This window comes from Neiella litorisoli, from assembly GCF_014773395.1.
In the GTDB taxonomy this organism is placed as follows: Bacteria; Pseudomonadota; Gammaproteobacteria; order Enterobacterales; family Neiellaceae; genus Neiella; species Neiella litorisoli.
Window position 1 is genome coordinate 288357 of the sequence record NZ_JACXAF010000001.1, and the last position, 57671, is coordinate 346027.

A 57671-nucleotide genomic window follows, 5' to 3' on the forward strand; every position below is an offset into this window, starting at 1 on the left:
ATCGACATTGTGACCAACAAGGAGGTCACTTGGTACTTGAAGATCAACACCTCACCACAGTGTGCAAAACCGCTCAGCAACTCGTTTTATTGGATGAATAAAATGGCAATGACTCAACACAAAATCGAAGAATTTATTGATCTGCTTGGCCAACACTGGCTGAAAAACCAAGATAAGAGCCTGACGCAGCTACTGCAACGTCTGGCCGATGACGCAGGCTGCGAACAGCCACTGAGCGAAATCAGTGACGACACCTTGTTTTATCAGCTCAAGATGGGCGAAACCAGCAAAGACGAGATGATTCCTGGTATTGCCAAAGACTGCGAGGAAGATTTCAAAACCGCATTGCTCAGAGCGCGCGGCGTGATCGACTAAAAAATAAACGGAAGATCGGTTTATTGAAAAAGTTTCTGGCATTTAACGCAGAAACTATTGTATACAATATCCATCCGCACAAGGCGGGCAACAAACTGCAAACTACCGAATGACATGATCTGCATAAGCAGACGCGCAACAGCGGGGATACACCCGCTCAGCAGTTTTAAATAGGCTCTTTCAAGGGCCTATTTTTTTGCCTTAAAATTGATAAAACTCGGCCTCCGGCAGCAAAAAAACGGCGTCCACCAGTATTCTTTGACTACCAAACAATTCCAAAATCACAACAAGCCACTGATTAATAATGAATTATCAATATAAAACAAAATAAACAACACCTCTTAATAAAAATTTAACGTGATATACATCACAAAAAACTTGACTGAATTTGTGACTTCAATCACAATTCAACGCAACTTGATGGCCATTACCGGCGATCACCAAACTTGAAAACGTTGAGTTTCAACTTAAATAATTATTGCTGAGGTTAATTATGAAAACTGTTACTGCTGTTGCCGCTACTGTCGCTTTGTTCGCTGCTCCTACTTTCGCTTCTCCTTCTTTGAAGTTCGTTGCTGCTAACGATAAAGTTGAAACTCAAGTTTGTATGACTGCTGCTCAACAAGGTATTCAAGCCGCTGATGAAGTTGCCAAAGCAAACGGCATGAACAAATACCAGACTCGTACTTTGGTCTGTAACGGTCGTCCTATCACTGCTTTCTCACGCAAATATCAGAAGCAAGCAGAAACTGCCAAAGCCGAGTCTTAATTACAGTCGACTGTAAAAGAATACTCGCTCAGCTTAATGCCAGCCCTCCGGCTGGCATTAGCTCGGCACTCACACCTTCCAATTGCGCCATTCCCCGATAGTTTTTCCCGAATCAATACAACATCTTTCGCCTGCTGTACGCCAGTTTGATTTGACTGCTATAAATCACCTGAATGCTGACTTAAAATTGTTTTGAATCTTAAAACGATACCTTCAAAACAAGCTCAACATTCATGCAGCAATTAAGCAAGCTCCACCAACTCTGGCAGCTCCTCGTAGGGCTCGGCATTATTCTGTTCGTGCTATGGCTCGGCAATACCATCAGCAACATGACCGGAGACTACATCCCCGGCTCGATTATTGGCATGGTCTTGCTCGCCACCAGCCTGCAACTCCGAGTGATCCGTTTGACTTGGGTCGAAGGCGCCGCCAATCAATTTATTCGTTGGATGTCGCTATTATTTGTGCCGATTGGCGTCGGTTTAGTTGAGCAATTAGATGTACTCAGCAGTGCGCTGCTGGCCATTATTATCACCTGCATCTTCGCAACTTTGGCGTTGCTCGCCTTGGTTGGCTGGGGTGTTCAGTTAAGTTACAGATCATCCGAGCGGCAATCGTCATGAACTGGGTCTATCTGCCGCTAACCATTGCTGTTTATTGGCTGGCGTTACAACTCTATCGCCAAATCAAAACCCCGCTACTCAATCCGGTGCTGGTTTCTATCGGCACGTTAGTTGTCTTGTTGTTACTGGCAGACATAGAGTACGCCGCTTACGACCAGTACAGCCATATTCTTACCGACCTATTACAGCCGGCCGTGGTTGCATTAGGTGTGCCGCTGTATTTGCAAATACATACGATCAAGCGCGAGTTACCGAAGATATTAGTCGCCGTGCTCATTGCGGTGATTATTGCCGTCGCGTCAACCACCGCCATTGCCGTAGCTCTTGGCGCCAGCGCCGATATCGCCGCATCGTTAGCACCAAAGTCAGTCACCACTCCCATTGCCGTGTTAATTTCAGAGCAAATCGCCGGACACCCGTCGATCACTGCCATTGCCGTGATCGTTACCGGCTTGGTGGGCTCGGTGATCGGTATTCCATGGCTGAAAGCGCTACAAATCAACCATCCCAAAGCACAAGGCATTGCCATGGGCTCGGCCTGTCATGCACTAGGCACCGCCCGCATTGTGGAGTTAGGTGAAGAGCAAGGCGCCTATTCCGCGCTATCGCTGGTGTTTAGCGCGGTGTTCAGCGCCATGCTTTGCCCGCTACTGGTACCGCAAATCGTCGCATTGATGGTTTAAAGCCCGATTTCCACAACGCCAATAGGCAAAGGCTGAATCAGCTCTACAGCCAAAAGGAGTTCAAAACAAAGCGTGTTTTCGAAGTTGGTCGCGGCAAGCGAGTGAAGTCGTCATTTTTTTGCGTCAGTGGCTAGGAAAGTTCAAGGCAAATATTTGAAGCAATACCGGCTATGGTTTTCTGGCAGTTTTTTGCTTGAGTGAGCTGGGGGTTTTGAGGCAAAGGCGTGAAGGAATACGAAGAGTATTTCGAGCGGCTTTAACGACAAAAGCACAGCTCAATCAGGCAAAAAAAAGCCCAACACAAGGTTGGGCAACATACTACAAACTACCGACAGTCAGGTCACTGAGAAACTTCTACAATCCGTTTCATGTCGGTCATGTACCCGCGTAGGGTCTTACCGACAATCTCGATAGGGTGGTTGCGAGTGGCTTCGTGTACTTCGGCCAAACGCATGTTGTCCACACTATTGCTCTCAAATTCAATTCCTTTACCGATAACTTCTGTGGTCAGTTTAGGCATGAGTTTTTCGCGCAGCAGCGGTACGGCAGCGTGTGAGAACAGGTAGTTGCCGTATTCGGCAGTATCTGAAATCACCACGTTCATTTCGTACAGTTTGCGGCGAGCAATGGTGTTTGCAATCAATGGGGTCTCGTGGAGCGACTCATAGTAAGCCGACTCTTCGATGATGCCAGCGTCGACCATGGTTTCGAAGGCCAGCTCTACGCCTGCTTTGATCATTGCTACCAGCAGAATGCCTTTGTCGAAGAACTCTTGCTCATCGATTTCAACATCACATTCTGGTGCTTTTTCAAAGCTGGTTTCAGCTGTTTCTTCGCGCCACTTCAACAAGTTCGCATCATCGTTTGCCCAGTCTTCCATCATGGTGCCAGAGAATTCACCGGCAATAATGTCATCCATGTGTTTTTGGAATAATGGAGCGAGTAATTCCTTCAACTCTTCAGCCAAATCATAGGCTTTGATTTTGGCTGGGTTGCTCAGGCGGTCCATCATCAAGCTGATGCCACCAATCTTGAGCGCTTCAGTCACAGTTTCCCAACCGTACTGAATCAATTTTGCGGCGTACGCTGGGTCCATGCCATCGGCAACCATTTTCTCGTGACCGAGAATAGCGCCAGTTTGCAGCATGCCACACAGAATGGTTTGTTCGCCCATCAGGTCAGATTTTACTTCTGCCACGAATGAAGACGACAATACGCCAGCACGGTCACCACCAGTTGCAGATGCCCAAGCTTTGGCTATGTCGTAGCCAATGCCTTGTGGGTCATTTTCTGGGTGAACCGCAATCAAAGTAGGTACACCGAAGCCACGCTTGTATTCTTCACGTACTTCAGAGCCTGGGCATTTCGGAGCAACCATCACAACAGTGAGGTCTTCACGAATTTGCATGCCTTCTTCAACGATGTTGAAACCGTGGGAATAACCCAGAGTTGCGCCTTGCTTCATCAACGGCATAACCGTTTCAACAACATTGGTGTGTTGCTTATCTGGCGTCAAGTTGCACACCAGATCCGCAGTTGGGATTAGTTCTTGATAAGTGCCAACGGTAAAACCGTTGTCAGTGGCTTGTTGCCACGAGGCGCGCTTTTCTTTGATCGCAGCTTCACGCAGGGCGTAGCTAACATCCAGACCAGAGTCACGCATGTTCAAACCTTGGTTCAGGCCTTGGGCGCCACAACCAACGATTACGACTTTCTTTCCTTTGAGGACGTTGCAGCCATCTGCAAATTCGTCACGTTTCATGAAGCGACACACGCCAAGCTGAGCGAGTTGTTGTCTCAGGTTTAGGGTGTTGAAGTAGTTCGCCATGGTAATAGATTCCTCAATTTCGACGAGGCCATTCTAGAGATCTGGGATGATTTCGTAAAATGACATATTTTCAAGACTATGTTTCAATATATGAAATGATTCATTTAGGAGCATGGGTTTGGACATCCGTTCTTTAAGAATGTTCTGCCACTTGGCAACGAGCTTACATTTCGGTCAAACCAGCAGCGCCATGCACGTCAGCGCGCCTACTTTAAGCCGAACCATTCAACGATTGGAAGAAGAAGTAGGGGATGCGTTGTTTAGTCGTGACAACCGTCGTGTTGAGCTCACCGATGCTGGTCAAAAATTCCTCTTATTTGCCCAACGGGTGCTGCTCGACTGGCAAGATCTCGAACAGCAATTATCAGCCGATCATCAAGCCCTTAGTGGTCAAATTCATATCTATTGTTCGGTCACTGCGAGCTATTCATTCTTATATGATTTGCTCAATGACTTTCGTCATCAGCATCCGGGGGTAGATATCAAATTGAGTACCGGTGATCCCGCTGATGCGCTGGATTGGGTAAAAGAAGGCAATGCCGACATCTCAATTACCGCCAAGCCCGACAAATTATCGAGCAGCCTAGTATTCCAAAAGCTCGGCGATGCACCGCTGCAGATGGTCGGCCCCGTGGTGCCATGTCAAGTCAGTCAGCAAATCGCCACGGATGACATCGACTGGGCGCAATTGCCCTACATTCTTCCTGAGCGCGGTTTAGCCCGCACTCGGCTCGACAAATGGTGTAAGAATCTTGGCTTTAAGCCCAAAGTGCATGCCGAGGTATCCGGCCATGAAGCCATTGTCTCTATGGTCGCTCTCGGCTTGGGCGTTGGGCCGGTGCCGCAACCGGTGCTGAAAAACAGCCCATTGCGGAGCAATATCCGAGTTCTGCAGCTACCTCAGTCATTTGGCTCGTTTGAAGTGGGGCTGTGCAGTAGCAAACGCGGGCTGCAAGATCCAAAAGTTGCAGCATTCTGGGCATTAGCTAAAACATCTTCATAACGTTCGCGCTAGCAGCAGGCTCAGGCCTGCTGAAGCAACCAATCGGCAGTTTGATCCACCGCAAAAATTTACAAATACCAATCGTTATCATTGGCAACATCTGACGCATTCATTGATCACAATCATAGAAACGCGCATATAAACAACAATCGTTCTTATTTACATTTAATTAAAACCGTCTCATAATCTTCGCCATAACGATCGCAATTTATGCGACGAACGACACACTTTTGCCTAATGAGATATGGAGATTCGCCCATGCGTTTCACAATCAAGCCGGTCGCAATCGCGTTGACTGCAGCTTTGTCTGCAACCGCTATTGCTGCAGACAAAGAACCTTCCGTTGCAGAATTAATGGAAATGATCAAAGCCCAGCAGGCGATGATCGACAAGCAAAACCAGTTGATTGACCAACTGTCGCAAAAAGTAGAGAAAGTTGAAGAAGAAACCGTTGCCAATACCCAAGCGGTAGAAGCTACCGTGGAAGCCATTGAAACAGCATCAACCGGCGAAGGTACTGCATGGGATCGCCTGAGCTTCGGTGGTTACGGTGAGCTGCACTATAACAACCTAGACGGCTCTGGCGGCGCTAGCGACAAGAAAGAAATCGACTTCCACCGCTTCGTGATGTTCACCGGTTATGAGTTTACCGACAACCTGCGTTTCTTCTCTGAGCTCGAACTAGAGCACTCGCTATCTGGCGACGATAAGCCAGGTGAAGTCGAGCTGGAACAAGCCTATATCGAATATGATTTTAACGACAACTACTCCGGTAAAGTCGGTTTGTTCCTGCTGCCAGTTGGTTTCCTCAATGAAACTCACGAGCCTCCAACCTTCTATGGTGTCGAGCGTAACAACGTTGAAAAGAACATTATTCCTACCACATGGTGGGAAGCGGGTACCGGCGTATTGGGTAAATACGACAACGGCGTCAGCTGGGGTGCTTATGTTCACTCTGGTCTGAAAACCAGCGCTGACAAGAGCTACAAAATCCGTAATGGTCGCCAAAAAGTGGCCGAGGCGGCAGCAGACGATTTAGCCTACACCGCTAATGTTAAGTACACCGGTGTTCCAGGCTTGGAATTGGGCGCAACCGTGCAATATCAAGGCGACATCACTCAAAGTGAAGATCCAGATGCAGGCAGCGCCACCCTGGTTGAATTCCACGGTGCTTACCAATACGAGCAATTCGGCCTGCGTACCCTGTTCGCAATCTGGGATTTGGATGGTTCAGGACCAAAAGCAATCGGCGCCGATGAGCAGTATGGTTTCTATGTTGAGCCAAGCTGGCGCATTAACGAGTCATTCGGCGTGTTTGCTCGCTTCAGCGAATGGGATAACCAAGCTGGCGATGACAACAGCGATAGCGAATACAGCCAATATGACTTTGGTGTCAATTGGTGGCTGCACCCGCAGGTCGTGCTGAAAGCTGATTACCAGATTCAGGACAACGACAATGGTAAAGAGCAAGAAGGCGTGAACTTGGGCATGGGTTACCACTTCTAAGCCAAGACGTTTAAACCACTATGAAAGCAATCATTACGCTGATATTCCTATTCACTCTGGCCTCGCCTTTGGCGCTGGCTAAGGGTGAGTACATGACGCAATCGGCGTTTTTGACCCAAGCCTTTGGCGAGTCGGTTCCGACTCGCCAAACCCTCTGGCTACGCGGCGACCTGAAAAAAGAGGTTACCGATCTGCTGGGCCACGCCTACGGCAAGATCCGCCTGCATTACTGGCAACAAGGCTCCACCACCAGCTGGATCCTGGAGCAAATCGGCAAAGAGCGGCCCATTACTGCCGGCTTTGTGGTCGATCAACAGCGTATCGTCCAAGCTCATGTCTTGGTATTCCGAGAATCGCGTGGCTGGGAAATCAAACGCTCCGCCTTTACCCAACAATTTGAATTTACTGAACTGACCGATGATAATCGACTGTCAAAACACATTGACGGCATTACTGGCGCCACACTCTCTGTTAACGCGATGAATCGCATGGCAAAGTTAGCGCTTAGACTCGATCAAGAGGTTCAGCTCACCCTTGCGCATCACCAAACTAACTAACCGAGTTTTGCTCAACTGGCATCGTCAGGTCGGATTATTTGTCGCCATTTTGGCCCTTAACCTGAGTATTACTGGGGTACTGCTGCAACATACCGAGTTGTTCAAACTCGACCGCACCTACCTGACGTCGTCTTGGTTGCTCGATTGGTACAACTACCCTGAACCCAAGGTCAGCCTGATTCAGCTCGAGCAGCAAGCTGTCATACAGGTTGATGATCAGATCCTCCTTGGCGAAACGGTCGTCGGTAGCAGCGATGGGCCATTGTGGGGCGCTGCAGCAACCGACGACTTCATTCTTATTGGCAGCGGCTATGGGTTGATTTGGCTGACTCATGAGGGTGAAGTCATCGACCAGATGCCCAGCCCGATTGCTGAGCCCAAAGCGACGCTGGCCCGCACCGGAGATCAATTTCAAATCGGCACCGATAACGACTGGCTAATCGCCGATCCGGAGTTAGCCGACTGGCAACCTGGACAGGCGCCGGAACAACCGCCGCTAAGCGTTGAGGCCAGTAGTTTTCGCCATGTTGATTTACCAGCAGCGCTGAGTGTTGGCGTTAGCTTAGAGCGACTGCTGCTAGACCTTCACAGCGGCCGGTTGTTTGGTTCGATTGGTGTGTTGCTGATGGATTTAGCATCCATCGGTCTGGTTCTTTTAGCCATCTCCGGCTGCTGGCTGTGGCTACGCCGCCGCTAATTAGCCAGCAACCATTTTGATATCGCCCTCTCATTGTTGATGTTGCCACGCCCTTAAACAGTGAGATGGTTTTGATTTCTGCTGCCTTATCGCAGCAGTCCCCGCGTCGCTGACTAATCTGAATGCAGGTATGTTTCGGAGTTAGCTGTCGATGTTATCCCCATCCAGTAGCGAAGCGGTGATCCGCCGCCTCTATCAGATCACTCAAGACTATGAGCGCGGCTTTGAGCATCAGATCACCGAACTGATCCGCATGGGACTGACACGCTTCAAGCTCGATATCGGCATTTTGTCGCACGTCGTTGGTGAACTCTATACCGTCGATTACTGTGTCGTGCCAGATGGCATCGAGCTGAAAAAAGGCGATGAGTTTGATTTTAAATCCACCTACTGTGCCATTACCTGCAAGGCCAAAGGCCCAGTAGCCATTGAAAACATGGGCCAAGATGACCGCTATGCGAGCCACCCAGCGTACCAAGCATTCGGTCTTGAATCGTACATCGGCATTCCCATTCGTTTTGATGGTCAGGTCTATGGCACGCTGAATTTCTCCAGTGCCATTCCCTACACCAGACAGTTCGAGGAAATTGATATTGATGCGTTGCAACTAATGGCTTCGTGGATCGAAGTGGAGTTGATTCGGCGCAAACAAGAGCAGCAGCTAGAAGCACTGAACCAAAAGCTCAAGTTCCAAGCTTACTACGATAGCCTGACCAATATTCCCAACCGTCGTGGCATGTTTAAACACATGATGAAAGAGCTGAATCGCGCAAGTCGAAACCAAAGCCAAGGCTCGTTGTCCTTGGTTGATATCGATTTTTTCAAACGCGTCAACGACACCTATGGCCACTCCGTTGGCGATCAGGTTTTGCAGCAAGTGGCCCAAACCATCTCTGAAGCCCTGCGTGAATATGATTATGTTGCGCGGTTGGGTGGCGAAGAATTTGTTCTTTGGTTTCCTGACACCAACGAGGCCGACAACCTTGAAGTGTGCCGTCGTATCATGGCCAGTATTAAGCGGATTGAAAGGCTGCCCGAACCACTAACCGTGTCGATTGGTAGCTGCCAGCTTGACTGCAAAAACTGCAATAAAATCGATGCCGCTGATACCTTGGCGGATCTGCTGGAAAAAGCCGACAAAGCACTGTACCAAGCCAAAGCGGATGGGCGAAATCGCTTGGTTCGCTATGAGGACATAATTGACGTAAAAAAAGAGGGTTAATTTGGCTGCCCGCGCTGGATACCGTTCGTCCTGAACATCGCCGCTCCTGCGCATCCATGCGCCCGCGGCATACCGTTCGTCCTGAACATAAAAAAGGCCAGCACTATCTGGGTGCTGGCCTACCACTACTAAATGGTGGGGGTTAGTAGAAATTGTAACCGACGCGAATACCGTAATAGCGCGGTGTGTTGTAGGTTCCTTGGTTGTAACCTTGGTCAGCATTGCTCCAGTGCTGGACAGATTCGTCCGTGGCATTCTGAATAAATGCTTCGGCATACCAGATTTCCTCTGGCGCGTTGTAACGCAGGTTGGCGTTGATCAGTAAGTAGGAATCACGTTTGTCATCACTGTAATGAATGTCTTCATCAGCAATCGCAAAGTCCATGTCATCGGTGTGTTTGTCCACGTTCCATACGGTTAGATAGGCCTCGTCTTCCCAGTGGAAATTCAGCCAAGGGATAATGGCGCCGTACTCCCCTAAATCGAAGTAATGATCGATATTGAGGTTCAAGGTGTACTTCGGCGTCATGGCTAGCTCATTGCCCTTGAGGTTGGTTTTCAGCGCCTCATTTTCTGGGTCAACCGACTCGTCATAGCCAATGCCAAACAGGTAACGCGGATCGTAATCCCACTTGGTGTGCCAATCGTCAACAATTTCAGTATCAGTCCAAGTGGCGTAACCGGAGATCTTGCCGTTTTCCCAAGCTTCCCACTGGAATTCCAGTTCAATACCCTGAATTTCAGAGCTCGGAACATTCTGGGTGTAATAAGCCACGACCGGCTGCTCGCGCCATTCCAATACCGGGTTACCTTCGTCATCAAAGACCGGCATACCATCATCGTCATAAACCGGTTGTTGCTGATTGCGATACCCCACCGTACCGACCGACGAGTACTGCATATTGTCGTAATCTTGGAAGAAGTAAGTGGCCTGCAGGTGAAGCTTGTTGTCGAGCAATTTCGACTTGGCTCCAATTTCATAGGTGGTCACTTCCTCGGGATCGAACTTGGTGGCAATCCGATGATATTCACCGGTCAAATCATCGGTCCAATCAAACACGTCACCAATACCACCGGCTTTAAAGCCAGTCGCAATGGAACCATAAATCATGGTGTTGTCACTCAAGTCATAATCCAAGCCGATGCGATAATCATGATTATCCCAAGATCCCTTGTTGGAGTTGTCCGTACCAGGCTCGTAGAGCGATTCATCTTCGTAGTAATTGGCAGGCAATTCATTGAGCAGATCGCGAGCCCACCAACCAACGGCACAACCGTTGTCGTTCGAACAAGTCATGTTGTTGCCACCTTTGTCCTCTTTCTCTTCATCGCTGTAGCGATACCCGAGGGTCAGGTGCAATCTATCGGTGATGTCGTAAGTGCCTTGAGCAAACAGAGCGTAGGAATCGGAACTGCGATCAGGTTGCAGCCAGAAGGTTTTGTCGTTGATGGAGTTGTCATAATAGCCACGCGTGGTGGTTTTCTCGTGGAACAGGTTGGCCCCGACAATCCAGCTAAATGGCGACGTCGCTTGCGACTGCAATTGCATTTCGTGGAAGTAAGAGCGTGACGCCGTACCCGGCAAGAAGAACATGGCACCATCCCAGACGTCATAGCTGTTCTCGATATCTTGAGCGAGCTCTCGACGTTGGTTTTCCCAGCCAAAGTTATAAACAAACGCCAGATCTTTGTTGATGTCGTAATTGATATTGCCGCGCAGCATGTGCATATCGACAATCAACTTACCCGGCACGTTAACGATTGCGGTGTAATTGTTGTTGTGCGGAGAGAAGGTGGTGCAATCAGAGACGCCGTTCACTTCACCGTTGTCGTCATAAGTTGGACGACCTTTCATCTTTTCACAGTTCGCCGTTTCTTTTTGGCCCGCCCCTTTGTTCTTGTAGTACTGATAAGTCAGATTAACGGCCAAGTCGTTATTAGGCTCCCATAAACTCGACAAACGGTAAGCAAATTCATCAATATTGCCGTAGCTGTCGCTTTCATCGGCTTTGGTCAATTCACGGATCTGATCACCGCCGCCAGCCCAATCAATCCACCAGTTGTTCTTTTGCGTGTTGGTGATTGCGTCGGCGGGATCAATCGGCGCAGCATTGATCACCTCATCAGACAAATAGCGCTGATCATATTGGTTTGGATCGTAGTAAACGTCCATGTAGGAATCGCGCTCATGCACTTTACCGGCGGCGCGAATGGCGAAGGTATCGCTAATGGGAATATTGATCATGCCGTGCAGCTCTTTGGCATCCCAGCGCCCCAATTCCAAATTAATGTTGCCTTCAACGCCGGCAAAATCCGGCTTATTGGTAATGATGTTGATACTACCGACTGTTGAGTTACGACCAAATAAAGTGCCTTGGGGGCCACGTAAGACCTCTACTCGCTCGTTATCAAACATCAGCGACAAAGCGCCTTGGGTACGCGGCGAGTAAACACCATCCAAATGAATACCAACCGATGGGTCGCCCAGCTCGGTGACATTGGTAGAGCGCACACCGCGCATTGAAATCACCGGAGCCTGCTGGCTACCTTCCATGCTAATCGCCAAGTTGGGCACCAGGTTGGCAATATCTTTAACGTTCTTGATGCCTTGGCGATCCATTGCCTCTTGGGTAAAAGCGCTGACCGCAACGGGTGTGTCCATCAGGTTAGTGACGCGCTTGGTCGCCGTGATTTCAATGACTTCAATGCCGGATTTGGCTTGCTCTGCGTCGTCATTTGCAACGGCTGGGACAGACACAGCAAGACATGCCAGAGAAACGGCTGCTGCAATGGGGTGCAGCGCGGATTTGTGTGCTTTCATTTGCTCTACCTTGTGATTATTATTCAATGATAACGTTTTCATTTTGTTATCGACTTGTTGTTAGCAAGTTCAATAGTTGAGCAATCAGCGAGCAGCCTCAATTGACTTGAGATAAGTGGACGATTTACTGCGTTCAGTGACAACGAGGGGAACGTTCCCCCCGTTTTATGTGATCGGTATCATTGCCTCGGCATTGGGTTGTTTGCAGTGAAAATCGCCAACCAATACAAAGGGGCATTCCAGTTAATAGTGTTTTCTTTACTGCACCAAGCGCGTGATGCGGTTCCTGCTGGCGCATAGGCCCGTGCTGGCGGCTTAGACAGATCGGTCATCGGCTCACCGACACAAGAGGACGGGTCATTCATCGGGCCACCACTGAGCCAACCGGCAGGATAAGGGATGCCGCGCAATAATTGTGTCCAAGCGTGGCCATCCAGGGTATCCATCTCGGCGTTAGAGCCATAGCCGGTGACAAACGACAGGTTCAGCGCATTATTACCCAGCAGATAATCCCAGCCACGATACACGCCCTGCAAGTACTTGCGCTCGCCGCTGATTGCATAGGCATAGGCCAATACAATCATGTTGTTGGCGACCATCGAATTGGAACCCCATTCCCACTTCGCTTCGGTATCGTAAATCACTGGGTTGTAGGGTGTTGGAAAACCACTATTGGCGATGGTCTGCAAACTGGTTTCGGCCGACACAATCAAACTTTCAAATGCTTTTTCGCGGTCGGCTTGTGACAAGCCAAGCTCCTTCCAGTTGGCGATAATGGATAGGGTTCCAGTTCCTTGAGTCTTTTGCCAATCCATCGAGCCGCGCCAGTTAAAGGTCAAAAAGTGAGGCGATTGTTTCAGCTCGGCAACAAACCCTGCGAAGTGCTTCGACTGTAGCCGCTTGGCAGTGATGGTCATTTCAGCCAATGCCGCATAGCGGTCATCACTGACATCCTCGTCGGGATAATCGCCGCCACCGGGTGAATCCTTGGTTGCCGCGGTATACAGGACTTGTGGTAACTGTTCTGCCCGCTGCCAAGCGAGCTGCGCCAATTGCCACTGCTGGCTTGAGAATGCCGGATCAAACGGCGCCATGACTCGCGCTTGTTGCGCCGCAACGCGGGCAACGGCATAGGTGGCAGCAGTAGAAGGAGGTTGAGCATAGCGCTCCATGGCGTTTTCATGCGCCACACTCAGCGGGTACACACTCCATTGTTGATTGGTGACCTTATGCGAGGCCAATTGCTCCGGCGGCATTAAGCCGTTGAAATACTGCGAGCCAAAGCGCACCTCATCAAGCACATCAGGGACACCATTGCCGCGTTCAGGAATTGCATACTGGTTATCTTGATGCTGCTGCGGCATCAACTCATAAGCGTTTAATAGGGTCCAAGCGGAAATTGCATGATTGACGGGGTAAATACCAAAATCACCGGCATCGGCCCATGAACCTTGGACATTAAGCATGACATCGTCGCCACACCAATCATCAAAACAGCTAATCTGCCGATCTGCGGTATGCAGCGCCCCTCGCCAGTGGCGCGGATCAGCCAGCAGAGTTTTATCCAGTTCAGCTCCCATGCGGTGGAAATAGAAGTAGTGGAACGAATCGCTAGGCAATTGCTGATAAAGATCATCGGCAATACGAAAACCATAGCTTGGTGAGCCATCGCACTTGATCACGTAACGGCCGGGCTTGGTGACCGAGCTAAAGTCGATGTGATGAACCGACACCCCAGAGGCATGATCATGGCCGCGCGGCACGGTCATGCCATCTGCCACATATTGTTCACTGTCTAGGTTGTAAAGACGCCATCCTAGGGGCGTTTTGCTGGCCGATCGCAAGGTTGCAATTTTATCGCCATGAACGGGGTAACCAAGCTGATTAATGCTAATGATGCGGGACTCAAAGTTGGCGGTGGCAAACCAAGGACATGCCCACAGGGCAAGTAATAGTAGTGCTGTTTTTTTCATTATTGTTAGGCTTTCGGGCAACAGGTGTTGCTCGATCCTGAGTAACAACGACGGCAACTACCAGAAAATTCAGATAAGCCGTTGCGAACGAACGATTAAGCGTTTCATGCAAAATCACTGACGACATTTTTGTAGCTGCGGCTGACTTTCAAGCAGGTACCATCAATCAATGAAATGTAGCGTTCGCCATTGGTGTGCGGGGTCACTTTGCAAATCCGTTGGACGTTAACAATGGTTGAGCGATGAATACGCTTAAATACATGCGGATTGAGCTGCTCTAACAGGGCTTTCATTGAGCTTCGCATAATGTGCGTATCGCCATTGCTGTGAACACACATGTAGTCGCCTGCGGCATCAATCCAATCAATGTCATCGCAAGGCAATAACACTGTATCGCGGCCAGCGTCCTTAATCGTCAGATTACTTGGGTAGCGGCAGAGTTGTTCGCCTTGCTCCAAATCACTGTCTAATTCAAAAATGGAGCGCCCCGTGTACTGACATAGGGCTTGCAATAGTTGCTGTTTGTGGCGCTGCGAGTCGCGCTGCTGCTGGCGGCTGTGCAAATGACTGACAGCCTGCTGCAATCGTTCGGTGCACACAGGCTTGAGTAAATAATCGATGGCATGAAGGGCGAATGCGTCGATAGCAAACTGGTTAAATGCGGTAACAAAAACGACCATGGGCATGAGCTCAGCATGGACCATTTGGATCATGTCGATGCCACTGAGCTCAGGCATTTCGATGTCTAGAAAAACCGCATCTGGCCTCAGCTTATGAATCGCGTTTAAGCCGTCATAACCGTTCCCGCATTGGGCAATCACGTCAATCTCTGGAAAAGCACGCAAGCGATACTCCAACCCTTGCAACGCTAATGGTTCATCATCAATTAAGATCACTCGCAATGACTTCATGCGACCACCTTGCTATGTCCATACTGCAGCGGAATACACAGCCTAACCTGAGCTCCGCCTTGGGGTAGGTTGCTCAGATCAATTGAACCTCGGTTGCCAAATAGAGTGTCGAGGCGGCTAGCAATATTCTGCAGCCCAATACCACCGCTAATATTGACTTCGCCATTAGCGCCTTCAGCGATGCCAGGGCCATCATCAACCACGGTAATGACTAATGAATCGCTCTCGGCTTTCGCTGCGATAGCAATTTTGCCGCCATCAATAGATGGACTAATCACGTATTTGATGACGTTTTCGACCAACGGCTGCAACAACATGCTCGGCACCAACGCTTGTGCCACCTCAGGTTCAATTTGAAATTCGACCGCCAACCGATCACCAAAACGAGTTTGCTCAATGCTCAGGTAGTTCTGCATCGCCTCGACTTCCATTTGCAGTGGGATCAGTGCCAGCGGGTCAATATCGAGGGAATAGCGCAAAAACTTCGCCAATTGATCGAGCATAGTCGCCGCCGACTTGTTCTGCTCTAGGTGGACCAAGGTGGAAATGGAGTTCAGGGCATTGAACATAAAGTGTGGACTGAGCTGATAGTGCAGCATTCTAATTTGCGCTTCTTTGGCCTGCGCCATCGCCTCATAAGTCCGGCGATTTTCGCGCTGCAGCAACAGGTAATACTTGATGCCAAAATAGCTGCCAGTCCAAGCCAGTAAAATACCAACCGAAGCCAACTGCCATGTACCAAAGTCATACCAGCTAATGTAAAAGCCGGGTTGCCCCTGCAATGCCAGCAAGCTGATCCATTTCATGTAAGTCCAAAATGACGAGCCAATGACAATGCCGCCAATACCCAGCGAAAACCGCCACAGCAAGTGAAACGACCAGCTGCGCAGGTATATCGCTCGCAAGCCAAAGGAAACGGCGATGCCGGTGACAACATCGACCAACAGATGCAGTAAGTCAGTTCGCAGCGGATCGGCATTCGGCAGCTTGATCGCCACTTCAATGACCACGGCATAGGCCAACCAACCACTCGCTTGCATGAGCCAAAACAGCCGAGACGGCCTGTGCAATGTGCCAGAGAGAAAGTTACCCAAGAAATTCTGCCTTACGGTCAAACACCAACAAGTTTCGACATCTATAACAAAATGGCTAAGGCAGTAACAACAGCGTAAGCAAAGATGAGATGAGGAGTGCAAATTTAGCGACAAGTTGTCGCTCAAGCGCAGTCAGGCCAAGCGATTTACACAGCAAAAAATCTGCGCGATTCGTAATCTTATTGGCGATTTGGCCCGTAGGAACAAAGGCACTAATAAATCCGGTCGCGGCGACAACAATAGGATGAGTATGAGCGCAGACCGAACCAAATTGGCAGGCTGATTAGTCACTTGGCAGGATAACGCCAGAGCTGAAAAGCCGCAGTGCCACTTGCAAAAGGCCCAGCTGGGCGCCCCGAGACGTCGGGGAAACTTATCGATTAACCAAGCCCACTAAACCAGTGGGCTTGTCTTACTCTAGAACCAACTGATCCGCTACGTCATTCGCGGCTTGAGCGGCAGATCGCGATAGCGTTTGCCGGTGGCAGCGAAGATGGCGTTGGCCAATGCCGGAGCAAACGGCCCGACACCAGGCTCGCCCAGCCCTGTCGGCTCATGGTCGGAATCGATAAAGTGAACCCTAACTTGCGGCATATCGGGGATCCGCATAACCGGATAATCGTGATAGTTCGAGTTAGTGACCGCGCCATCCTTGAAGTGAATTTCGGTATGCAATGCCAAGCCCATGCCCATGACGACTGCCCCTTCCATTTGAGCAGTGGCGCCATCTTTGTTGACCACCTGGCCGCAATCGACCGCACAATCGACACTGAGCACCTCAATATCGCTGCCATCCACTTTGACATGGACAGCCATCGCCACATAGCTCTGGAAGCTGTAATGCACCGCAATCCCCATCCCTTCACCAGCTGGCAATTGGCGGCCAAAGCCAGACTTTTCCGCAGCTAAGGCCAAGGCCGCTTTGGAGCGGGCGACTTGCTCAGCCTGCTTGGGGTTACCATTGTTGTCGTACACCTGATTCAAAAAGGTGACGGTATCTTTGCCGGCCGCATGGGCCAGTTCATCAGCGAACGAGCCAAACGCAAACCCATAAAAGATGGCATACACCGCCCGATACCAGCCAATGCGGGTGTGAGCCGGCGCTTCGCCTGATTCACTGCGGAAATTAACAATGCCAAAAGGGTGTTCGGCAATGTCTTTGACGTGTCCTTTCGGCGCGTAAGGGTGGCTCGGATCGAATAGGGTCGCAATCGATGGAAACGCCGCGCGGTGCAACCAGCCAGTGACCTGACCTGATTCATCCATAGCCGCTTCAATATGCTGAGCACTGATGGAGTGATAATAGCCGGTGCGCATGTCTTCTTCGCGACTCCAAGTGAGCTGGATTGGCAGGCCGGTTTGCGCCGATAGCACGGCGGCTTCATGGACATAGTCACACTTGAACTTGCGACCAAATGCGCCACCAGAAATCATCACATGGACGATGACATCTTTTTTGTCGCGCTTGAAGTAATCCGCCAATACCTTCTGGATATCGGCAGGACTCTGGGTCGACGCCCACACTTCAATTTGATCCGGCTTGACCCACACTAAGCTGGCGTTTGGTTCAATCGGAGCGTGACAAAGGTGACCGCCGGTGTAGGTCGCCGAGACCGTTTTATTGGCCGCCGCCAAAGCGGCATCGAGATCGCCACGTTCAGCCATGACTTTGGCCGGTTTTTCAACATTGGCGACCAACTGCTGGCGGTATTTGTCGGTGTCATAGTCCTTGTTCGGGCCTAGGTCCCACTCAATCTTGAGTTGTTTAACTGCCTGCTGGGCGGTCCAAGTATTATCCGCCACCACCGCCACACCACCGACTGAGCCGTACGGCACATCGTAGCGGTCGATGGTAACCACATGGCTGACGCCCTTCATTGCTTTGGCGCCACTATCGTCCAACGATTTCAGTTTGCCGCCGAGCACTGGGCAATGAACAATCGCGGCGTATTTCATTCCAGGTACGCTGGCATCGGCACCGTAAACGCGCTGGCCACGAATCACTAAATCGACATCGTGACGCTTTAAATCGGAGCCAATGTAACGAAAGTCGGCTTTTTCTTTGAGCTGCGGTTTTTCCGGTACTGGCAAGGTGGCAGCCACTTTGGTTAGCTCACCAAAACCAAGCTTGGCCTTAGTGGCCTTGTTGAGGACATAGTGATTTTCAGCAACACAGTCATCTACCGACACTTGCCAAGCCTTGGCGGCCGCCAGCACCAGCATCTCTTTGGCGGCAGCGCCAGCCTCGCGCATGCGGGTATACATCACCCGCATACTGGCTGAGCCACCGGTCGCTTGCGAGCCATATTTATCTTCGTCACCGTCAGCCTGCAGCACAGTGACTCGGCTCCAGTCGGCTTCTAATTCTTCGGCCACCACAGATCCCAGCGCAGTGCTAATGCCTTGGCCCATTTCACAGCGGCCAACATAAATCGTGGTGTCGCCATTGGCGGCAATCTTGAGGTAAGCATTAGGTGAATATTCTTGCGCAGAAGCAGCGCCGCTGGCGGCGAAGCCGGGCAGGGTAATGCCCATCATCAAGCCACCCGAGGTTAACGATGCGGCTTTTAAAAAACTACGGCGGCTACTATCAACGACAACCGACTTACCTGCTTCTGTGTGTTTCAACCAAGGTTTCATGTCACACCTCCTTGGCCAGTTCATCAGCAGCCGTTTGAATGGCTTTTTTAATTCGCTGATAAGTGCCACAACGGCAGATATTGCCCTGCATGGCATCATCAATTTGTTGCTCAGAAGGCTGATTATTCTGAGCCAGCAAGCCTGCAGCATTCATAATTTGGCCAGCCTGACAATAACCGCATTGCGGCACGTTGTGCTCAAGCCAAGCTTTTTGCAGCGGATGGCTGGCATCCTCGGAAAGACCTTCAATGGTGGTAATTTTAGCGCCATTGAGCGCTGCCACTGGCATGATGCACGAGCGCCGCGCTTGGCCATCAATTAACACAGTACAGGCACCACAAAGGCCCATACCACAGCCATATTTGGTTCCTTTAATACCGAGGCGATCGCGAATAAACCAAAGCAGTGGCATATCCGCAGGTACATCGACTTCGTAGTCTTTTCCGTTAATGGTGATCATGACAGCTCTCTCGTGGGCAGGCAGGTATTATTTTGTTATCCAGCAAGGATGGCTCAAGCCCGTCAACCAGCGCAAGAGAGTAAAATGTAACAATTTTGATCTTGCGAACAAGCTAGTTTTCGATAACTAAAAAAAGCAGCTTTGCAGCTGCTTTTGAAGGTGATTTACTGTAAGTGATTTGCTGACGGTGATTTGCGATGGCTTACTTCAAGTCCCGCTGGATAGCCGCAACCATTTCTTGATTCCACTTGTCGATAACCGGCTGAACCATATCAAAATTCAGCACCGTCTCATCATCGTCCACCTCTTTGCCGATGCCGACGATATATGCGGTACTCAGCAATTCTCCGGTCATGGCATCGATCACTTCGCCTTCGATGATCAACTTAGCAGCTAGATTATCGAGGTTGCCCGTTGCCGCAGAGGCGATGAATGCAATCGGCAAGTATTGAATGGCCGATAAACCCTGATCATCAATGGAGGCTCCGGTAATCGCCAAACGCAAACGAACCGTACCTGGGCTGACAGAGGTTGTTAACTTACCGGTACTTGCCGCCGATTTTGTCACACTATCATTGGTGTATTGCAGAATATCAGCCAGCACCTCATCACCAACCTTGCCCGAAGTCATTGGCGCTGGAAAAAACACAACAGGATCGATCATCAATTTGCTGTACTTGCCTGAAGCGAATTGATCACTGACCCAGCGCATTTTGAATAAGTCATCATCTTCGGTTGGGATTTCAACCATGTTGTCATAACGGCTTAAAAAGCCACTGCGCTCCGTTTCATCTTGTGCGGTTGAGCTACAGCCCGCTAGCACAATCGAAGCCATTAATGCCGCCGCCATGACCTTATACTTGCCAAACATGTGAATTCCTCTTTGTCTGTCAGTTAATTAATATTCGTGAGTTACACCGTATGATTGCAATAAACGACATTAGTTCGGTTGTTGGCAGAACATCGCGCGCTAACTATCGCCCCATTAAAAAATCAGAGCCAAGGTGGATTAGCGATAATTTTCGTGAACAGGGTCAATGAGTGACCAATAAAAACCATCATTTGATTCCCATGTAAGCCCTTACATGGTGAAATACCAATCATCGGCTCATAATACATTGAAGCCACCCGTTCACGCCGAATACGGATAACGAGAAAAGAACAAACGCTATGAAATCACACATCAATACCTGCGCAGCTGCAGTCATGACGGTTGCCACCTTAACCGCCTGCTCATCCGATCCAGCAACGCCACAGGTTGAAGCCTATGCTGGCTACACCGGCCAATACGACCACTTCACCTTGGTACTCGACGAACGTTTCGATTCATTTGACGCCAAAGTATGGGAGCGCGGCGACGGCGCCGTCGGTCATGAAGCTGACTGCCGTTTTCAGCCACAGGGCGTTGAGATCCGCGACGGTGTGATGGCATTGACCGTGCGCAAAGAGTCTGTTGCGGCAGGGTTCTCTGAAGACCACCAACTGCAAAAACGCGCCTACGAATTCAGCTGTGGTGAGATGCGCACCGTCGAAAAATTCAAATATGGCCGAATTGAAGCACGCTTTAAAACGCCAACCACGGCGACATCTGGCTTTATTTCGTCGCTGTTCACCTATGACCGTGATGACGGCATGTGGCGTGAAATTGATATTGAATTAGAAGGTGGCCGGCCAGGCTCGATGCAATCGAACCTCATCTTTGCCGATGGCGCATCTGATCCGGATTTTGCTTGGATCGATACCCGCGCTTGGGGCGCTTGGGAAAAGCTCCACCCGATGACCAAAGCAACCAGCGAGTGGACGGTTTATGCCATTGAGTGGACGCCGGATTACATTGCTTGGTTTATGGATGGCGTCGAAGTGCGGCGGCTAACCAATGCCGATTTAGATAACCAGCCCTATCAAGCACCACAGGTGAATAAAACGTGGGTGCCAGAAACAGACACCAAGATCATGATGAATTTCTGGATCCCGACCCGCCAAGTCGGTGTTCATTTTGGTGGTGATCCAATCGATAACGCTTATCCAATGACGGCTGAATACGATTGGTTCCGCTACTACGCTTACACTCCCAAATAGCAAATAGTTACCACCCCCTATGAGGTAATTTGGAGCGCATCGCGCTCCTTTTTTTGCTTTCTCAGTCAGCACAACACTCAGGGAATCAAATTTGGTTTCACAAAACGCCGTAAAGTCTTTGCTGTCGGGCTCCTGCCCTTGGCAAAGCCCCGCTACGGCCTCCTGCCTTCGCGACAAATTAATTAATTTGTCCCCTGATGGCTCTACTGCCGCATCCTTGCGGCAGAAGTTTGTTTCACCAATTTTGATTCCCTTCCGATACAACCCAGTGGGATTCCGATCTTGGCGTCATGCACAGCAAACATACACATCACGACTTAATGCACCCAAGTCAACTCAGCGCCACAAAAGTTTATTCCGCTAATTTCGCTACCCTTGAATTAATAACCCGCGGCCTGACCATCTTTGCGACTTTCAGATGCGCCGTAATAAACACCGGTTTTCGGATCGCGAAGAATGGCCTGATAGCCGCCAAATGAACCCGAGTTTTGCTGCAAGACATGGCCTCGTTTTAGCAATTGCCTGCGAGTCATAAATGAAAAGCCTTCTTCCAAGCTCAGCACGCCGCCATCGAGCATCTGCTCGCCAGTGGGCTGCGACGATCCGGTGTGGAGGATCCGCGGGGCGTCGCCTGCTTCTTGCAGATTCATACCGAAATCAACCAAGTTAATCACAATCTGGGCGTGAGCCTGCGGTTGGGTGGCTCCCCCCATCACGCCAAAACTCACCCATGGCTTACCATCTTTGGTGATAAAGGCCGGAATAATAGTGTGAAACGGGCGCTTACCTGGCTCGTAGACATTGAAATGACCTTCCTCAAGGGCGAATAGTTCTCCACGGTCTTGCAGCATAAAACCTAAATCGCCCGGCACCATCCCCGAGCCCATGCCTCGGTAGTTACTTTGAATTAACGACACCATGTTGCCGTGTTTGTCAGCAGTGGTGAGGTAAATGGTATCGCCATGGACAATACCGGCATCGACCCGCTTGGCCGCTTTATTCATGTCGATCAGCTGACGGCGTTTGTCGGCATAGTTTTTTGAAATCAGCTGCTGCACTGGGATCTGGTTGAAATCCGTATCCGCGTAATACTTAGCTCGGTCAGCAAACGCCAGCTTCTTGGCTTCGACAAAGGCATGAACATAATCTGCCGAATCCAGCCCCATGGCTTGAATATCAAAACCTTCGAGGACATTGAGAATTTGCAACGCAGCAATACCCTGTCCATTGGGCGGCAGCTCCCATACATCATAGCCGCGATAATTGGCCGATACCGGCTCTACCCATTCGGAGCGATGACTAGCCAGATCGTCGTAGCTGAGAAAGCCACCGTTGGCTTTCATGTAAGCGGCAATTTGTTTGGCGATATCGCCCTTGTAAAAGGCTTCTCGGCCACCTTTGGCAATCTTCTTGTAGGTGTTGGCTAAACGCGGATTAGCAAACACATCGCCTTTTGCCGGAATAACGCCGTTTGGCATATAAGTGTCAGTGAAACCTGGATATTTGCTAAGTTTCGGTGCGCTGCGGCCAAGATAATAGGCAATCAGCTCTGTGACCGGAAAACCCTGCTCGGCGTAGTCGATGGCAGGCTGGAGAATTTGACTCATGGGCAACACGCCGAACTTATCATGCAACTCAAACCAACCGTCAACGGCGCCCGGCACCGACACTGGCAACGGTCCATGGCTTGGAATTTTGTCTAAGCCCTGCTGCTTGAAGTAGTCCAAGGTCAGTGATTTTGGTGATCGACCCGAAGCATTCAAACCATAGAGTTTTGCCGATTTCGCATCCCAAACAATGGCGTATAAATCGCCACCAATACCGCAACCGGTCGGCTCAACCAGCCCCAGCATGGCGTTAGCAGCAATGGCCGCATCAATGGCATTACCGCCCTGTTTAAGCACGTCTAAGGCAACCTGCGTTGCCAGTGGCTGGCTGGTGGCTGCCATGCCATTCACCGCAATCACCTCCGAACGACTGGCAAAATCATGGCCAGTGACTCGGTCATAGCCCCATGCTGGCAAGGTCAAAACAGCACACAGCAGTGTCCAAATGTTACGTCGCATCTTGGCTCTCCAATAATCAATCGCCCCCAGCTTACTCGGCGACAACCACAAGATCACGGTTTTGTTGTCGCCATTGACGACACCATGAGTTGGCACCAGCCCACAGTTTTGTCAGCCGAGATTTGCCAACCACCGCAGCCGCATTAGGCTTAAGTAAGATGGGTGAGCAGTAGAGCGAGATAACGATTGAATACATCGGGTTTCTGCCGTTATTTTTCAGCCACAACATTATTGCTAGCAGCATTAGCGGGCTCGTTGCCGTCTGCCGCTGCCGAAGAGCTGGTGCGAATTGGTGTCATCGCTAAGCGGGGCTACGAAATTACCCTGATGCGCTGGCAACCGATGGCAGATTATCTGACTGGGCAAATTCCCGGTTACGAGTTTGAAGTACTGCCACTCGATTTTGATCAAGTGCGACAGGCGGTTGCCTCCGGCAACGTGCAATTTGTGCTCGTCAACGCCTCCATTTACGTCCAACTGGAGCAAGACTACGGCGTTAGCCGTATCGCCACGTTAAAGAACCAAAAATCTGGCAAAGTCTTTTCGACTTTTGGCAGCGTGATTTTTTCCGACAACCGCAAACTGCAACTTAAAAAAGTCAAACAACTGCGCAACAAGCGCATCGCCGCGGTCGATAAAGCATCTCTTGGCGGCTGGCACATGGCCCTGAAAGTGATGATGGATCATGGCATTGATCCTGAACACGACGTGCAATCCGTGCAATTCAAAGGCACCCATGATCGCGTGGTACAAGCGGTGTTAGCGGGCGAGGCCGATGTTGGCATTGTCCGCACCGATCATCTTGAACAAATGGCCAGCGAAGGACACATCGATCTGTCAGTGATCAGCGCATTGCCACCACCCAGCGAAAGCCTCAACGAATTTCCATTTCTGCTATCCACCGAGCTTTACCCCGAATGGCCTTTTTCTCGCGTTGCCTTTACCTCTGATGAACTGGCCGAAAAAGTGGCCGCGGCTCTGATCACCATGCCGCAAAATGGCGCTGCAACCGCGGCCAATATTGCAGGCTGGACCGTGCCATATCACTACAAACCGGTTCGCAACCTACTGCGACAACTGCAGCTGCCTCCTTATGACAAAGCCAAAGAAGTCGATCTCTCGCAAGTCGCAAAGCAATACTCGATGACCATCATCGCCGCCGTTTTAACCCTGTTGCTGCTGGCTGGGCTACTCGTTCGACAACGCTTATTGACGCAACAATTGCGGCAAAGCGAGCAACGCTTGAAAGCTTTTTCTCATCGCCTGAATTTAGCAACCCAAGCGGGTAATTTTGGCGTTTGGGAGTGGCACCGAAATCACAAGGAACTGATTTGGAATCAGCAAATGTATCAGCTGTTTGAGATCGAGACCGACACCACAGAGCCACTTGATAAACAGTGGCTCGCTAAGGTTCATCCGGATGATCAGCAAATGGTGATGGACCACCTCATTGAGCCGCGACTAGCAGGCGAGCAATTCAACTGTGAATTTCGCATCGTGCTGGCAAGCGGTAAAGAGCGAATGATTCGCAGCGCGTGTGTCATTGCACCGGCTACAGAAAACCAAGACGCATACATGGTCGGAGTCAGTTGGGAGCCTCGCACTTTTAGCAATCTGGAAACGCCCTGAGTAAACATAAAAAAACCGCCTCAAACGAGGCGGTTTCTAATGTCGATTTAGCGAGTGAACTACAGCGCTTTGTTGATGTTATCAACCGAGGCTTTGGCATCGCCAAACAGCATCCATGAGTTCTCTTTGAAGAACAGCGGGTTTTGTACACCAGCATAACCAGTGTTCATCGAACGCTTAAACACAATCACTTCTTTGGCATTCCAAACTTCCAATACCGGCATGCCGGCAATCGGGCTGTTTGGATCGTCTTGCGCAGCAGGGTTCACCGTGTCATTGGCACCGATCACCAAAACCACATCCGTTTCAGGGAAGTCATCGTTGATTTCGTCCATTTCCAACACGATGTCATATGGCACTTTGGCTTCTGCCAACAGCACGTTCATGTGACCCGGCAAACGACCAGCAACCGGGTGAATACCAAAGCGAACATCAACGCCAGCGTCGCGCAGTTTTTTCGTAATTTCTGCAACCGGATATTGCGCTTGAGCGACCGCCATACCGTAACCTGGAGTGATGATCACGGAGTTGGCGCTCTTGAGCATTTCGGCCACCTCTTCGGCCGACGTTTCCTTGTGCTCGCCATGCTCTTCGTCACTACTAGAGCTTGAACCATCGGTACCAAAACCACCGGCAATCACACTAATGAACGAGCGGTTCATCGCTTTACACATGATGTAGGACAGAATCGCACCTGACGAACCAACCAAGGCACCAGTCACGATCAGCAAGTCATTGCTCAGCATGAAGCCAGCGGCCGCTGCGGCCCAACCCGAGTAAGAGTTCAGCATGGATACAACCACTGGCATGTCGGCACCACCAATCGAAGCAACCAAGTGCCAGCCAAAAGCAAAGGCAATCAGGGTCATCACGATCAACGGCCAAGTCACACCGCCTTGCTGGACGAAGTGAATCATCAGCACGGTTGAGAACACAATCGCCATCAGGTTGAGCTTGTGCTTGAACGGAATGCTCAGCGGCTTGGACGACATAATGCCGCGTAGCTTACCAAACGCCACAATTGAGCCGGTAAAGGTCACCGCACCAATAAAGACGCCTAAGAAGACTTCGGTGAGGTGAATGTTGACCACTGCAGAGTCCATCGCCAACTTTTCAAACTCAGACAGATTGTGGTGTTCAAAGTAGCTGTTGAAACCAACCAGCACCGCCGCTAAACCGACGAAGCTGTGAAGCACCGCCACCAATTCTGGCATTTCGGTCATTTCAACTTTCAGTGCTAAACGGATACCAATAATGGCACCGATCACCATGGCCACCACGATGTAGCCAACGCCGCTGACTTTCGGGTCTAAAATAGTCGCCACCAAGGCGATGGTCATACCGGCAATACCATACCAGTTACCAGCTTTGGCGGTTTCTTGCTTGGACAAGCCAGCAAGCGACAAGATAAATAACAGGGCAGAAACAATGTATGCCGCAGTAACTAATCCTTGAGACATTCTGCTTACTCCCCTTTACTGAACATCTTCAACATCCGGTGGGTGACGGTAAAGCCCCCGAAGATGTTAATGGCGGCAATCAATACCGCAATAAAGGCCAATACAGTGATCAGCCAGCCCTCAAGCCCGACCTGCAATAACGCACCAACAATAATGATGCCGGAAATCGCATTGGTCACACTCATCAGCGGGGTGTGCAAGGCATGGGTGACATTCCATACCACGTAGTAACCGACCACACAGGCCAGAATGAACACAGTGAAGTGGGCAAGAAAATCTGGCGGCGCAACACTACCAACCCAACCGAAGGCTGCAATACCAGCAGCGGCAAGAGCAGGCTTTAACCAAGGCTTCGGCGCTTTTGGCTCTTCCTTGACCGGCTCTGGTTTTGGTTCAGCTTTCGGCGCAGCGCTCACTTGAATCGGTGGAGGTGGGAAAGTGATTTCACCTTCTTTCACCGAGGTCACGCCGCGGATCACCACATCTTCAAAATCGATGTCGATGTTGCCGTCTTTTTCTTTACACAGCAGCTTCAACAAGTTGACCAAGTTGGTGCCGTAAAGCTGGCTTGATTGGCCTGGCAAGCGCGATGGCAAGTCGGTGTAACCAATAATGGTGACATCTTCTTTGACCACGACTTTTTCAGGTTCAGTCAACTCACAGTTACCACCGGTTGCGGCAGCCAAGTCAACAATGACGCTACCTGGCTTCATCAGTTGCACCATGTCTTCGAGGATCAGCTTAGGCGCTGGTTTACCCGGAATGAGTGCCGTAGTGATAATGATGTCGACTTCTTTCGCTTGCTCGCGGAACAAGGCCATTTCCGCAGCAATAAATTCTTCTGACATGACTTTGGCGTAACCATCACCAGAGCCTGCTTCTTCTTCAAAATCGAGCTCTAAGAACTCGGCACCCATGGAGTTAATTTGTTCTTTCACTTCTGGGCGAGTATCGAAGGCGCGGACTTCGGCACCTAAGCTACCGGCAGCACCAATTGCAGCCAAACCGGCAACACCAGCACCAATCACCAAGACTTTGGCCGGTGGCACTTTACCAGCGGCAGTGATCTGGCCAGTAAAGAAGCGGCCAAAGTGGTGAGCCGCTTCTACCACGGCGCGATAACCGGCAATGTTGGCCATTGAGCTGAGCGCGTCGAGCGATTGGGCACGGGAGATCCGTGGCACCATATCCATCGCCATCGCACTGACTTTCTTTTCAGCCAGTTTGTTCAATAACGCTTCATTCTGGGCAGGCCAGATGAAGCTGATCAACAATGCACCCTCTTTCAGTTGATCGGCTTCGTGACCGTCAGCGGTCTCTACCGGACCATTTACTTTTAAGACGATGTCACTTTGCCAAGCCGTTTGACGATCAACGACTTTAGCGCCTGCTTGTTCGTATGCCTCATTACTGAGACTGGAGGCGAGCCCCGCATCCGCTTCAACCACCACATCAAAGCCAAGCTTAAGCAGCTGAGCAATGCTGGTGGGAGTCGCAGCAACACGTTTCTCGTTGTTTGCGATTTCCTGTGGAATCCCGATTTGCATGAGATGGTTCCTAATTGTACTGGTACTCTGTCACACCCCTATGGCTTGTTGCTAAAACGGAGTGTGAAAAACAGGCGTTCTTTATCAGTCATTTACCTTGGTAAATAATTGACCAAGAACAACCCCATGTGGCTTTTTAACGCTGTAAGCTTGTTGTTGGACCTGTTATGAACGGCTTTCATTCGGCTAACGGCCCGTTATTATAGTTGCTCATTTGTAGTAACTGATTGCAGCGACTATTTGAGCAACTTCACTTACCTGTAGGACAAAGTCAACGGGCATGATACCGGCAAGTGAAAAAATATGCATCAAAAATGACTATTTAGTCACAACCATTTGGTTATTTTCTTATCTCAATATTGTTTTCAATAACAAAAACATGGCGTTATTAAATAGACGGCCATTCATCCGTTACCCACTCTGAGTTATTCAAACATCAATCGGATAAACCCGCAGCTGAACTTTTGAGTGTGGTAAAGTGCTGCCAGCACTGTTTTTAACTTTTTTGCGAGTTTGTATGTCCATGCAGTTTCCCAGCTTAGATAGACCCCTTCGAATTGCCATCAACGGCTTTGGCCGCATTGGCCGCAGTGCCTTTCGAGCCTTATATGAATCGGGATTAAGGGATTACATGCAACTGGTCGCAATTAATGAACTGGCGACCCCAGAAGCGATTCGTCATCTAACGCAATACGACACCACCCACGGCCGATTTTTTTTACCGGTCAGCATTGGTGAAGGTGTGCTTTGGGTCGAAGAAGATGCCATTGCCCTCACTCACGAGGCCGATCCAGAGCAGTTGCCATGGGAAGAGCTGCAAGTGGACATTGTGCTCGAATGTACTGGCGTGTTGCACAGCCGCGCAGATGCTGAAAAGCACATCACCGCCGGCGCCAAAAAGGTGATTTTCAGCCACCCTGCCGATCCGGATGTTGATGCCACCATTGTCTTTGGCGTTAACCAACATGAATTGCAACCACAGCACACCATCATTTCTAACGCGTCGTGCACCACCAATTGCTGCGTGCCAGTACTTGGCGTGCTGGACGAAGTGTTTGGCATTGAGCGCGGCGCCATCACCACCATTCACTCGATGATGCACGATCAGATGGTGATTGATGCCTACCACCCTGATTTACGCCGAACCCGCGCCGCCAGTCAGTCGATTATTCCGGTCGATACCAAGCTTGCCCGCGGTATTGAGCGGGTGCTGCCGCACTTGGAAAACAAGTTCGAGGCAATCGCCGTGCGGGTGCCAACCACCAATGTCACCGCCATGGATATTTCTCTCACGCTGTCGACGCGGGTTGATGTTGCCAGCATTAACGCCATGCTGAAGCAAGCGTCTGAAGAGCGCTTTATCGGCATCATGGATTACACCGAAGACGCAGTGGTATCGGCTGACTTCAATCACGATGAGCACTCGGTGATTGTCGATGGCAGCCAAACCCGCGTATCCGATGGCCACTTAGTGAAGTTGCTGATCTGGTGTGACAACGAATGGGGCTATGCCAATCGCATGCTCGATACTTGTTTGGCACTGGCCACCATCACCGCCAATGCCGACGCCCAGCAAGGCGATGATGAGCCAGAAGATAGCGAGTAAGCTGGACTAGGCTTTCGCTCGCTGGTTCAGCGTCAGCCACAGCACACTGGCAGTCACCATCAACAAACCAATGGCCTGACCCCAACCAAAGGGCTCATTCAAAATCAGGTAAGCCATGATCGCGGTGCTGACAGGGCCAACAGAGCTGGTCACCGAGGCTTGATCGGCACCAATGCGGCGAATCGACTCACTGAACAAATACCCTGGGATCACCGTTGCCATAATCGCCATGTAAACGGCATGTCCATAGACTGCCATCGGCTGCTCGAGCAAAGTGACGAGATCGGCAGTGACGGCGTAGTAAACCAGAGCAACGGCACTTGCCGCTGACATCACCAAGCTGCTGAATATGCCCGCGCCAAACCATTGGATCATGTGTTTGCTGCACAAGGTGTAAAAGGCAAAGCAAACGGCCGAGGCCAAAACCAGCAACACGCCAGTCAGGGTGCCTTCGCTGTTGATGCTGAGTTCCGACCACATGCTGATGGCGATGCCAAGCCAACAGCAGGGGATAGTCCACAACAACGGTCGGTGAAAGGTCATGCCAAACAGGCTACAGCCAAGCAAGACAACCAGTAGCGGATAACTGAATAACACCACCCGCTCAAGTTGCGCACTGATATAACTCAGGCCAATAAAGTCCAACAAGCTGGCGATGAAGTAGCCCAAAACCCCAATACCGATAACGGCTAGCCCTTTTTTGCTGCAGAGATGATGAGCTTGGCTTTTTCGGCGCGACCATTGCAGCCACAGGATCACTAAGCTAAATGGCAGCGTGAACGCCATTCGCAGCGCCAATAGGGTGGTTGCATCAACCCCGTATTGGAACGCTAATTTGATCGAAATGGCTTTACTGGAAAACAGTGCTGCAGATGCAACACACAAAAGCGAGCCCAATAAAGCCGAGCGATTTGGCCGCGCCATACTCGGCGGTGGCTTGTCGGTGCAAGTGTCGGTAGTCATCGTTCGCCTCCCTAGCGGTTAGATAACCTTTGCTGATAGGGCTGCGAAACGGAGGGCATTCTGGCTGCGTTTCGCAGCCAGATTTGAATGTTCAGTTACACACGCAAACAGGCTGCCACTCGTTACGCACGAGTAGCGAATCTTGTTTGCGATGGGCGATTGAACAATTCATACAGTTGGTTTTAAACAATGGAATGTCTTGCTTAGAAGCTAGCGGCCACGATTAATCAAGGCAAGGTCATTCGATTATTTATTGACCGTTTGCAAAGCCCCTTTTGGACACTTTTGTTGACACTCGTCCTAGGCGGAAGGGGGGATCATGTTCGTTTTGGCGTTGCCTCAGCAGCAGAGCTGTCGTCATGAGCTTGGGTGCATCTGCCGCATGGAAGCGGGGAACAAAAGGGGACCATGTTCGCTTTGGCGTTACCTCAGCAGCAGAGCTGTCGTCATGAGTTTAGCTGCATCTGCCGCATGGAAGCGGGGAACAAAAGGGAACCATGTTCGCCTTGGCGCTTCCCCAGCAGCAGAGTAGTCGTCATGAGCTTGGGTGCATCTGCCGCATGGAAGCGGCAGCTGAGCCATCAGGGATGATTTCTCGGCGTCACCCAAGATTATGACGACTGCTCTGATGCCCAAAACCAAAAAACGATGCGGATCAAAAAACCAGCCATCGAGTCCATTAAGCTAACCTCAGACGGACCGACAACAGAGTTCAGGCATGGAACAAGACAGCAATCAGCACGGCAGTGAAACACGCTCCAAAATCACCCCGTATGCGTTTCGCGTAGCGCCACAATTATTAGAGACTCCCCTCGCTAGACCATGGCGACGTGGCATCGCCATGCTGATCGACCTTATTGTCGTCGGCTGCGCCGCGGTATTGCTTGATGTCATCTGGGCAATGCCTGTTTTTATTTTGCTGTGGATGATCAAGCAGCACCTCCATGGCACCAGTAAACGCCTAGCCTTAATTGCCGCTTTTATTCTGCTGCCCATTGTCGCAGTGATGCTCAGCGACGATGACGACTTACCACAACAGCAAGGCATCAACGACACACTCACCATTCTCAGTCAGGTACCCAGCTTTATCGCGCTGAATAGCTGCAGCGAGCAGGGCTGTTTTGAACGGGAAGTGGCGGCACTTAAACAGGCATTGGCAGAAACCAGCTTACCCGCTGAGGCGCAATACCAAGTGCTCGCAGAAGCTTTGCAAGAAAGCCCTCTGTCTGCCGCCGAAATAAGTCAGTTACTCGGACCAAGCCCAACGCCCGTTGCAGCCGAAGACAACAACCAACCTGCGGCAGAACCCGCTAGTCACATTACTGAATTGGACGCACAGTTTGGTAATTTGAGCAATGACGACGATTGCCAGCAACAAGTGACGCCAATGGTCTGGCTGCAAGGCGCCATGAAAGATTTGGGTATTGGCTTTAGTTGGGCCATTGCGTATTTCACAGTGCTTCCGGCATGGTTCAATGGCCAAACCATTGGCAAGCGATTACTGCGGACTCAAGTTGTGCGGCTTGATGGACAAGCCTTAACAGCTTGGGGCTGTTTTGGTCGCTACGGTGGCTATGTCGCCGGTTTAGCCACCGGCATGCTGGGCTTTTTGCAAATCTATTGGGATCCAAACCGGCAGGCAATTCAAGACAGAATTGCGGCAACGGCGGTGATTTATCGGAAGCGTGGCCATCAATCCCACTAGTTTGCTAATGGCTTGACCCAACCAACAAAATTCAACTTTGCTTGGCCAACTCCCTTGCCAAACCGACAGCAATCCAACTAAGTTACAATAACTGGTCGGAGGAGTTAATTATGTCGGATAATTACGTTCTTAAAATCTATAACCAATTCAGTAAAATGCCCTTTGGTCAGTGGCTATTTAGCCGTTATGCAGCGCGGCGTGCTCCTTACTTCAAAACCATTAAACCCTTGGTAACTCATATTGCTGAAAACCACTGTGAAGTGCTGATCAAAAAGCGCAAAGCGGTAACCAATCATATTGGCACCGTCCATGTTATTGCCATTTGCAACGGTCTCGAAATGGCAATGGGCTTTATGGCCGAAGCATCGGTCCCCAAACACTTGCGCTGGATCCCCAAAGGCATGACGGTGGATTACACCGCCAAAGCGGAAACTGACATCACCTGCCGAGTTAAAATTAGCCCCGAACTGTGGCAACCCGGCGATATGCTGGTACCGGTCGAAGCGGTTGATCAGCATGGCAAAGTCGTGGTCAAAGGCACCATCACCCTGTGGATCACTGAAAAGGCAGCAAAACCTTAACGACGGGCGTCAATTACGAGCGTCGTTCGGCGCCAGTTGCATTACACTTATAGCCATTGATTCTGACAGTTAGATGTCCCTGACAACACCTGACGAGGTCTATGGGCTTTTCGACTCCCCTTATTATCCGCCTGCGCTCGCCGCTCGTTTGGCTCGTGAGCCTAGCCACTTGCTTATGGCTGATTTCGTCCGCCAGCAATGCCGCGGCAATCCCTGAGCAGGTGACATTTCAGCAACGGCAAATCGCTGTCGAGACATCCATTGGTGCGGTACTGGATATGCACCAAGATCAGTATGGCTTTTTATGGTTTGCTGGGCGTCTCGGGCTAGCGCGCTTTGATGGCTACGACTTTGAGATTTTCCGTTACGACGACACCAACCCCGCCACAATTAGCGCTGACACCGTGCATGACATCGCCCAAGATAGCGACGGCAACCTCTGGTTTGGCACTGAGCGGGGGTTAAGCCGTTACAATTACGCCTCGGAAAACTTTGATAATTTCTACCCAGCACCGCTCTCCGGCCAAGCTAACACGCCAGTCTATCGCATTCATTTCGATAGCAAGGTCAATGACAACACCAATCACGACATCATGTGGCTCGCCACCGGACGCGGCTTATGCCTTGGCCCCAATCAAACGACAGACGCAATCTGCCACAGCAACGACCAAATCCCAGCGACCATGCAGCAGCCAGAAGTATTCGATCTTGCAGCTGATCAAACCGGCCATTTATATCTGGCCTCAAGCAAGGGGTTGATCAGCTGGCATCAGGGCTCCGGTGTCGTTGAGCACTTTGCTGAGCAGCCCAATGTCAGTGACCAACTGCAGACATCACTAATTCGTTCGGTGTTTGTTGATAGCCAAAACCAAATCTGGGTTGGCAGCGAGCAGGGCCTGCTCAAGTACCTGCCAGCAAGCCAAAATTTTGAGTTTTATCCGACCCAACTCGATGCCAGCGCATCAGCCACACAAGACTCACCATCGAGTGCTGCGGTTTGGGATATTTACGAAGATCGTCAGGGCATCTTATGGGTCGCGACCGATGGTTTTGGCGTTCAGTGGCTGAATCGAGAACTCGATCAGTTAATGACACTAGGTAGCTTCGCCAACAACAGCTATTCGCTCGGCTCCAATGCCGTGCGTAGCATTTTGGAAACGGCCAGCGGCGATATGTGGTTTGGCCTTTATCCTAGTAATGTCAGTGTCTTTGAACGCCATAGCTCGCCATTTTACGGCGTCACCGATACCCGCATTAATGAGATTATTGAGCCAATCAATAAGGTCCGTAGTATCGTCGAGGACCATCATGGTCATTTGTGGCTAGCGCTCGATGGCAACGGCCTAGCACGCTATCGGCCGGAAAACGGCCAATACGACTTTTTTCATTACCAGCCGGGCAACATTGCCAGTTTAAGTTCTGATGGTGTGCTCGATCTGCACCTTGATAACGACGGCTGGCTGTGGATTGTCGCTGGCGTCAGCGGCATCACCAAATATCACATCGACAGTGACCGCTTCGTTCGCCTCCCCCCGCTTCATCAAGATGCGGCCAGCCATCACATCAATCATTACTGGACCATTTATCGCGATCGAGCCAACACCTTGTGGCTCGGCTCCATTGGTGGCGGTTTAACCCGAGTAGGAGAGGGCGGCCAGTCCAGCCAAGTCTTTGAGCATGATCCCAATGACCCAACCGCGTTACCAGATATCAATGTCTGGGCCATGCGCGAAGATTCGCAGGGCAACTTTTGGCTGGCGACCGAACAGGGCTTGGCGCGGATGGACCGCGAGCAGCAAGATTTTAAGGTGTACAAAACCACACTTGACGACCCCAGCAGTCTGCACAGCGACCAGATCCGAGCAATTTTTGAAGACGCTCAGGGGCGCCTCTGGATCGGCACCAATGGCGGTGGCCTCAGTCAATTCCACTACCACAACGAGACATTCTCCACCATTACCAGAGAGCACGGGTTGCCATCCGATGTGGTGGTTTCAATTACCGAAGATCGGCAAGGCAACCTCTGGCTAGGCACCGATAGAGGGCTAGTGAGCTTTGATCCAGAGAGCCGCTTAATTCGCAATTTCGACAGCAGTTTTGGCATTGCCGGTAACGTGTTTAATGTCGGCGCCGTGCTATTTTCCAGTTTCGGCGAGATTTTTTTTGGTGGCCAGAGCGGTTATACCCGCTTTGATCCAACCGAAATTAAAGCCCGTAACGCCCGCCCTAAAGTCGTCTTCACCGACATTGAAATTCTCAATGAGCCAGTGCCAATTAACGAGCGCGGTGCGCTGCGGCAAAGCATTTCGGTGGCCGATGAAGTGTGGCTGAACCATCGTCAGAATGTGGTTTCGTTTGAAGTGTCGGCACTAAACTTTCGCAGTAGCGCCGCCAATCGCTACGCCTATAAGCTCGACGGCTTTGATCAGAATTGGATTCAGCTGGGCAATCACCGGCGGATCACCTACACCAATCTCGATGCTGGCACTTACACCCTGCGTGCCAAAGCACAAAACCGCGAAGGCCGCTGGAGCGCTCAGGATGCCACTATCACTTTGCACGTGCGTCCTGCGCCTTGGCGCACTTGGTGGGCCTATAGCCTCTATGTCGCATTGATACTCAGTGTGGTGTTGGCATATGTCCACAATCAGAATAAGCGCCGCCAGGAGCTTGAACAACGCGTTCGGGAGCGCACTCAGGAGCTTCATCAGGCCAATGAAAAACTCACCCAAATTAGCTTTAGCGATCCACTCACCGGACTAAACAACCGACGCTTTTTCGAGCAGTTTATTGATGCCGATGTGGCCGAAGTGACACGGCGTTATGAGTCTTGGCAGCGGCAAAGCGATCAGCCTCCACCAGCAAACAGTGATTTGGCATTCTTTCTGATTGATTTGGACCACTTCAAACAAGTCAATGATGTCCATGGTCACTCGGCTGGCGACATCGTGCTCAAACGTATTGCTGAGTTGCTGAAGCAAGCAACACGAGCTTCTGATTATGTGATTCGCTGGGGAGGAGAGGAGTTTTTGGTACTGTCACGCTTTGTCAGTCACGATTATGCCAGCGATGTCGCCGAGCGCATTTGTCAGTCGGTGCGGCAACAGCCGATCCGAATCAATGATCAATTAGCGCTCGATATTACCTGCTCGGTCGGCTTTGCCTCCTACAATTGTCAGGATCAGCAAGGTCAACAACTCAGCTGGCAACAAATCATCGATATCGCCGACATCAATCTCTATTGTGCTAAAAATTCTGGCCGCAACGGCTGGGTAGGGGTTGCTGGTGATCATCAGCAAGTAAGCGATGTGGGCAGTTACCGCCAGCAAATTGAACAATGCCAGATCAAGGTGTTGACCTCGCTAGAGTCACCGCTGCAATGGTAATCGTTTGGGGGAATGAGTGGCAGCGGTATTGCCGAAGGAGCTGGCGGCAAGCCGCCAGCAAACAGCAGTCGCCTAGTCGGCTTGGTAGGTATCAATCACCACTTTTTCGTGCAGCGACATGGCCAGATTATTGTCGTAATAAGCCGCTTCATTGATAAAGCCCGGATAAACCGTTTCGTCACCTTCATAGCATATGACAGTGCCATCAAAACACTGGAACATGGCATCGCCCGGATGTAGCGGTTTAAAGTCATTATCCTGGACATTGTGGTGCACCATGCCCAAGCGGTTATCCAGCGCATCAACCGGCAATTTGACACATTCGGTGTAGCGGAAGGCTTCCACCGTCGGCGGTAGCTCAGGTAGCTGATCGGTATTCCACAATTCCAGAAAGTCGAGAATATGCTGAGTCATTTGGTGACTTTGCTGATAAACATCGTCACGCAAGACCGCTTGTGGCACTGGGCCAACTTCAACGATCACGCCATATTTGCCAGTCGTTGCCAGCAATCGATGCTCTTCACGCGGCAGATGGTCGAGATCGCGAATAACCAGCACTTCCGGCATTTTCATCGTCACGTAGGCAGCCAGTTTGCGATAAATTTCGCCCGGCTGCAGCAGCAATAACGTCGCGCCCATGTTGCTGGTGGTGGTGTGCAAATCAATAACAAAATCGATCCGTGGATTGGTTTTTGGGCCAATTTGCTGATTGATCGCTTTGGCGCGGCTTTGCTCGTAGCTGGTCAGCTCAGGATTTTCGAGATCAGCGACGGCGAACTGGCGATTCAAGTCATGATCACAATAGCGTTTGTTTTCGCCATGGGCACGAGGGTTGGCAAACACCAGATCAGTGGTAAAACTGTCACGGCTGACCGTTTTCGGTTTTTGCTGATAATGGCGGTATAAATACACACCGGTAAATTCATTGCCATGGGTGCCGCCAACAACCGCGACTCGTTCAATTTTACTCATGCTGCCTTACTTACCGCGATTTGTTTGCGGACCAGAAACGATAAAACGGGCTATCAATCTAGCACCGAATCCAGCGATGCCCAAGCCATCTACGGCTCAGGAATGATCGGTTCAAGCTCCAACCAAGATTGATTTTGCTTCAACATAAAGCTGACTTCCTCGACATACACCTGACCGCGTTCAGAGTATTTGCTGAGCCCCTGCACCATCACGTGCGCATCCAAACCATGTTGAGCACGCTGCATCCGCACCTGCCGATAGGCTTTGTGACTGTTAATGTTGCGCACATAAGCCGCCACCGCCAGCAACGGCGCATCAAATACTGCTACTTCATGATCGGCGCCAGCTTGGCGGTTGAGCGGCACTAGGCCACAACCTTGCTGAAAACACCAATGACCAAAGATATTGTTGCCCTGCTGAGCAAAGCGCGATGTGCCCCAGCCCGATTCTTTCGCGCCTTGGGCCAGTGCCAAGGCAACCGGCACCGCATTAATGCGCCGCTCCAGTTCTTGTTGCAACTGCTCACTCGGCTGACATGGCGCATTGACCCGATAAATCTCGCACAGCCGCAACAGCCAACGCCGTTCGGGCAGGCTGAGTGGCTCTTCACGGGCAATCAAACCAAGCGCAGCTTGGCGAACATTGAGCACATGCTGGTTGGTCTGCTGGACCAGCGGAGCCAAATAATCAGCGAACATTTGTTTGCGCTCTGGCCCTGCAGGGTAAGCGCTAAAGTCCGGCAACGATTCGGCGTCAGACGTGAGCCGGATCGCCGGTAGTCCCGAGGGCGGTACCGGCTTGATTAAACTGATGGTCAGGCTGATTGCCACTGTCAGCAACACCAAACAAACCAAAGCAACACGGATTAAGCGCTGATGACTCAACTGCACACCATTCTCCTGATGGAATCTCGATAATTGCCAGAACGATAGATTTGCTGCGCCCTAAAGACAAGAACAAGCAGCGCTTTAGCTGAGATTTTTGCGAACTAACCAGCAGTGCTTTGGCAGCTGCGACATATTGTCGCAGTTTGCTGGTTTTCCATTGAGCCCGATTCGCCGCTCTCTTATGTTGCCCAACAAATTGATAACAAAATCAAAAACACACTGGAGTTGAACTTGCGACAATCTGCTTTTGGCCCTGCTGTGGCCGTCGCGTGTGGCTGTTTCACCATCACCTCGGCCCAATCCGCCCAACCCGATCACATTGAAGTGATCGGCCATCAACAATTCAACGACGTCGTTGCCGAACTGACCTCAAGTTATCAAAGCCCCGATCCCGGCGAGCTGTTAAAAACACTGCCCGGTGCCAACATCAATCGCAATGGCCCACTGACACCGATTGCCCAATACCGCGGTCTTTATGGTGATCGGGTGGCGGTCATTGTCGATGGCCTAGGTGTCATTGGTACCGGCCCCAATGCAATGGATACGCCGCTCAGTTATGTGCCGATGATATTGCTCGACTCAGTTGAGCTACATCGCGGTATTGCTCCAGTGAGCAGTGCTATCGAGAGCCTTGGCGGTGCTTATCAAATTCATCTTCGGCCGATGCCAAGCGTGCTCACCGACACCTTCCAGTCAGACGCGACCATGCAATTGGGTTACCGCGACAACGGCGATGTGGCGCAAGCGGCAGTGGTTGCCGAAACCGGCAATCGCGATCATGCGGTGCAAGCCTTCTTCGACTGGCGTCGAGCCAGCGACGATACCGAAGCAGGTAACGGCAAAGCGATTGAACCAACCGACTATGACAAGTGGGTAGCGGGGATTAAATACCAGCACAACTTCAACCGCGGCCACTGGCAAGTGTGGGCGCAACGCTTTGACACCCAAGACGCCGGCACCCCGGCATTGCCGATGGATATTCTCTACATTGAAACCGATCGATTTGGCTTTTCCGGCAGCGTCGATTGGCACCATTGGCAAACCGAACTGCAGCTTAGTTATAGCGATGGTGAACACCTGATGGATAACTTCAGCATGCGCGATAACGGCCCGATGACCTCTCGGATGCGACAAAATCTGGCCAATTCCGACGACTTACAATGGTCGCTGACGACACGCCAACGTAGTCAGCAGCAAACCATTGAGCTGGGTTTTGATGGCTTACGCGCCAATCACGACGCCACCATTACTGATCCCACTAACCCGATGTTCAAGATCGCCAACTTCAATGCCATTACAGATGACAAAACCAGCGTCTACGGCAGTTGGATCCAAGCTTTACGCGATTCGGCGTTGTCGTGGCAGGCAGGTTTGCGATTGAGTTATATCGAAGCGGATGCCGGTGTTGTTGAGCATTCGATGGCCGCAATGAATCCGATGATTGCGCAATTAGTTGAGCGGTTTAATGGTGCTGATCGTCAGCAAGAGGATTGGCTGGTTGATGCCACTGTGAGTGTCAACTGGCAGCAATCCAGCCACTGGTCACATTCGCTGGCACTCGGCCATAAACAACGCGCGCCCAGTTATCAGGAGCGATACCTGTGGTTTCCGCTGGAGGCCACTGCCGGCTTAGCCGATGGCCGCAGCTATATCGGCGATCCCAATCTAAATGCAGAATCGGCTTGGCAGTTAGACGTCGCCAGCCGTTGGCAATCGCCCGCGTTTAGCATTGAGCCGCACCTGTTCTACCAGCGCATTGATGATTACATACAAGGGACGCCTCTCCCCGAAGACAACACCTATATGGCCGCCAATAAGGTAGCCACCATGATGTCCGGCAAACCGCCGTTGCTGTTCGCTAACCTTGAAGCCGAATTGTACGGTGCCGATCTTGCGCTCAATTGGCTGATCACAGACCGCCTGCAATGGTCGTCTACGATCAGCTATGTTCGCGGCAAACGCCGCGATTTAAATGACAATCTTTATCGCGTTGCGCCGCCGAACTGGCGTCAACAACTGAGTTATCAATGGCAGCAATGGCAACTGAGCGCCGACTGGCAGCTGGTCGCCGAGCAGGACAAGGTATCAGCTACCAATAGTGAACAGACTACTGGCGGCTATGGACTGGTGGCCTTGGCTATCAGTCGCGAGTTGGATTTTGGCGGCGAGCGCGCCGGATCAATACACCTTGGCGTCGACAACCTGTTCGATAAAGCCTATGCCGATCATCTGGGTGGCTACAACCGAGTTATGGCAGCTGAACAACCCGTTGGTGAGCGGCTCAATGCAGCGGGCCGCGCCATTTGGGCCAAGGTCGAAGTCACTATGTAAACCCCTTTGAATCTCACTCTGGCCCCATATTTAGGGTAGCGCCCTGTTACTGTTTAACAGGGCGTTTTTGTAATTTTCGCTGCAGGGTGCGCCGATGCATATTCATGGCTCTCGCCGCCGCCGAGACATTGCCTTGATGCAACGCCAACACCCGCTGAATGTGTTCCCATTCAGCCCGCTCCGGTGACATCATTTCGTCAACGGCGGTGGTTTCAGTAGCCGGATTCTGGCCCCGTAACGCGACCAATAGCGCCGCGGAATCTACCGGTTTCGACAAATAGTCATCAGCCCCCAGTTTCATCGCTTGCACCGCAGTAGTGACGCTGGCGTAACCGGTGAGCAACACCAGCCGCGCCGCAGGCGCCAACTGGCGTAAATTAGGCAGTAACTGCAAACCACTATCGTCACCTAACTTCATATCCAACAAGATATGGCTGGGCTTAAACTGCTGCGCTTTTCCCAGAGCTTCGGCACCATCAACGGCTAATTCGGCCTGAAAACCATGGCGCTCAAGGCGTCGCTTGAGTAACTCAGCAAACGCTTGGTCATCATCAATGATTAACAAGCGATCAGTTGCTGCGGTCATGGTCCGAACTCCTGTGAAGCGGTAACTCAATGGTCACTGTGATGCGCTGTTTGTCTTCCGACTGTTGCACGGCTAAGCGACCGCCAAAGCGCTCTAGCACACTGCGACTCAATAACATTGCCATGCCAAAGCCTGATTCAGACCACACCAGTTGCTCGCCAATTAATTGCGCCACATCCAGCTCTGGCGGGCAGCGATTGCTGATCGCCAGCTGCCACCAACCACAGTGTTCATCAGTGGCGTTTGCCGATAACACCGCAAGTTTCAGCGTCACTTGCGCCGGTTCGCTGGACTCACTGGCCTGGGCGGCATTTTGCATTAAGTTGGTCAGCGCCGGCAGTAGGCTAGAATCAGCCTCTACCTCGCCTTCGCTGTCATTGGTGCTTGATTCAAGCTGCAATTGCCAAGCAACCTGCGGCCACATCAGTCGGCTCCGTTCAAGCAGAATGCTGGCCAGTTCCGTGGCCTGCCAACGTTGCCAGCGCTGCTGACGAATATCCACCGCCAACTGCCGCAGCTCGGCAAGACTATGCTGACAGCGCTGCAGTGGCGCTTGCAGCGCCTCGATATCGGCATTGTCTGGATATTGATCGGCCAGCTCTTCTTGCAACAAGCTCAGGGTCGCAATGGGTGTTGCCATATCGTGGGCGGTTTGCGCGGCGCCGGTGCCCATGGCCAAGAGTTGCTGCTGACGCATCGCCATCAGTTGTTGTTGTGCCAACTGGGCATCGCGCTGACGCAGTTCGCGAGCAATTGCTGCCACCACAAAAGCAACCACTAACGCCGACAATAAAAAGTTGATCCACATGCCAACAAAGTGGCCCTGCATATCGTGAATGTGATGCATCTGCTGTGGTAGCCAAAACACCATGCTGGAATAGGATGCAATGGCGGCGCTGAGCACCACAACCGTGCCCCACACTGGCAGCATCACGCCTGCCAGAGCGACCGGCAGCAACAGGCCAGAGACATAGGCATTGGTGGCACCGCCTGTGGCATATAACAAGCAGCTCAGCCACAGCACATCGAGTAGCAGTTGGCTACTCAAAGCAAGGGGCTTGATCGGACTGCTCGAGCGATAAACCAGTAAAGCAGATGCTTGCTGACCCAGCTGTCCTGCCAGCGCAAGCCAGATCACCACAGGCCAAGTCGCAATCGCAGCGTTCGACCAAACCAGCAGCAGTACCACTTCGACCACGATTAACAGCCAACGTAGCTGGGTTAGCCGGTGCCAGTGTCGATGAGCTGGGTTGAGTTGCTCGGGTATCATCTGTGACCTTTGCTTAGTTGGTTGTGTCAGGGGTTTAACCAAGTTCTGGTTTATCGCGACGATCGCCGATAATGACCGCAGGTTGGCCACCAACAATGGCATAAGCTGGCACGTTTCGAGTCACCACGCTGCCCATACCAATGACCGCATGATCGCCAATGGTGACGCCATCGACAATGCCGACTCCGGCGCCAATCCATACGTCATTGCCAATGGTGACACCAACACTGCTAACCGGCTGTTGCCAAACTTCTCGATCCGGCGCCATGCCATGATTAAAGGCGAATATTTTGACCGAGTTGGCTATTCGGCTGTCATCGCCAATGGTGATGCCAGCTCGGCCACCGTCAAGGCTACAACCGTGATTAATGCTCACTCGATTTCCGGCTTTAATTGGACCATGTATGAAGCTATCTGCTGCGATCATGCAGCGATCACCAAAAGTAACATCACGCCCCGGTTCAGCAAAGATCCGCGCACTGTCGGCAATAAAGCAATCCGCACCGAGCGCTACCGTTTCTAACTTTTGTAGGCGCTGCTGAATGCTTGTTTGCCAAGGTTTGGCCCACAGCAACTGTTTTGGTTTGAGCGAATAATACAGCCACGGCATCCAGTTCAGGCGCTGTTTGTGCTGCTCGATGTAATCGTGGTTGGTTGGCTGAAATTCAGCAGGCTGATCATGCATGGCGGAGAGTTGGGTTGTGGCGTTGCTGCGCTGATGATATCAGCTTGGATTGAGAAATCATTGTTCCTCGCGGCTTTTGCTGTCGTGCATCATCAACAATAAGGTGATCACCAATTTCGATGGGATCAGCAACAACAGGCCTGCGCCTATGGTCAGGGCGATGACCCGAACACCGGCGACGCCATCGGTTCGCAAGTCGGTCAACACAATGAGGCCAATACCAAGCACGATCAAAGCAACACCGAGCCACATCGCCACCATTAGCAGCCGTTTCCATTGGTTAAAGCTCATCAGGGTTTCCTATCGCTAGGTTATGAGTGCCCAAATGGCGCACAGGTCACGGACAGAGGTAGGGCAATTGCTTGTTGTTCGAGCATCTGCTGCATGGATGCAGCAGTTGAGCCATCAGGGATGATTTTACGGCGTCTCGCGCAACGAGCTATTGTCCTGCCTCTATAACTTCAACCCCATCTTACGCCGTTCACCGGCAACTCCTCTGATATGCGTCAAAAACAAAAAAGGGCGCCTGCAACAGACGCCCAAAAGGAATACACAGCTGAGGTCAACAGACCCCAAGGGGGGGTGGAACAACTAATCGTTCAGCAACGCCTTAGGCAACGCCAAATCGATTTGCTTGATCGCATTATCGCGAGCAAACAGATGAGTACTGATTGCTGCGTTCAGCACCAAACCAGTGATGGTTTCAGTGCGGCCGTCAGCCCACTCGATTGACAGCTTGGCTTCCGCGCTATCAATTGCTTGGTAACGGATTGGCACTTGGCAGAATGTGAATGCCAATGCCTCTGCTGGCACTGCTAGCTGTTGCCAGTCACCAGCTAAATCAAGGTAACGCAACTCGGTCGCTTCGTTGGTAAATTCCTGACGACGGAGCAAGCTTGGTTCAAAGCGGATCTCACCATCCCAAATACGCAAGCCCAATTCGCCCCAGCGGGTCAGTACTTCTTCTTTCACCTGACCGGTCATGCCCGGCTGCTGCGCGCCGAGATGAGACGGTGTGTGGGAATACGGATCGTAAGGGAACGAGCCATATTCTTCTGGCGTTTTGTTAAAGCCAATTCCTTCGCGAACGCGATAGTAGTAATCGGCCAGCGCCGCAATTGTTGCCTTATCGGCACCTTGAGCCACGGCACTGAAGTAGTTTTCCTGTACCGCCAGCAACAGCTTCGACACCATGTGCCAGTAGATGCTGCCCAAGCCTTCAAAGCCAAACATGGTGCCAGAGCGACCAGTGAAGGCTTTGTGGTTAAACACCGACTCATATAGGTCAAGTACTGCAGGCTTATCTTGCGCAACGGCAGTACCAAACTGACCATTGAGTTTGTTCAGCGCAGCAATCAAATCACCGGCGTTGTGGAAGTTGGCGTTAAAGCGATAGGCGCCAGCGACATCTTTTTCGATGATGCGATAGTCGTTTTCAGCCAGCATCATGCTCAGTAACGGAATGGCGTTGACTTGTTCAGCAGCGACCTGATTCTTGGTTAAGAAACCTGGCAAATCGCGATCAGGGTAGAGCATGAAGGTGCTCTGATCGGCGCGCCACATATCGCTGGCAAACAATGCATCAAGTACCTTGACCGTATCATCTGGCGCGATCACGCCAGCGCTCAGAGCCGCAACCTGACCTTCAAGCATTGGGTAGAGGTAATCAACACTGGCTTTCTCTGGTGCAACTTCAAGTAAGTTATAGGCTTCATACAAGCCATCCTGACGGACGTTGTGGGCAATAGAATGATCAACAAATGCCAGCGCATCATCGAGCATAGCCATCACGGCATTAACAGCTTGCTCGCTGGTGCCGCTAAAGCCACCGGCATAAACCTGCTGACGATAACGACCCGCGGCTTCACCTAAGTCCCGCAGTACTTGCCAGCGGAATTGGTCGGTGACTTTGGCATCGCCCAATTGCGGCGCGTACTGTGCCAGCACCTTAGCGGTATCCGCTAACCACTGACTGACTTCTGCAGACATGCTGTACGCCGCTTCACCTTGCTCCGTCAGCAACCGTTGCATAAAGGTAATGTAACGACGGACGTAGTACATGGTGACCATCGACAAGCCCTGACCAACCAGTGCGTTGTTGGCATCGTTCCATTCTGGGCGCTGCGTATTGAGCCAGATACCACCGTCAACTACCAGATTGCTCAACTTGCTGAGCAATGGCACCAACAGTTTCTCAAACAGGTTTACTTGATAAACCTCACCCCCTCCAGTAAGCACTAACTTACCGTCAGAACCAATTTCTTCAACACGTTTATCAATTAACTTGGCTTTTTCATGATCGAAGTCGACGGTGTTCTTAAAGTCCGCAACCAGCGCATCAAACGGCTTGATCGCATAGGGAACGTTGGCGTAACAGAACAAGGGTTGCTGCAACAAAGCTTGCAATTGCTGTGGGTGGAATTGCTTCGATGCTTCGAGCAATTTCAGCAGGTAAATGATTTGGTGATCGCCCCAGTAGCCAATATTGCTCCATGGATCATCTGGCTCATCCAACTCCCAGTCGATGCCATCTTTAGTGATTCGATAGGGGTTATAGCCATCAATGGTTGAGGCATTAACAAACTTCGCGATGACGTTTTCGATAAAATCTGGATAGCTGACCGCCAGCGCTTCCCAGTTCTGGAAAATATCGCGCCAGTTGCCCTGATAAGACAGCAAGCGATTGCCAGCGTCATCACGCAGTTTAATGACAAAGTGGTTCCATGGTCGGCTCGGATCGCCATGACGACGACCAAAGGTGATTGGCAAATATTCGTAGCACAGGCGCTCAAGTTGCGGATCTTTCTGGTCAATGACAGCCTGATGCAAATCTTGATAAGACAATACTTCCGGCAGATCGCGAATAAACTTCTGATGACGTTGCCACACCGCTTTGTTCAATACCGATAAGGTGGCGTTGAAATCTTCGCGCGGCACTTGGTATTGGTCATTGAAGATGCCGCCACGCATGACGTTAAACAACACATTGGCATAATGGTGCGTGCTGACCTGCTCTTCGGCAGTCGCTTGGAAGCCGTCAGCGGCAGCCATCAGGCGGGCCAGCTCATCTGAATTGGCTTCAATCGAAGCGGCAATGTCGGCGGCCAGCTGTGGGTTTTCGGCAATTTGCTTGCGTGTCGCCACGACATCGGATTGTGACTGGCTGACGTCCGCAACCAATTGCCAGCTTTGTTCCGTTTGGCCTGCCAGTTTCAGCTGGCTAACCAGTAAATAGGCGCCAGGCTCGGCGCGCATTAGGTGTTCGCTGCGCACTTCACGGCCCATGCGGAAGGCATTGAGCTGACGTGTCGACAACAACACATTGGCCTGCGGCAAACCAAGACTAAAGACGCCGGATGCCTTTAGCGATTCGCTCGGCTCGGCGCGGTCTGAAATGGCGGCATACAAGGCAAACACGGCATGGTTCGTGGCCGGATCGAGTTCATTCCACTTATATGCATCAACCAAGCAACTTGCTTCGGTTTGGGTTTTGCGTGGTACCGCCCAAGGCAGCAGGTTAGTGACACCATCGAGCAACTTAATATCGACAGTGGCGTCATTGAGGTTTTCTAAGTAACTGTGGCGAACAAAACCATATGCGTCACTTGAGCTCCAGCTATAGCTGAATTTCAGGCCCAGTTCATGGTTGGTTTCGCTGAACACCAATTTACTACCGAGTAAGTTCTTATAAAGGGTGCGGGTGACGTTAGGGCTTGTTGGCCCTTGCTCAACGAACGGCTGCCACAACACAGGCCCTTGCACTGTGGTAACCCAAAACAGTGATTTCGAACCTGTTTTGTGGGCATTGCTGTGGATCTTATCTACAGATTCGTAAGGGAACAGCGCATTTTCTGGCTGAGTGCGGCCCGCAGTTAGGGCGCCGGTCGATGAGATAAACAGCCAATGATCACTACTCGACACCAGGCTGATAAAGAATGGCGGCATTTGGTCATAATCTTTGATCGCGTAAAAGCGTTCTCCGTTGAGCGTTACGAATCCGCTCGAGCCGACATCGGCCGCAAAGTGAGTGTTTGTCATTTTTTTATCCCAAGACGCGTAAATACAGTTGCTCGTTGAACTTCATCTCCAGAGAATGATGAACATTCATGTAAGCGCTTACAGTGAATTTTCATTACATTTTGGAAACATTGCAAGTCAGATTTGCGTGACGATCGACAAAAATGAGAACTCAGATCAAAAAATCATCGTGTTTGATTCTAACGTGAATCAATGCCAGAACAGATAACCACATGGTTTGATTGGCATTTAACATGCTGCATTTGTTAACAGATAAATGCCTTCTGATTTTCGCTCGCCAGCACCATGTTTTGGCGATTTTGTGAACTACTTAGAATAAATGACGATCGCGCTATGAATTCAAAATAACCGACCCATATAATCGCCAAAAGAAAACGCTTACATAAATTTTCACAATTTATGAGGCAAGCGATTAAGTAGTTTTGAGGTAAAGAGCAATGAGATTCAACAGAGTAATTGCTTTGCTGTTATTCCCCTTATTAGTCGTGTCATTGACCGCTAAGGCAGCAATAAAGGTCAACTACTACCAACCTAGTAACGAAAATGACCGCTATCCAATCGACTTAGTGTCATTCCTGCTCGACAAATCCGGCATGGACTACCAGCTCAACGGCGTGCCGTCAGAAAACCTGACCGAGCAGCGATTAATCAGCGACGTTCAGAGCGGTCAGGTGTCTTTTATCTCAATGGCCACCAATGAGCGCCTCAACAACGAACTGCATGCTATTCAGTACCCCATGTATCGTGGCTTGCTAGGGCACCGTGTGTTTATCATTCGCCAAGGTGACCAACACAAATTTGACGGCATCAACTCTGTTGCCGAACTAAACCGTCTGGTTGGCGGCCAGGGCCGTTTTTGGGCCGACACCGCGGTACTAAAAAGCGCAGGCTTAAATGTTGAAACACCAGTCAAATATCACAGCTTGTTTTACATGCTAGAGGGCGAGCGCTTTGACTATTTTCCGCGAGCCATTCACGAACCACTCAATGAGATCGCGGCGCGACCAGAACTAGACCTGACCATCGAGAAAAATCTTTTGCTGGTGTATCCGATGCCGATGTTGCTCTACACCTCCAAGGCCAATCCAGAGCTATATAAAGCGTTGGAGTTGGGCTTTGAAAATGCCATTCAAGATGGCAGCTTTGCCAAATGGTTTGTTGAACACCCAGCAATTGAACAAGTGCTGTCTAAGATCGAACTACATAATCGCACCGTATTGCGCCTTGATAACCCGCACCTCCCTGCAGGGACGCCGGTTCACCGCAAAGAGTTGTGGCTCGATATCGAGCAGCTTAAAAAGACCTCTTAGCACAATAGGCAAAACGACAATGGGCTGAGCACGGACGCTTGCCCACCCGCTCTCCGATTTACCCCCTTCCGTACCACTGCCAATTTGTTGATTTGTGATCAGCAATTCTACTCGCCAAGAAATGTAAACGTTATCATAGCTATTTATTGCAACTAAAACTCAACAAAACACAGAGGGTTAGTGGGTCAATAAAAAAATTGTGACATCCGCGACTGGGATCAAGAGGAGAAATTGATTAACCTAAAAGTCAAAATGACTACAAGATAAAAAACGCCACCAATTTACTCGATGAGAAGTAAAACAACATGAAAAATATAATAACGACGCTAATTATACTGAGCACAGTGCTGTTATGGCCGATGCTGGCCCATGCAGAGCTGACCGTCCGCTACTACGAACCCCGTAACAAGAAAGACAAATACCCCATTGATTTAGTCGAGTTCCTGCTGACCAAAGCGGGTACTCGCTACACCCTCGATCCGGTGAGCGCATCAGATTCGACCGAAATGCGCCAAATCGCCGATCTCAATGCGGGCTACATCAGCATTTCAACACTAGCAGCAAACGACAACCTCAACCAAGAGCTGCATGCCATTCAGTACCCGATTTTTCGCGGCTTACTGGGGCACCGAGTGTTTATTATTCGCAAGGGCGATCAAAACCGTTTCAACCACATTGAAAACATCCAACAATTGAGCAAATTGATCGGCGGTCAGGGCCGTTTCTGGGCCGATACTGCGGTGTTAAAAAGCGCCGGTTTGCAGCTGGAAACCCCAGTCAAATACGACAGCCTGTTTTACATGCTCGATGGCAATCGCTTTGACTATTTTCCTAGGGCGATTCACGAGCCACTGACCGAGATCGCCGCTCGCCCCCACTTAAACCTCGCCATCGAAGACAATATTTTGCTGGTTTATCCGCAGCCCATGCTGTTTTACACGGCCAAATCCAATACCGAGCTGTCCAATGCATTGGAGCAAGGTTTTGAGCTAGCGGTTCAGGACGGCAGTTTCGCCAATTGGTTTGTCAGCCATCCGATGATTCAGGAAGTGATGTCGAAGATCGATTTGAACAACCGAACCGTGATCCGCATTGCCAACCCCCATCTGCCGGCCGAAACACCGGTCGACCGACAAGAACTTTGGCTTGATGTAACCCAGCTCAAACAAGCCAGTTAAACCGCTGCCACGGTTTTCCCCCTCTCAAAGCATCGGCATGGAAGCAGTGCTTTGATTCAATTTTGTGATTCGAAATCAAGTTTTCACTAGCCAGCAGGGTTCAATCCTTGATCTTGCCTTTACATCTGCATAACCTTCCATGTAAGCGCTTTCTTGAGTTGCCTTGCAAGTGGTTCAAGTTGCCAAGTCGTACACATTTTATAATCGGGGCAAGCTGAATGCTGAAAACCAAAGAAAAAGTTGCCTATGGGCTAGGTGACACAGCCAGTAACTTTATTTTCGCCATCGTGATGTCATTCATCACTTATTTCTATACTGATGTCTTTGGCATTTCAGCAGCAGTGGTCGGCACCATGTTTTTGGTGGTACGTATTATTGATGCCGTCACCGACCCATTGATGGGCGCGTTTGCCGACAAGACCGAAACCCGCTGGGGTCGCTATCGTCCTTACTTAGTGTGGCTCGCAGTGCCGTTCGCTATTATCAGCGTGCTGGCATTTACCACCCCAGATTTATCGCCAACCAATAAAGTGCTGTACGCCTACGTCACCTACATTCTGTTGATGCTGGCCTACACCGCGATCAATATTCCTTATTCAGCGCTCGGTGGTGTCCTTACTGACGATCCCAAAGAGCGGGTGTCGGTGCAAAGCTACCGCTTTGTGTTCGGCATGATCGGCGGCTTTATCGTCACCTCGCTGACGCTACCATTGGTCGAATACTTTGGTAATGGCGACGAAGCGAAAGGCTTCCAGTACACCATGGCGACCATGAGTGTGGTTGGTATTGTGCTGTTTTTGCTGTGCTTCGCCGGTACCAAAGAGCGGGTATCACCACCGAAAGACCAGCAAATTAACTTCCGCACAGCGATGCGCTCGCTGTGGCAAAACGACCAGTGGCGGATCCTCTGCATCGCGGCCATTTTATTACTCACCGGTATGGTGATCCGCGGCACGCTCGCCATCTACTATGTCAAGAATTACCTCGATGTCAGCTCAGTGATGCACTATCTCGACTACGGCTTCATTAAGTTGTTTGTTGGCGACAGCTACGTTGGTTTGTCTGATGCCGAAGCGTTGGAGAAAATGGTCCCCATGCTGATCACCATATTCCTCACCATCGGTATGGTCGGCAATATCATCGGTAGCTTTGTTGCCCAGCATGTCACCAAGCGAATTGATAAAGTCAAAGCCTACGTCGGCTTACAATTTATCGCAGCAATCATTTGCGGACTGAGCTTCTTTGTTGCTCCCGAGCAAGTCGAAACGGCAATTTTCATGAATTTCATTTACTGCTTCTTCCTACAAATGGCAACGCCAATGTTGTGGGCCAAAATGGCTGACACCATTGATTACGGTCATTTGAAAACAGGCATGCGAGTCACCGGTTTGGTTTATTCAACCGTGGTGTTCTTCATCAAATTGGGAGTCGCATTAGGTGGTGCAATTGCGGCCTGGCTGTTGGCTTACTATGGCTACAATGCCGATTTAACCACTCAGGCAGCAGATACCGTCGATGGCATCTTATTCACCTTCACCGTATGGCCAGCAATCTCTTGCTTAATTGTTGCCTTCGTCATGCGCTGGTATAAGTTGAACGACAAAAAGGTTGAACAAGTCCATCAACAACTACAAGCAGGTACGTGTTAATTCTGTGCCGCTCATCGTGTAAGATGGGCGGCGTTTTCAAGAATTTACCAAAACCAACGGACTGATCATGGCGACGATATACGAAGTATCCAAGCTCGCTGGTGTGTCACTGGCAACAGTGTCCCGCGTGATGAACCAGAATGCTTATGTGACCGATGCAACCAAGCAGAAAGTGCTGGATGCAATGAAAGAGCTGAATTACCGCCCAAATTCGGCAGCGCAGTCTTTGGCACTGAACCGTAGCGACAGCGTTGGTGTACTGGTTGCCGAACTCGACGGCCCGTTCTACGGACCAGTCATGGCTGGGGTCGAATCTGAGCTAAGAAAAGCCGGCAAGCACGTCATTATTGCCGCCGGCCACGATGATGAAGAGACCGAAAAAGAAGGGGTCGAATTTCTCATTGGCCGCGGCTGTGATGCCCTGATTCTGTTGGCAGAAACTCTGCCCAATGAATACCTAATTGAGCTGTCCAAGCGCGACACCCCGTTCGTCATGCTCAACCGTTCCACCAAAACACTCGAATCTCAATGCATCACCCTGGATAACCAACTCGGTGGCTACCTGGCGACCAAACTGCTGATCGAGCAAGGTCACCGCGACATTGCCTATATCTCCGGACCACTGTGGAAGCACGATGCCGAAGACCGCTTTGCCGGCCACAAACAGGCCATGGAAGAGGCCGGTATTGAAGTCGACCCAGCATTGCTATTCGAATCCGATTACCGTGAAGCTGGTGGTAGTAGCGGCTTTTTACAGCTACTCAATAGTGGCCGTAAGTTCACCGCACTGGCCTGCGCCAATGATGAAATGGCCTCTGGCGCGATGATTAGTGCCGTGCAAAAAGGCATTCGCATTCCAGATGACTTATCCATCGTCGGCTTCGATAACGTCCATTACGCTCGGCTGTTAACGCCATCGCTGACCACTGTCGAATTCCCAATCAATGAGATGGGTAAGATGGCAGCACGCTGGGTGCTGAAAAACGCCTACGGTAAAACTAAGTTGTCGTACAACAACTACTTTTCGCCAAAACTCATTCAGCGCCACTCCACCAAACCACCTGCCAGCAAGTAACCCCAGCAAACAAGCTGGGGCTCTGCTGAGCTGTTCCTTTTTTCATCATGTAAGCGCTTACGTGAGCAAGATCTCAATTCTTTAATCTCTACTGCGATCCAGATCGTACAAACAAGCAACTGACCGTGACCAAAGAACCAAGAGAGGCATATGCTTTACGTAAGCGCTTACATAAATGCAGCAAAACAGCAAAAGGTCGATTACATGACAAGCGGCGCGAAACACACCCCAATTTCGAGCAACGATTGAAAAGAATCACACGGAGATACGGATGAAAACCATTCATTTATTACCGCTCGCCGTAGCGGTATCCGTCGGTTTATCAGGCTGTGGTGGCAGTGATAATGTCACCAAAAAAGTTGACGAACCCCCAATGATAGAGCCAGGCGGATGGACCCTCGCTTGGGCAGACGAATTTGATGGCAACGCCATCGATATGAACAACTGGGAGCACGAAGTAAACTGCAGTGGTGGTGGCAACCAAGAACGCCAATGCTACACAGATGACTCAGCAAACTCCTACATTGACAACGGCGTGCTGAAAATCGTTGCGCTGCCAGCAGAAGGCCTTGATGGCGGCAAAGAGTACACCTCTGCTCGTCTCCGCACCATCAACAAAGTCGACTTCACCTACGGCCGTGTTGAAATTCGCGCTAAGGTTCCAACCGGTCAAGGCTCATGGCCTGCGGCTTGGATGTTACCAACCGACAATGTCTACGGCGGTTGGCCAACCTCCGGCGAAATCGACATTATGGAAACCGTCAACATTGGCGTGCCATTAGCAGATGGCGGTGTTGAATCAACCATTCACGGTACCTTGCACTATGGCAAACAATGGCCGGGTAACGAAAACAGTGGTAAATCCTACCTGTTGCCTGATGGCAGCACCCCAGCAGATGACTTCCACACTTATGCCATTGAGTGGGAAGAAGGCGAAATTCGCTGGTATGTCGATGGCGTCCACTACGTCACTCAGCGTCAATCCGAAGTCGAATACAACACCTCGGGCGATGCCGTTGGCTTGATCCACAAAGGCTGGTTCACCCAAATCGACGACGAGATTGTCTGGGATTCACGACCATTCGATCAGGACTTCCACATTCTGTTGAACTTCGCGGTGGGCGGCAGCTGGCCTGAAAACGTCAACCAAGGTGGCGTCGATCCAACGGCATTCCACGCCGACAACGCCTACGAAATTGACTATGTTCGTGTGTACAAGTGTGAAACCGCTTCCTTAGATGGTACCGGCTGCGGCACTTTCGATTTTGGCTACCACTTCCCAGTTGAAGAGGGCGGCACCCTAATCGAAGGCAAAGCGCCAGTACCAGTGCCTCCATCATCTGGCATTCCGCAAGATCTCACCATCTTTGACGAAGAAGAAAATGCAAATTGGCCGGCATGGGCTGATGGTCAGTCTGATCCAGCCATCGTTGATGACGAAGACGGTGACTACGGCAAAGCAGTTGAATTCAATATTGTCGGCAACCAAGTAGCTGGCTTCAACACCCGCATTGCTGAAGAAAGCAAACCATTTGATGCATCACCAATCAAAGATGTTGGCGACCTTGAATTTGACCTCAAGATTGTCCGTCAGCCACTGGCTGGGCCAACCAACTGGTACGTGAAAGTTGAGCAAAATGGCGGCAGCCAAGGCGGCGGTACCGATGGCGAAGTCACCATCACGCCACCAGCAGAGCTGGATACTTGGGTCCACTACAGCATTCCACTGAAAAACCTCAGCGGTCTTGACCACAATGGTATTGACGTGGTGATGCTGTTCCCAACTTGGGGCCAAGGTCAGGGCGCTATCTATCGCATGGATAATGTTGAATTCACCGGTGCTGACAAAGTAGGTGACGGCAACGATCCAGGCGGCGAGTTCGTCATGCTGAGCACTGATGGTCCTGCTGACGGGCTTTCGTTGAACGGCTACGATGGTAATGACAACCCAGACAACAACGCCATTGTTGATGGCGTCCTGCAAGTTCGTATCAATGGTGCCGGTAACGCTTACCTAGAGTCGGCAGAAGCACTAGATTACACCGAGTATCTGACTTGGGATCTGGTCTTCGACCTGAAAGTAAACAGCTTGGGCAGCAACGAAGACGTTTACGTCAAGTTCGATAGCGGCTGGCCGGCAGTGAGTGATATTAAGCTGGCAGAAACATCAACTGGTCTGCAAGACGATGGTGAGTGGCATACATACACCATTAGCGTCAGCGAGTTGCTGGATGGCACCAACCGCGTCAACGGCAGCGGCCAAGCAATTCCAACCTCAATCCTCAACCCAATCGTGTTTGAAGGTGTTGGCGGTGCTGACTTGTCGATTGATGTCCGTGACATCCGCTTGTTCAAAGAAGGTTCAAATGGCGGCGACAACGGTGGCGATAACGGCGGTGCCAGTGGCGAACCGATGGTTTGGCTCGGTACCACACTGGCCGATGGCTTCGACCTGACTGGCTACAATGCCGATGCCGAAGATTCATGGGTGATCACCGATGAAGGCGTATTGGAAGTTGACTTCGCTGGCGGCGGTAACGTCTACTTTGTTGCCCCAGAGCCATTGGATTTGTCGGCGCAAACCAACTGGTACCTGACCTTTGATGTCAAGATCAACAACCTTGGTGGCGCTTCAGACCTACTGGTTAAAATCGACAGCGGCTGGCCAAATGTTAGTGACATGCCACTATCGTTGACGTCGACCGGTTTGATGGATGATGGCGAATGGCACAGTTATTCAATCTTGATGAGCGACCTGCTTGAGCGCCGCAACAGCATCGACCCATCAGGGATTGCAAACCCAGCAAGCGTGATCAACCCATTCGTGATGGAAGGTGTTGGTACAGATGCCTCATTCGATGTTCGCAATGTTGTTCTAACACCAACGCCTTAGTAGCAAGTAACAGCAACAACCTTCGTTGAAACGGCTCCTTCGGGAGCCGTTTTTTGTCTGCCTACCTTTTCCGCTAGCGGCTGTTACCATGTAAGGTATTCACTCGATAACAACAAACCTAGGGATAAGGTGATTGAAGTGACTCCTAAACATATCTTCAGCGCACTCCACAATTCACTAACAGCCGTTCTCATTGTGGCGTTTTTGCAAATGCCAATTGCTGCGATGAATACTGCCGTTGCAGCCGAAGTGGCCGCACAACCTGCCAGCGATAAAGTTTATCGAATTGCCACCCGCCATGCGCCGCCATTCAGTGTTCAAACAGAGCAGGGCTGGCAGGGCATCACCATCGAGCTGGTCAAGCGGGTCGCTGACGCCAAACAGCATCAAATTGAATTTGTTGATATGAGCATTGATGAAATGCTCGACGCCACCCAAAGCCATCAGGTTGCTGCAGCAGCGGCCGCTCTGACCATCACCGCCGATCGTGAAAAACGACTCGATTTTACTCACCCATACCTCACCTCTGGGCTTGGCATTGCGGTGCCACAAAGCGAACAAGTGAGCATCATGGCGGCGGTGAAGCGCTTTGTATCTGGCGACTTTCTACAGGCGGTTGGCGCCTTATTACTGGTCCTTTCGGTGATCGGTATTTTGCTGTGGTTGGCCGAACGTCGCCACAACAGCCAGTTTTCCGAGCAACCCATGCGCGGTATTGGCGCTGGCTTGTGGTGGTCAGCCGTCACCATGACCACCGTGGGTTACGGCGACAAAGCACCACAAACCACCAGCGGTCGCATCATCGCATTGATTTGGATGTTCGCCAGCATCATCATTATTTCTGGTTTTACCGCCGCAATTGCCACCTCACTCACCGTCAATCAGCTCGGCCAGTCCATTAATAGCCTCGATGACTTGTATAACAAGCGCGTCATTACCGTCGCCGAAAGTACCAGTGACCAACTGCTGCAAGAAAAGCTGATCCGCCACCGCACCGTTGCCACCATTGAAGAAGCACTCGCTGCCTTAGCCGATGGTAAAGCCGCCGCCGTGGTCTATGATTTGCCCATCTTGCAATACATGGTGGCCAATGAGTTCAACGAAGAACTGCGTGTATTGCCGAATATTCTGGTACGCCAAGACTATGGCATCGCCCTGCCGCCTGGCGCGCAGGAACGCGAAACCATTAATCAGGAAATTCTCAAAGTGATCAACGAGCCGGAGTGGAATAAAGTGCTGGAAGGTTACTTAGGTAGAAATTGATGACTAAACCCCCAGTGTTGAGTGCCGAGCAATACCATCAAACCGATGCACCAACTTATGCCGGTCAAACTGATGGCAGCCATAAGCAAAGCGCATTGATGGCTAGAGTGCGTTACCAGCCGGCTCATCACAATCCGGACGCGCCAGCCGCGCAACAAGGGCAGGGTGAAACACTGGGCACTTGGATATTCAATGAAGAAGCCAACAAAGCCGAGGGGCTACTTGCCAGCAACATCCAATTAATGATGGACAGCACACTCGCGCCCCACGCAACCATCGGCTTGCATCAACACCAAGACACAGAAGAAATCTATTACTTGCTTGAAGGCCAACTCAGCATCGAACTGCATCGCGCCGGCGAGCCCGCCAAAACGCTGCAACTTCATCCTGGTGATGCCCACTTAATTCGCCCCAGCGAAAGCCACTTTGTCCAAGCCGGCGCCGATGGTGCTCGCATCATTGTTGTTGCCGCTAAAGCCACATGAGCCGGATTCGCAATGCCGCTATCATCGGCAGCCACTGGGGCTTAGTGCATTTGCCACCCCTGCAATCGCTCGGCATCAAAGTTACGGCGCTGGTCAGCCACGATCTGCAACAAGCTCAAGCCGTTGCCGCCGAGCACCAGATCCCCCTAGTCACCGACCAAGCAACTGCCATCGGTCAGCCCGATTTGGTCATTGTTGCCACCCCCGCCGTCACTCACGCCGAGATCATCCGTGCTTTTCCACACAGCCATATCTTTTGTGAAAAGCCAGTTGTTGGCCCCTATGGCAATCCGGCCGAGTTGCCCCACTGGGCCGACCGAGTACTGATCAACTACGCCTTTAGTCAGCTCGACTCAAGTCGCTGCATCATGGCGCAACAACTCACCCCGCGCCATATCAAGCTGCACTCTCGGGTGAATCTTTCAGGTTTTGATTTTGATGCTCGCCAGTGGTTCTTTGAAGTCACTAGCCACCCTTTGTCATGGTTACTGCACTGGCTGGGCGAACCAACATTAGATCGCCGCCACCTCGATAACCACCACATCCAGCTCCAGTTGCAGTGCGGAACAACCGACATTGACATTGATTTTGCCGTTGCCGGAGAGGCCGGTATTTACCACCGATTCGAGATCAACTGCGAACAAGGTTTAGTGGAATTGGCCGGTTGTTATCAGCCCGGCTCACCGTGGCGCTTTGAGCCGGTATTGCACAATCAGCAAGCATTGAATCAGGGCGAATTTATCAGCAGCGACTGCTGGCTCAGAGCCAACCAACGGTCGCTGGAATTGGCCATCCGCCACTTTAATGGCGAACTGACCATGACCGAAGTAGAACGGTTGGGCGCTTTTTCCGTTGCCAAGGCTCT

44 protein-coding genes (2 of these 44 cut by a window edge) are annotated in these 57671 nt (G+C 51.0%); 25 read left to right on the plus strand and 19 right to left on the minus strand.

Going from position 1 to position 57671, the window contains the following annotated elements; all coding sequences use genetic code 11:
- The 5 genes from IC617_RS01305 to IC617_RS01325 all read left to right on the plus strand — a co-directional run.
- On the plus strand, positions 1 to 101 hold the 3' end of the coding sequence (locus IC617_RS01305) for a hypothetical protein (RefSeq protein WP_191143171.1). Its footprint begins 259 nt before the window's first position; the window shows 101 of its 360 coding nt (coding positions 260-360); its start codon lies beyond the left edge, outside the window; its stop codon occupies positions 99 to 101.
- A 1-nt stretch (position 102) separates the two neighbouring features.
- Positions 103 to 375 carry a YihD family protein gene (locus IC617_RS01310; protein ID WP_369410347.1) on the plus strand — a complete coding sequence of 91 codons (273 nt, stop codon included), beginning with the start codon at positions 103 to 105 and terminating at the stop codon, positions 373 to 375.
- Between the two features lie 493 nt (positions 376 to 868).
- A complete protein-coding gene (locus IC617_RS01315; protein WP_191143172.1) occupies positions 869 to 1144 on the plus strand; it encodes a hypothetical protein in 276 nt (91 codons plus the stop codon).
- 233 nt (positions 1145 to 1377) lie between these two features.
- Positions 1378 to 1767 carry a CidA/LrgA family protein gene (locus tag IC617_RS01320; protein ID WP_191143173.1) on the plus strand — a complete coding sequence of 130 codons (390 nt, stop codon included), beginning with the start codon at positions 1378 to 1380 and terminating at the stop codon, positions 1765 to 1767.
- Entirely contained in the window at positions 1764 to 2450 is a 687-nt protein-coding gene (locus IC617_RS01325) for an LrgB family protein (RefSeq protein WP_191143174.1), read from the plus strand. The genes IC617_RS01320 and IC617_RS01325 overlap by 4 nt, the downstream gene beginning before the upstream one ends.
- A 340-nt stretch (positions 2451 to 2790) precedes the next feature.
- Here the strand turns inward: IC617_RS01325 and ilvC are convergent, their stop codons facing one another.
- Positions 2791 to 4278, minus strand: coding sequence for a ketol-acid reductoisomerase (ilvC, locus tag IC617_RS01330; RefSeq protein ID WP_191143175.1), 1488 nt, complete (start codon positions 4276 to 4278; stop codon positions 2791 to 2793).
- A 118-nt stretch (positions 4279 to 4396) separates the two neighbouring features.
- Between ilvC and ilvY the strand changes: the two genes are divergently transcribed.
- From ilvY to IC617_RS01355, 5 genes are all read left to right on the plus strand, one after another.
- A complete protein-coding gene (gene ilvY, locus IC617_RS01335; protein WP_191143176.1) occupies positions 4397 to 5281 on the plus strand; it encodes an HTH-type transcriptional activator IlvY in 885 nt (294 codons plus the stop codon).
- A 258-nt stretch (positions 5282 to 5539) separates the two neighbouring features.
- Entirely contained in the window at positions 5540 to 6787 is a 1248-nt protein-coding gene (locus tag IC617_RS01340) for a porin (protein WP_191143177.1), read from the plus strand.
- Positions 6788 to 6807: 20 nt separating this feature from the next.
- Positions 6808 to 7344 carry an FMN-binding protein gene (locus IC617_RS01345; protein WP_191143178.1) on the plus strand — a complete coding sequence of 179 codons (537 nt, stop codon included), beginning with the start codon at positions 6808 to 6810 and terminating at the stop codon, positions 7342 to 7344.
- Positions 7322 to 8041: a PepSY-associated TM helix domain-containing protein gene (locus IC617_RS01350; protein WP_191143179.1), complete on the plus strand. Its 720-nt coding sequence runs from the start codon at positions 7322 to 7324 to the stop codon at positions 8039 to 8041. Before IC617_RS01345 ends, IC617_RS01350 begins: the two co-directional genes overlap by 23 nt.
- Before the next feature lie 151 nt (positions 8042 to 8192).
- Positions 8193 to 9263, plus strand: a complete 1071-nt coding sequence (locus IC617_RS01355; RefSeq protein ID WP_191143180.1) for a sensor domain-containing diguanylate cyclase — start codon at positions 8193 to 8195, stop codon at positions 9261 to 9263.
- 142 nt (positions 9264 to 9405) lie between these two features.
- Here the strand turns inward: IC617_RS01355 and IC617_RS01360 are convergent, their stop codons facing one another.
- The 7 genes from IC617_RS01360 to IC617_RS01390 form a co-directional block, all read right to left on the minus strand.
- Complete coding sequence (locus IC617_RS01360; RefSeq protein ID WP_191143181.1) at positions 9406 to 12084, minus strand: TonB-dependent receptor; 2679 nt, start codon at positions 12082 to 12084, stop codon at positions 9406 to 9408.
- Between the two features lie 179 nt (positions 12085 to 12263).
- Positions 12264 to 14057: a glycoside hydrolase family 9 protein gene (locus IC617_RS01365; protein WP_191143182.1), complete on the minus strand. Its 1794-nt coding sequence runs from the start codon at positions 14055 to 14057 to the stop codon at positions 12264 to 12266.
- A 104-nt stretch (positions 14058 to 14161) separates the two neighbouring features.
- Entirely contained in the window at positions 14162 to 14968 is an 807-nt protein-coding gene (locus IC617_RS01370; RefSeq protein ID WP_191143183.1) for a LytR/AlgR family response regulator transcription factor, read from the minus strand.
- A complete protein-coding gene (locus tag IC617_RS01375; protein ID WP_191143184.1) occupies positions 14965 to 16008 on the minus strand; it encodes a sensor histidine kinase in 1044 nt (347 codons plus the stop codon). Before IC617_RS01375 ends, IC617_RS01370 begins: the two co-directional genes overlap by 4 nt.
- Before the next feature lie 489 nt (positions 16009 to 16497).
- Positions 16498 to 18702, minus strand: coding sequence for a xanthine dehydrogenase family protein molybdopterin-binding subunit (locus IC617_RS01380; RefSeq protein ID WP_191143185.1), 2205 nt, complete (start codon positions 18700 to 18702; stop codon positions 16498 to 16500).
- Position 18703: 1 nt separating this feature from the next.
- Positions 18704 to 19162, minus strand: a complete 459-nt coding sequence (locus tag IC617_RS01385; RefSeq protein WP_191143186.1) for a (2Fe-2S)-binding protein — start codon at positions 19160 to 19162, stop codon at positions 18704 to 18706.
- A gap of 202 nt (positions 19163 to 19364) precedes the next feature.
- A complete protein-coding gene (locus IC617_RS01390; protein WP_191143187.1) occupies positions 19365 to 20033 on the minus strand; it encodes a DUF3313 domain-containing protein in 669 nt (222 codons plus the stop codon).
- Positions 20034 to 20332: 299 nt separating this feature from the next.
- On the opposite strand from IC617_RS01390, the gene IC617_RS01395 reads away from it, so the two are divergent.
- Positions 20333 to 21241 (plus strand): glycoside hydrolase family 16 protein, encoded by a 909-nt coding sequence (locus IC617_RS01395; protein ID WP_191143188.1) that lies wholly within the window; start codon positions 20333 to 20335, stop codon positions 21239 to 21241.
- A gap of 380 nt (positions 21242 to 21621) precedes the next feature.
- Here IC617_RS01395 and ggt read toward each other — a convergent pair whose 3' ends face one another.
- Complete coding sequence (gene ggt / locus IC617_RS01400) at positions 21622 to 23307, minus strand: gamma-glutamyltransferase (protein ID WP_191143189.1); 1686 nt, start codon at positions 23305 to 23307, stop codon at positions 21622 to 21624.
- 186 nt (positions 23308 to 23493) lie between these two features.
- Here ggt and IC617_RS01405 point away from each other — a divergent pair, with 186 nt between their 5' ends.
- A complete protein-coding gene (locus IC617_RS01405; protein WP_191143190.1) occupies positions 23494 to 24936 on the plus strand; it encodes a phosphate/phosphite/phosphonate ABC transporter substrate-binding protein in 1443 nt (480 codons plus the stop codon).
- Positions 24937 to 24995: 59 nt separating this feature from the next.
- On the opposite strand, the gene pntB is transcribed toward IC617_RS01405, so the two are convergent.
- Together pntB and IC617_RS01415 are read right to left on the minus strand one after the other, a co-directional pair.
- Positions 24996 to 26396: a Re/Si-specific NAD(P)(+) transhydrogenase subunit beta gene (gene pntB, locus IC617_RS01410; protein ID WP_191143191.1), complete on the minus strand. Its 1401-nt coding sequence runs from the start codon at positions 26394 to 26396 to the stop codon at positions 24996 to 24998.
- A 5-nt stretch (positions 26397 to 26401) separates the two neighbouring features.
- Positions 26402 to 27943 carry a Re/Si-specific NAD(P)(+) transhydrogenase subunit alpha gene (locus tag IC617_RS01415; RefSeq protein WP_191143192.1) on the minus strand — a complete coding sequence of 514 codons (1542 nt, stop codon included), beginning with the start codon at positions 27941 to 27943 and terminating at the stop codon, positions 26402 to 26404.
- A gap of 517 nt (positions 27944 to 28460) precedes the next feature.
- On the opposite strand from IC617_RS01415, the gene epd reads away from it, so the two are divergent.
- Complete coding sequence (epd, locus tag IC617_RS01420) at positions 28461 to 29549, plus strand: erythrose-4-phosphate dehydrogenase (RefSeq protein ID WP_224745702.1); 1089 nt, start codon at positions 28461 to 28463, stop codon at positions 29547 to 29549.
- A 6-nt stretch (positions 29550 to 29555) separates the two neighbouring features.
- Here the strand turns inward: epd and IC617_RS01425 are convergent, their stop codons facing one another.
- Complete coding sequence (locus IC617_RS01425) at positions 29556 to 30512, minus strand: DMT family transporter (RefSeq protein ID WP_191143193.1); 957 nt, start codon at positions 30510 to 30512, stop codon at positions 29556 to 29558.
- A 718-nt stretch (positions 30513 to 31230) separates the two neighbouring features.
- On the opposite strand from IC617_RS01425, the gene IC617_RS01430 reads away from it, so the two are divergent.
- From IC617_RS01430 to IC617_RS01440, 3 genes are all read left to right on the plus strand, one after another.
- Positions 31231 to 32217, plus strand: coding sequence for an RDD family protein (locus tag IC617_RS01430; RefSeq protein WP_191143194.1), 987 nt, complete (start codon positions 31231 to 31233; stop codon positions 32215 to 32217).
- 110 nt (positions 32218 to 32327) lie between these two features.
- Positions 32328 to 32798 carry a hotdog fold domain-containing protein gene (locus tag IC617_RS01435; RefSeq protein WP_191143195.1) on the plus strand — a complete coding sequence of 157 codons (471 nt, stop codon included), beginning with the start codon at positions 32328 to 32330 and terminating at the stop codon, positions 32796 to 32798.
- 155 nt (positions 32799 to 32953) lie between these two features.
- Positions 32954 to 36184: a two-component regulator propeller domain-containing protein gene (locus IC617_RS01440; protein ID WP_191143196.1), complete on the plus strand. Its 3231-nt coding sequence runs from the start codon at positions 32954 to 32956 to the stop codon at positions 36182 to 36184.
- Between the two features lie 72 nt (positions 36185 to 36256).
- Here the strand turns inward: IC617_RS01440 and IC617_RS01445 are convergent, their stop codons facing one another.
- A complete protein-coding gene (locus IC617_RS01445; protein ID WP_191143197.1) occupies positions 36257 to 37156 on the minus strand; it encodes an aspartoacylase in 900 nt (299 codons plus the stop codon).
- 89 nt (positions 37157 to 37245) lie between these two features.
- Positions 37246 to 38046, minus strand: a complete 801-nt coding sequence (locus IC617_RS01450; protein ID WP_191143198.1) for a glucosaminidase domain-containing protein — start codon at positions 38044 to 38046, stop codon at positions 37246 to 37248.
- Between the two features lie 228 nt (positions 38047 to 38274).
- On the opposite strand from IC617_RS01450, the gene IC617_RS01455 reads away from it, so the two are divergent.
- A complete protein-coding gene (locus IC617_RS01455) occupies positions 38275 to 40374 on the plus strand; it encodes a TonB-dependent receptor (RefSeq protein ID WP_191143199.1) in 2100 nt (699 codons plus the stop codon).
- Between the two features lie 46 nt (positions 40375 to 40420).
- Here IC617_RS01455 and IC617_RS01460 read toward each other — a convergent pair whose 3' ends face one another.
- The 5 genes from IC617_RS01460 to IC617_RS01480 all read right to left on the minus strand — a co-directional run bounded on the left by IC617_RS01460 (position 40421) and on the right by IC617_RS01480 (position 46953).
- On the minus strand, positions 40421 to 40960 hold the full coding sequence (locus tag IC617_RS01460; protein WP_191143200.1) for a response regulator transcription factor: 540 nt from the start codon (positions 40958 to 40960) through the stop codon (positions 40421 to 40423).
- On the minus strand, positions 40944 to 42230 hold the full coding sequence (locus IC617_RS01465) for a sensor histidine kinase (RefSeq protein ID WP_191143201.1): 1287 nt from the start codon (positions 42228 to 42230) through the stop codon (positions 40944 to 40946). The genes IC617_RS01460 and IC617_RS01465 overlap by 17 nt, the downstream gene beginning before the upstream one ends.
- 34 nt (positions 42231 to 42264) lie before the next feature.
- Entirely contained in the window at positions 42265 to 42915 is a 651-nt protein-coding gene (locus tag IC617_RS01470; protein ID WP_191143202.1) for an acyltransferase, read from the minus strand.
- A 57-nt stretch (positions 42916 to 42972) separates the two neighbouring features.
- Positions 42973 to 43206, minus strand: coding sequence for a hypothetical protein (locus tag IC617_RS01475; protein WP_191143203.1), 234 nt, complete (start codon positions 43204 to 43206; stop codon positions 42973 to 42975).
- Between the two features lie 300 nt (positions 43207 to 43506).
- A complete protein-coding gene (locus IC617_RS01480) occupies positions 43507 to 46953 on the minus strand; it encodes a 1,3-beta-D-glucan phosphorylase, GH149 family (RefSeq protein WP_191143204.1) in 3447 nt (1148 codons plus the stop codon).
- 437 nt (positions 46954 to 47390) lie between these two features.
- Here IC617_RS01480 and IC617_RS01485 point away from each other — a divergent pair, with 437 nt between their 5' ends.
- The 8 genes from IC617_RS01485 to IC617_RS01520 all read left to right on the plus strand — a co-directional run.
- A complete protein-coding gene (locus tag IC617_RS01485) occupies positions 47391 to 48263 on the plus strand; it encodes a transporter substrate-binding domain-containing protein (protein WP_191143205.1) in 873 nt (290 codons plus the stop codon).
- Between the two features lie 305 nt (positions 48264 to 48568).
- The gene (locus IC617_RS01490) at positions 48569 to 49441 is read left to right on the plus strand and encodes a transporter substrate-binding domain-containing protein (RefSeq protein ID WP_191143206.1); all 873 of its coding nucleotides are present in this window, start codon (positions 48569 to 48571) and stop codon (positions 49439 to 49441) included.
- Positions 49442 to 49659: 218 nt separating this feature from the next.
- Complete coding sequence (locus IC617_RS01495) at positions 49660 to 51090, plus strand: glycoside-pentoside-hexuronide (GPH):cation symporter (protein WP_191143207.1); 1431 nt, start codon at positions 49660 to 49662, stop codon at positions 51088 to 51090.
- A gap of 67 nt (positions 51091 to 51157) precedes the next feature.
- Positions 51158 to 52165 carry a LacI family DNA-binding transcriptional regulator gene (locus tag IC617_RS01500; RefSeq protein WP_191143208.1) on the plus strand — a complete coding sequence of 336 codons (1008 nt, stop codon included), beginning with the start codon at positions 51158 to 51160 and terminating at the stop codon, positions 52163 to 52165.
- Positions 52166 to 52436: 271 nt separating this feature from the next.
- On the plus strand, positions 52437 to 55058 hold the full coding sequence (locus tag IC617_RS01505; protein ID WP_191143209.1) for a glycoside hydrolase family 16 protein: 2622 nt from the start codon (positions 52437 to 52439) through the stop codon (positions 55056 to 55058).
- Between the two features lie 138 nt (positions 55059 to 55196).
- Positions 55197 to 56321, plus strand: a complete 1125-nt coding sequence (locus tag IC617_RS01510; protein WP_191143210.1) for a transporter substrate-binding domain-containing protein — start codon at positions 55197 to 55199, stop codon at positions 56319 to 56321.
- Positions 56321 to 56806: a cupin domain-containing protein gene (locus IC617_RS01515; protein WP_191143211.1), complete on the plus strand. Its 486-nt coding sequence runs from the start codon at positions 56321 to 56323 to the stop codon at positions 56804 to 56806. Before IC617_RS01510 ends, IC617_RS01515 begins: the two co-directional genes overlap by 1 nt.
- Positions 56803 to 57671, plus strand: the 5' portion of a protein-coding gene (locus IC617_RS01520; protein ID WP_191143212.1) for a Gfo/Idh/MocA family protein. It continues 28 nt past the right edge of the window; 869 of the gene's 897 nt are visible here — the first part of the coding sequence; the start codon lies at positions 56803 to 56805; its stop codon lies off the right edge, out of view. Before IC617_RS01515 ends, IC617_RS01520 begins: the two co-directional genes overlap by 4 nt.

What these genes read in the sequence shown, in the direction of transcription:
- IC617_RS01310 (WP_369410347.1), top strand. Translation starts at nt 103, where the DNA reads ATGGCAATGACTCAACACAAAATCGAAGAATTTATTGATCTGCTTGGC.
- IC617_RS01315 (WP_191143172.1), top strand. Translation starts at nt 869, where the DNA reads ATGAAAACTGTTACTGCTGTTGCCGCTACTGTCGCTTTGTTCGCTGCT.
- IC617_RS01320 (WP_191143173.1), top strand. Translation starts at nt 1,378, where the DNA reads ATGCAGCAATTAAGCAAGCTCCACCAACTCTGGCAGCTCCTCGTAGGG.
- IC617_RS01325 (WP_191143174.1), top strand. Translation starts at nt 1,764, where the DNA reads ATGAACTGGGTCTATCTGCCGCTAACCATTGCTGTTTATTGGCTGGCG.
- ilvC (WP_191143175.1), bottom strand. Translation starts at nt 4,278, where the DNA reads ATGGCGAACTACTTCAACACCCTAAACCTGAGACAACAACTCGCTCAG.
- IC617_RS01340 (WP_191143177.1), top strand. Translation starts at nt 5,540, where the DNA reads ATGCGTTTCACAATCAAGCCGGTCGCAATCGCGTTGACTGCAGCTTTG.
- IC617_RS01345 (WP_191143178.1), top strand. Translation starts at nt 6,808, where the DNA reads ATGAAAGCAATCATTACGCTGATATTCCTATTCACTCTGGCCTCGCCT.
- IC617_RS01355 (WP_191143180.1), top strand. Translation starts at nt 8,193, where the DNA reads ATGTTATCCCCATCCAGTAGCGAAGCGGTGATCCGCCGCCTCTATCAG.
- IC617_RS01360 (WP_191143181.1), bottom strand. Translation starts at nt 12,084, where the DNA reads ATGAAAGCACACAAATCCGCGCTGCACCCCATTGCAGCAGCCGTTTCT.
- IC617_RS01365 (WP_191143182.1), bottom strand. Translation starts at nt 14,057, where the DNA reads ATGAAAAAAACAGCACTACTATTACTTGCCCTGTGGGCATGTCCTTGG.
- IC617_RS01370 (WP_191143183.1), bottom strand. Translation starts at nt 14,968, where the DNA reads ATGAAGTCATTGCGAGTGATCTTAATTGATGATGAACCATTAGCGTTG.
- IC617_RS01375 (WP_191143184.1), bottom strand. Translation starts at nt 16,008, where the DNA reads ATGCAAGCGAGTGGTTGGTTGGCCTATGCCGTGGTCATTGAAGTGGCG.
- IC617_RS01380 (WP_191143185.1), bottom strand. Translation starts at nt 18,702, where the DNA reads ATGAAACCTTGGTTGAAACACACAGAAGCAGGTAAGTCGGTTGTCGTT.
- IC617_RS01385 (WP_191143186.1), bottom strand. Translation starts at nt 19,162, where the DNA reads ATGATCACCATTAACGGAAAAGACTACGAAGTCGATGTACCTGCGGAT.
- IC617_RS01390 (WP_191143187.1), bottom strand. Translation starts at nt 20,033, where the DNA reads ATGTTTGGCAAGTATAAGGTCATGGCGGCGGCATTAATGGCTTCGATT.
- IC617_RS01395 (WP_191143188.1), top strand. Translation starts at nt 20,333, where the DNA reads ATGAAATCACACATCAATACCTGCGCAGCTGCAGTCATGACGGTTGCC.
- ggt (WP_191143189.1), bottom strand. Translation starts at nt 23,307, where the DNA reads ATGCGACGTAACATTTGGACACTGCTGTGTGCTGTTTTGACCTTGCCA.
- pntB (WP_191143191.1), bottom strand. Translation starts at nt 26,396, where the DNA reads ATGTCTCAAGGATTAGTTACTGCGGCATACATTGTTTCTGCCCTGTTA.
- IC617_RS01415 (WP_191143192.1), bottom strand. Translation starts at nt 27,943, where the DNA reads ATGCAAATCGGGATTCCACAGGAAATCGCAAACAACGAGAAACGTGTT.
- epd (WP_224745702.1), top strand. Translation starts at nt 28,461, where the DNA reads ATGTCCATGCAGTTTCCCAGCTTAGATAGACCCCTTCGAATTGCCATC.
- IC617_RS01425 (WP_191143193.1), bottom strand. Translation starts at nt 30,512, where the DNA reads ATGACTACCGACACTTGCACCGACAAGCCACCGCCGAGTATGGCGCGG.
- IC617_RS01430 (WP_191143194.1), top strand. Translation starts at nt 31,231, where the DNA reads ATGGAACAAGACAGCAATCAGCACGGCAGTGAAACACGCTCCAAAATC.
- IC617_RS01435 (WP_191143195.1), top strand. Translation starts at nt 32,328, where the DNA reads ATGTCGGATAATTACGTTCTTAAAATCTATAACCAATTCAGTAAAATG.
- IC617_RS01445 (WP_191143197.1), bottom strand. Translation starts at nt 37,156, where the DNA reads ATGAGTAAAATTGAACGAGTCGCGGTTGTTGGCGGCACCCATGGCAAT.
- IC617_RS01460 (WP_191143200.1), bottom strand. Translation starts at nt 40,960, where the DNA reads ATGACCGCAGCAACTGATCGCTTGTTAATCATTGATGATGACCAAGCG.
- IC617_RS01465 (WP_191143201.1), bottom strand. Translation starts at nt 42,230, where the DNA reads ATGATACCCGAGCAACTCAACCCAGCTCATCGACACTGGCACCGGCTA.
- IC617_RS01470 (WP_191143202.1), bottom strand. Translation starts at nt 42,915, where the DNA reads ATGCATGATCAGCCTGCTGAATTTCAGCCAACCAACCACGATTACATC.
- IC617_RS01475 (WP_191143203.1), bottom strand. Translation starts at nt 43,206, where the DNA reads ATGAGCTTTAACCAATGGAAACGGCTGCTAATGGTGGCGATGTGGCTC.
- IC617_RS01480 (WP_191143204.1), bottom strand. Translation starts at nt 46,953, where the DNA reads ATGACAAACACTCACTTTGCGGCCGATGTCGGCTCGAGCGGATTCGTA.
- IC617_RS01485 (WP_191143205.1), top strand. Translation starts at nt 47,391, where the DNA reads ATGAGATTCAACAGAGTAATTGCTTTGCTGTTATTCCCCTTATTAGTC.
- IC617_RS01490 (WP_191143206.1), top strand. Translation starts at nt 48,569, where the DNA reads ATGAAAAATATAATAACGACGCTAATTATACTGAGCACAGTGCTGTTA.
- IC617_RS01495 (WP_191143207.1), top strand. Translation starts at nt 49,660, where the DNA reads ATGCTGAAAACCAAAGAAAAAGTTGCCTATGGGCTAGGTGACACAGCC.
- IC617_RS01500 (WP_191143208.1), top strand. Translation starts at nt 51,158, where the DNA reads ATGGCGACGATATACGAAGTATCCAAGCTCGCTGGTGTGTCACTGGCA.
- IC617_RS01505 (WP_191143209.1), top strand. Translation starts at nt 52,437, where the DNA reads ATGAAAACCATTCATTTATTACCGCTCGCCGTAGCGGTATCCGTCGGT.
- IC617_RS01515 (WP_191143211.1), top strand. Translation starts at nt 56,321, where the DNA reads ATGACTAAACCCCCAGTGTTGAGTGCCGAGCAATACCATCAAACCGAT.